The 56,504-nt window shown below is 63.3% G+C and carries 52 protein-coding genes and 2 tRNA genes (2 of these 54 running past the window's edge); 26 read left to right on the forward strand and 28 right to left on the reverse strand.

Features of this window, described 5'->3' with window-relative positions:
* Positions 1-141: the 5' end (the start) of a DUF547 domain-containing protein gene (locus J4D99_RS00660; protein ID WP_208129765.1), read on the reverse strand. It extends 660 nt beyond the left edge of the window; 141 of the gene's 801 nt are visible here — the first part of the coding sequence; its start codon is at positions 139-141; its stop codon lies off the left edge, out of view.
* A gap of 109 nt (positions 142-250) precedes the next feature.
* Between J4D99_RS00660 and J4D99_RS00665 the strand changes: the two genes are divergently transcribed.
* The 7 genes from J4D99_RS00665 (at position 251) to J4D99_RS00695 (ending at position 6,246) form a co-directional block, all read left to right on the forward strand.
* Complete coding sequence (locus J4D99_RS00665) at positions 251-1,345, forward strand: BamA/TamA family outer membrane protein (protein WP_208129766.1); 1,095 nt, start codon at positions 251-253, stop codon at positions 1,343-1,345.
* Between the two features lie 64 nt (positions 1,346-1,409).
* On the forward strand, positions 1,410-2,099 hold the full coding sequence (locus J4D99_RS00670) for a TIGR04283 family arsenosugar biosynthesis glycosyltransferase (protein WP_208129767.1): 690 nt from the start codon (positions 1,410-1,412) through the stop codon (positions 2,097-2,099).
* Between the two features lie 13 nt (positions 2,100-2,112).
* Positions 2,113-3,132, forward strand: a complete 1,020-nt coding sequence (locus tag J4D99_RS00675; RefSeq protein WP_208129768.1) for an NAD-dependent epimerase/dehydratase family protein — start codon at positions 2,113-2,115, stop codon at positions 3,130-3,132.
* Positions 3,125-3,952 carry an SDR family oxidoreductase gene (locus J4D99_RS00680; protein ID WP_236018445.1) on the forward strand — a complete coding sequence of 276 codons (828 nt, stop codon included), beginning with the start codon at positions 3,125-3,127 and terminating at the stop codon, positions 3,950-3,952. Before J4D99_RS00675 ends, J4D99_RS00680 begins: the two co-directional genes overlap by 8 nt.
* A gap of 53 nt (positions 3,953-4,005) precedes the next feature.
* Entirely contained in the window at positions 4,006-4,338 is a 333-nt protein-coding gene (locus J4D99_RS00685) for an arsenosugar biosynthesis-associated peroxidase-like protein (protein WP_068229436.1), read from the forward strand.
* A 76-nt stretch (positions 4,339-4,414) separates the two neighbouring features.
* Positions 4,415-5,461, forward strand: coding sequence for an arsenosugar biosynthesis radical SAM (seleno)protein ArsS (gene arsS, locus J4D99_RS00690; RefSeq protein ID WP_208130135.1), 1,047 nt, complete (start codon positions 4,415-4,417; stop codon positions 5,459-5,461).
* A gap of 104 nt (positions 5,462-5,565) precedes the next feature.
* Entirely contained in the window at positions 5,566-6,246 is a 681-nt protein-coding gene (locus tag J4D99_RS00695) for an MIP/aquaporin family protein (RefSeq protein ID WP_208129770.1), read from the forward strand.
* Positions 6,247-6,471: 225 nt separating this feature from the next.
* Here J4D99_RS00695 and J4D99_RS00700 read toward each other — a convergent pair whose 3' ends face one another.
* Positions 6,472-7,500 carry a YncE family protein gene (locus J4D99_RS00700; RefSeq protein ID WP_208129771.1) on the reverse strand — a complete coding sequence of 343 codons (1,029 nt, stop codon included), beginning with the start codon at positions 7,498-7,500 and terminating at the stop codon, positions 6,472-6,474.
* Positions 7,501-7,532: 32 nt separating this feature from the next.
* A complete protein-coding gene (locus tag J4D99_RS00705; protein WP_208129772.1) occupies positions 7,533-8,288 on the reverse strand; it encodes a COG4705 family protein in 756 nt (251 codons plus the stop codon).
* 185 nt (positions 8,289-8,473) lie between these two features.
* Between J4D99_RS00705 and J4D99_RS00710 the strand changes: the two genes are divergently transcribed.
* The 4 genes from J4D99_RS00710 (at position 8,474) to J4D99_RS00725 (ending at position 14,675) form a co-directional block, all read left to right on the forward strand.
* Positions 8,474-8,905: a hypothetical protein gene (locus tag J4D99_RS00710; RefSeq protein ID WP_208129773.1), complete on the forward strand. Its 432-nt coding sequence runs from the start codon at positions 8,474-8,476 to the stop codon at positions 8,903-8,905.
* A 107-nt stretch (positions 8,906-9,012) separates the two neighbouring features.
* Positions 9,013-10,347, forward strand: a complete 1,335-nt coding sequence (locus J4D99_RS00715) for a TolC family protein (protein ID WP_208129774.1) — start codon at positions 9,013-9,015, stop codon at positions 10,345-10,347.
* A 165-nt stretch (positions 10,348-10,512) separates the two neighbouring features.
* On the forward strand, positions 10,513-11,445 hold the full coding sequence (locus tag J4D99_RS00720) for an efflux RND transporter periplasmic adaptor subunit (RefSeq protein ID WP_208129775.1): 933 nt from the start codon (positions 10,513-10,515) through the stop codon (positions 11,443-11,445).
* On the forward strand, positions 11,442-14,675 hold the full coding sequence (locus J4D99_RS00725) for an efflux RND transporter permease subunit (protein ID WP_208129776.1): 3,234 nt from the start codon (positions 11,442-11,444) through the stop codon (positions 14,673-14,675). Before J4D99_RS00720 ends, J4D99_RS00725 begins: the two co-directional genes overlap by 4 nt.
* A gap of 187 nt (positions 14,676-14,862) precedes the next feature.
* On the opposite strand, the gene J4D99_RS00730 is transcribed toward J4D99_RS00725, so the two are convergent.
* The 3 genes from J4D99_RS00730 to J4D99_RS00740 are packed head-to-tail and all read right to left on the reverse strand — an operon-like array spanning position 14,863 to position 17,595.
* Positions 14,863-15,606 carry a phosphatase PAP2 family protein gene (locus J4D99_RS00730; protein ID WP_208129777.1) on the reverse strand — a complete coding sequence of 248 codons (744 nt, stop codon included), beginning with the start codon at positions 15,604-15,606 and terminating at the stop codon, positions 14,863-14,865.
* A gap of 36 nt (positions 15,607-15,642) precedes the next feature.
* Positions 15,643-16,911 (reverse strand): sensor histidine kinase, encoded by a 1,269-nt coding sequence (locus J4D99_RS00735; protein ID WP_208129778.1) that lies wholly within the window; start codon positions 16,909-16,911, stop codon positions 15,643-15,645.
* 6 nt (positions 16,912-16,917) lie between these two features.
* Entirely contained in the window at positions 16,918-17,595 is a 678-nt protein-coding gene (locus tag J4D99_RS00740; protein ID WP_208129779.1) for a response regulator transcription factor, read from the reverse strand.
* Positions 17,596-17,826: 231 nt separating this feature from the next.
* Here J4D99_RS00740 and J4D99_RS00745 point away from each other — a divergent pair, with 231 nt between their 5' ends.
* From J4D99_RS00745 to csgH, 10 genes are all read left to right on the forward strand, one after another.
* Complete coding sequence (locus J4D99_RS00745) at positions 17,827-18,501, forward strand: response regulator transcription factor (RefSeq protein ID WP_208129780.1); 675 nt, start codon at positions 17,827-17,829, stop codon at positions 18,499-18,501.
* Positions 18,502-18,513: 12 nt separating this feature from the next.
* Positions 18,514-19,896: a sensor histidine kinase gene (locus J4D99_RS00750; protein WP_208129781.1), complete on the forward strand. Its 1,383-nt coding sequence runs from the start codon at positions 18,514-18,516 to the stop codon at positions 19,894-19,896.
* Between the two features lie 65 nt (positions 19,897-19,961).
* A complete protein-coding gene (locus J4D99_RS00755; RefSeq protein ID WP_208129782.1) occupies positions 19,962-21,392 on the forward strand; it encodes a TolC family protein in 1,431 nt (476 codons plus the stop codon).
* A gap of 62 nt (positions 21,393-21,454) precedes the next feature.
* Complete coding sequence (locus J4D99_RS00760; protein ID WP_208129783.1) at positions 21,455-24,715, forward strand: efflux RND transporter permease subunit; 3,261 nt, start codon at positions 21,455-21,457, stop codon at positions 24,713-24,715.
* Positions 24,716-24,745: 30 nt separating this feature from the next.
* Entirely contained in the window at positions 24,746-25,891 is a 1,146-nt protein-coding gene (locus tag J4D99_RS00765; protein WP_208129784.1) for an efflux RND transporter periplasmic adaptor subunit, read from the forward strand.
* A 289-nt stretch (positions 25,892-26,180) separates the two neighbouring features.
* A complete protein-coding gene (locus J4D99_RS00770; protein ID WP_208129785.1) occupies positions 26,181-28,178 on the forward strand; it encodes a PAS domain-containing protein in 1,998 nt (665 codons plus the stop codon).
* A 26-nt stretch (positions 28,179-28,204) separates the two neighbouring features.
* The gene (locus J4D99_RS00775; RefSeq protein WP_208129786.1) at positions 28,205-28,642 is read left to right on the forward strand and encodes a response regulator; all 438 of its coding nucleotides are present in this window, start codon (positions 28,205-28,207) and stop codon (positions 28,640-28,642) included.
* 214 nt (positions 28,643-28,856) lie between these two features.
* On the forward strand, positions 28,857-30,698 hold the full coding sequence (locus J4D99_RS00780; protein WP_208129787.1) for a PAS domain-containing protein: 1,842 nt from the start codon (positions 28,857-28,859) through the stop codon (positions 30,696-30,698).
* Between the two features lie 160 nt (positions 30,699-30,858).
* Entirely contained in the window at positions 30,859-33,879 is a 3,021-nt protein-coding gene (locus J4D99_RS00785; protein ID WP_208129788.1) for a PAS domain-containing sensor histidine kinase, read from the forward strand.
* A 187-nt stretch (positions 33,880-34,066) separates the two neighbouring features.
* The gene (gene csgH, locus J4D99_RS00790; protein ID WP_208129789.1) at positions 34,067-34,432 is read left to right on the forward strand and encodes a curli-like amyloid fiber formation chaperone CsgH; all 366 of its coding nucleotides are present in this window, start codon (positions 34,067-34,069) and stop codon (positions 34,430-34,432) included.
* A 29-nt stretch (positions 34,433-34,461) separates the two neighbouring features.
* Here csgH and J4D99_RS00795 read toward each other — a convergent pair whose 3' ends face one another.
* The 5 genes from J4D99_RS00795 to J4D99_RS00815 form a co-directional block, all read right to left on the reverse strand.
* Positions 34,462-35,172, reverse strand: coding sequence for a Crp/Fnr family transcriptional regulator (locus tag J4D99_RS00795; RefSeq protein ID WP_208129790.1), 711 nt, complete (start codon positions 35,170-35,172; stop codon positions 34,462-34,464).
* 58 nt (positions 35,173-35,230) lie between these two features.
* Positions 35,231-35,482 carry a hypothetical protein gene (locus tag J4D99_RS00800; protein WP_208129791.1) on the reverse strand — a complete coding sequence of 84 codons (252 nt, stop codon included), beginning with the start codon at positions 35,480-35,482 and terminating at the stop codon, positions 35,231-35,233.
* Between the two features lie 255 nt (positions 35,483-35,737).
* Entirely contained in the window at positions 35,738-36,469 is a 732-nt protein-coding gene (locus J4D99_RS00805; RefSeq protein ID WP_208129792.1) for a LytR/AlgR family response regulator transcription factor, read from the reverse strand.
* A gap of 203 nt (positions 36,470-36,672) precedes the next feature.
* Positions 36,673-36,837 (reverse strand): hypothetical protein, encoded by a 165-nt coding sequence (locus J4D99_RS00810; RefSeq protein WP_208129793.1) that lies wholly within the window; start codon positions 36,835-36,837, stop codon positions 36,673-36,675.
* A 59-nt stretch (positions 36,838-36,896) separates the two neighbouring features.
* Entirely contained in the window at positions 36,897-37,256 is a 360-nt protein-coding gene (locus tag J4D99_RS00815; RefSeq protein WP_208129794.1) for a hypothetical protein, read from the reverse strand.
* Between the two features lie 592 nt (positions 37,257-37,848).
* Here J4D99_RS00815 and J4D99_RS00820 point away from each other — a divergent pair.
* Complete coding sequence (locus J4D99_RS00820) at positions 37,849-39,024, forward strand: hypothetical protein (protein ID WP_208129795.1); 1,176 nt, start codon at positions 37,849-37,851, stop codon at positions 39,022-39,024.
* A 60-nt stretch (positions 39,025-39,084) separates the two neighbouring features.
* Here J4D99_RS00820 and coaE read toward each other — a convergent pair whose 3' ends face one another.
* The 8 genes from coaE to J4D99_RS00860 all read right to left on the reverse strand — a co-directional run bounded on the left by coaE (position 39,085) and on the right by J4D99_RS00860 (position 45,169).
* Entirely contained in the window at positions 39,085-39,687 is a 603-nt protein-coding gene (coaE, locus tag J4D99_RS00825) for a dephospho-CoA kinase (protein ID WP_208129796.1), read from the reverse strand.
* A 136-nt stretch (positions 39,688-39,823) separates the two neighbouring features.
* Positions 39,824-40,303: a hypothetical protein gene (locus J4D99_RS00830; RefSeq protein ID WP_208129797.1), complete on the reverse strand. Its 480-nt coding sequence runs from the start codon at positions 40,301-40,303 to the stop codon at positions 39,824-39,826.
* A 1-nt stretch (position 40,304) separates the two neighbouring features.
* Positions 40,305-40,589, reverse strand: a complete 285-nt coding sequence (gene yajC, locus J4D99_RS00835; protein WP_236018446.1) for a preprotein translocase subunit YajC — start codon at positions 40,587-40,589, stop codon at positions 40,305-40,307.
* Between the two features lie 171 nt (positions 40,590-40,760).
* Positions 40,761-41,267, reverse strand: coding sequence for a DUF1573 domain-containing protein (locus tag J4D99_RS00840; protein WP_208129799.1), 507 nt, complete (start codon positions 41,265-41,267; stop codon positions 40,761-40,763).
* A gap of 59 nt (positions 41,268-41,326) precedes the next feature.
* Positions 41,327-42,331, reverse strand: coding sequence for an isocitrate/isopropylmalate dehydrogenase family protein (locus J4D99_RS00845; protein ID WP_208129800.1), 1,005 nt, complete (start codon positions 42,329-42,331; stop codon positions 41,327-41,329).
* Positions 42,332-42,414: 83 nt separating this feature from the next.
* Positions 42,415-42,726, reverse strand: coding sequence for a YtxH domain-containing protein (locus tag J4D99_RS00850; RefSeq protein ID WP_208129801.1), 312 nt, complete (start codon positions 42,724-42,726; stop codon positions 42,415-42,417).
* Between the two features lie 44 nt (positions 42,727-42,770).
* The gene (nusB, locus tag J4D99_RS00855) at positions 42,771-43,973 is read right to left on the reverse strand and encodes a transcription antitermination factor NusB (protein WP_208129802.1); all 1,203 of its coding nucleotides are present in this window, start codon (positions 43,971-43,973) and stop codon (positions 42,771-42,773) included.
* 101 nt (positions 43,974-44,074) lie between these two features.
* Positions 44,075-45,169 (reverse strand): Glu/Leu/Phe/Val family dehydrogenase, encoded by a 1,095-nt coding sequence (locus J4D99_RS00860; RefSeq protein WP_208129803.1) that lies wholly within the window; start codon positions 45,167-45,169, stop codon positions 44,075-44,077.
* A 223-nt stretch (positions 45,170-45,392) separates the two neighbouring features.
* On the opposite strand from J4D99_RS00860, the gene J4D99_RS00865 reads away from it, so the two are divergent.
* A complete protein-coding gene (locus tag J4D99_RS00865) occupies positions 45,393-47,189 on the forward strand; it encodes an ABC transporter ATP-binding protein (protein ID WP_208129804.1) in 1,797 nt (598 codons plus the stop codon).
* A 105-nt stretch (positions 47,190-47,294) separates the two neighbouring features.
* Here the strand turns inward: J4D99_RS00865 and J4D99_RS00870 are convergent, their stop codons facing one another.
* The gene (locus tag J4D99_RS00870) at positions 47,295-47,705 is read right to left on the reverse strand and encodes a T9SS type A sorting domain-containing protein (RefSeq protein ID WP_208129805.1); all 411 of its coding nucleotides are present in this window, start codon (positions 47,703-47,705) and stop codon (positions 47,295-47,297) included.
* Between the two features lie 215 nt (positions 47,706-47,920).
* Between J4D99_RS00870 and J4D99_RS00875 the strand changes: the two genes are divergently transcribed.
* The 3 genes from J4D99_RS00875 (at position 47,921) to J4D99_RS00885 (ending at position 49,737) form a co-directional block, all read left to right on the forward strand.
* Positions 47,921-47,994 (forward strand) — tRNA-Pro (locus J4D99_RS00875).
* A gap of 121 nt (positions 47,995-48,115) precedes the next feature.
* A tRNA-Pro gene (locus J4D99_RS00880) sits at positions 48,116-48,189 on the forward strand.
* 156 nt (positions 48,190-48,345) lie between these two features.
* Positions 48,346-49,737, forward strand: a complete 1,392-nt coding sequence (locus J4D99_RS00885) for a hypothetical protein (protein ID WP_208129806.1) — start codon at positions 48,346-48,348, stop codon at positions 49,735-49,737.
* 95 nt (positions 49,738-49,832) lie between these two features.
* On the opposite strand, the gene J4D99_RS00890 is transcribed toward J4D99_RS00885, so the two are convergent.
* The 8 genes from J4D99_RS00890 to J4D99_RS00925 form a co-directional block, all read right to left on the reverse strand.
* Positions 49,833-50,318: a hypothetical protein gene (locus J4D99_RS00890; protein WP_208129807.1), complete on the reverse strand. Its 486-nt coding sequence runs from the start codon at positions 50,316-50,318 to the stop codon at positions 49,833-49,835.
* Between the two features lie 12 nt (positions 50,319-50,330).
* Positions 50,331-51,485: a zinc-dependent alcohol dehydrogenase gene (locus J4D99_RS00895; protein WP_208129808.1), complete on the reverse strand. Its 1,155-nt coding sequence runs from the start codon at positions 51,483-51,485 to the stop codon at positions 50,331-50,333.
* A 217-nt stretch (positions 51,486-51,702) separates the two neighbouring features.
* The gene (locus J4D99_RS00900; RefSeq protein ID WP_208129809.1) at positions 51,703-52,221 is read right to left on the reverse strand and encodes a GyrI-like domain-containing protein; all 519 of its coding nucleotides are present in this window, start codon (positions 52,219-52,221) and stop codon (positions 51,703-51,705) included.
* A gap of 55 nt (positions 52,222-52,276) precedes the next feature.
* On the reverse strand, positions 52,277-54,103 hold the full coding sequence (locus tag J4D99_RS00905) for an ABC transporter ATP-binding protein (protein WP_208129810.1): 1,827 nt from the start codon (positions 54,101-54,103) through the stop codon (positions 52,277-52,279).
* A gap of 148 nt (positions 54,104-54,251) precedes the next feature.
* Entirely contained in the window at positions 54,252-55,007 is a 756-nt protein-coding gene (gene truA, locus J4D99_RS00910) for a tRNA pseudouridine(38-40) synthase TruA (RefSeq protein WP_208129811.1), read from the reverse strand.
* Positions 55,008-55,066: 59 nt separating this feature from the next.
* A complete protein-coding gene (locus tag J4D99_RS00915) occupies positions 55,067-55,276 on the reverse strand; it encodes an antitoxin VbhA family protein (protein WP_208129812.1) in 210 nt (69 codons plus the stop codon).
* A 48-nt stretch (positions 55,277-55,324) separates the two neighbouring features.
* Positions 55,325-55,984, reverse strand: a complete 660-nt coding sequence (locus J4D99_RS00920) for a LuxR C-terminal-related transcriptional regulator (protein ID WP_208129813.1) — start codon at positions 55,982-55,984, stop codon at positions 55,325-55,327.
* 63 nt (positions 55,985-56,047) lie between these two features.
* A protein-coding gene (locus tag J4D99_RS00925) for a tetratricopeptide repeat-containing sensor histidine kinase (RefSeq protein ID WP_208129814.1) crosses the window boundary here: on the reverse strand, positions 56,048-56,504 show its 3' end. Its footprint extends 1,364 nt past the window's final position; only the last 457 of its 1,821 coding nucleotides appear in the window; its start codon lies beyond the right edge, outside the window — the gene reads right to left on this strand; its stop codon occupies positions 56,048-56,050.

Here is a 56,504-nt window from a genome sequence, read left to right on the forward strand (position 1 = left end):
GGCGCTGTGGTCGACTAGGGCCCCGGTAGCCGCGATAGCAAGAGTAGGCGTCGGCACGGGGTTGAGGCCGGGCACCACCACGGCCACCGCCGTGAGCGTGCCGACGGCCAGCACCAGCGCAGCGAGGGTGGAGGTTTTCATGAGCTTGTTCATCAGGGGCTACATACGAGAAAGGTCGGCAGTAAAGATTGCCGGTCCGCAATCTCCTGGCTCCCAAAATTTCGTAGTCCTTAGAAATTCCCTTCCTGCCGTGCTCCTGACTACCGTACTGCTGGCCCTGGCCGGGCTGGCCCCCGCCGATACGGTGCACCCCAAGCGCCTGGCCCTGATTCCGGTGCCGCTGGTTTACTACACGCCCGAAACCCGGCTGGCGTACGGCGTGGCCGCCACGGCTACCGTGCATTTTCGGCGCGACGATGGCTTTGCCGCCGCCCGGCCTTCGCAGCTTACCCTAGCCCTGGCCTACACCCAAAACCACCAGCTGCTGCTGTACCTGCCCTTCCAGGTTTTTTACGACCACAATCGCTACTATGCCTATGGTGAGGCGGGCTACTACCGCTACAACTATTACTTCTACGGCGTGGGCCAGCACGAAGTGCCACGCGAGCTATACGGCGTCAATTTCCCCCGGGTGCGGGTGAATGTATTTAGGCGCATCGGGGCCGGCCTGGGCGCGGGCAAGCTCTACGCCGGCCTGCGCTACCAGTACGAAGACTACCGGGTGAGCAGCGTCGAAGCGGGTGGCTTGCTGGCCAGCGGCACCATACCCGGCGGGCTGGGCAGCCGCCTCACGGGCGGCGGGCTAGGCCTATTTTATGACTCGCGCGATAATGTATTCTTTCCTAAAAAGGGCCTGGTAGCCGACCTAAGTGCATTTGTGCGCAACCGGGCCGTCGGAGCGGGCATAGCGGGCGAAACGACACGTTTCGACCGCTACGTGGCCGACGTGTCGGAGTACCACGCGCTGGGCCAGCACGCGGTGCTGGCCGTCAATTACTTCGGCAGCTTTATTGTGGGTACCGCGCCGTTCAATGCCGTGTCGCTGCTAGGGGGCTCGCGGCGGCTGCGGGGCTACTACGAGGGCCGCTACCGCGACCAGAACGCCGCCCTGGTGCAGGCCGAGCTGCGCGTAGATGTGTACAAACGCCTGGGTGCGGTGGCCTTTGGCGGCGTGGGTGCCCTCGGCGATGAGCAGACGCTCCTGCGCCTGGGGCAGCCCAAAGGAGCTTACGGGGCGGGCCTGCGCTTCACGGCCAACCGCCGCGACCACCTCAACGTGCGGCTCGACTACGGCCTGGGCCAGCAGTCGAGTGGCTTTTATCTCACCGTGGGCGAAGCTTTTTAAGCTCGCTAAACCTCGTCTTCACCAATTCATGCGGAAGTTGCGGTTCCGTAGCCGTTTTGCCTCTATGCTCAGCGTTATTATTCCCACCTACAACGAAGCCGACAACATCGGCCGGCTGGTGGCCGACCTGCGCCGCTACGCCCCGCCGGGCTCCGTCGAAATCCTGGTGGTAGATGCCCACAGCCCCGATGGCACCGCTGCCGCCGCCCGCGCCGCCGGGGCCACGGTGCTCGACGCTCCCAAGCCCGGCCGCGCCGCCCAGCTCAACTACGGGGCTAGCCAGGCGCGCGGCGACATTTTCTATTTCGTGCACGCCGACGTCGGCATTCATCCCGGCTACGTGGCGACAATAGCGGCAGCCGTAGCCCAGGGCCACGCGGCGGGCTGCTACCGCTTTCGGTTCGACTCGCCGCATCCACTGCTGCGCATCAATAGCTACGGCACTCGCTTTAAAGGCATTATGAGCCGGGGTGGCGACCAGACGCTGTTTGTGACGCGGGCCCTGTTCGAGCAGCTAGGGGGCTTCAACGAGCAGTTTGTCATCATGGAGGACTTCGAGATTATCCAGCGCATTCGGCGGGTGGCCAGCTTCTACATCGTGCCGCTCGATGTAGTGGTGTCGGCTCGCAAGTATGAAACCAACAGCTGGCTGCGCGTGCAGCTCGCCAACCTGACGGCCTTCGCCATGTACTTTCTCAAGCTTCCGCCGCCCCGCATTGCCCGCACCTACAAGCTCCTGCTCAACTATCGCTAGCCCGCCCTCACCCATGCTTCCTCGCGTGCTCGTGACCGGTGCCAACGGCTTTTTGGGTCGCCACCTCGTAGCCGAACTGCTGCACCGGGGCTACCCCGTGCGGGCGTTGGTGCGGCCGGGACGGGGGCTAGCAGCGGGCGCTTCCCCCCTACCGCCCTTACAGACATTGCCCATTGAAGTGTGCGAGCTAGACCTATCCCAAGTGGTGCGCAAAGAGGCCCTAGCCGATACTATTAATGGCTGCGGGGCCATCATTCACGCCGCTGCAGTGGCTCAGGTTAATCCGGCCCGTAGCCGGGCGGTTCGCGATACCAATATTCATGGCACCGAACAAGCGTTGCGTCTGGCGCGCAAGGGGGGCGTTGAGCGCTTGGTGTACGTGGGTACAGCTAATGTCTTCGGCTTTGGCTCAAAAAAGCAGCCCGGCGACGAAACTCGGCCCTACACCGGCCGCCGCTACGGCCTCGACTATATGGACAGTAAGCGTGCTGCAACCGACCGCGTACTGGCCGCCGTGGCTCGCGAGCAGCTGCCTGCCGTGCTGGTCCACCCCACCTTTATGCTAGGCCCGGGCGATGCCAAGCCGACCTCAGGCGCCCTGCTGCTGGAGCTACACCGCGGCCGCCTACCCGGCTACCCGCTAGGGGGCAAAAACTACGTGCACGTGCACGATGTGGCCATGGCCACAGTAAACGCGCTTACGCAGGGCCGGGTGGGCGAATCGTACATCTTGGGTAATGAAAACCTGAGCTATAAAGAAGCATTCGCCCTCATGGCCGACGTAATGGAGGTAGCGCCGCCGCGCTGGCCGGTACTGCAGCCGCTGGCCAATTTTTACGGCGCGCTATGCGACCTCAAGACTCTCTTCACCGGCCGACCGGCCCAGGTAAATTCGGCGATGGTGGCTGTGGCCAATGATGGCCATTATTTCAGTCCGCAGAAAGCCCGCGCAGAGTTGTCACTCCCCCAAACCCCCATTATCCAAGCCGTGGCCGAAGCCTTCGCCTGGTTTAAAACCTACGGCTATGTTTAGTAACCCCTCCGGCTCGCTGGCGGGCAAGGTCGCGCTCATCACGGGGTCTGAGTCGGGCATTGGCCGCGAAACGGCCCGCGCCTTTTGCCAGCAGGGCGCCGCCGTGGTGCTCAACGGCCGTCAGGCCGGGCGCCTCGAAGCTACTCGCCAGGCCCTGGCCGCCGAAGGCTACCAGGTAGCGGCTTGCGTGGCCGACGTTACCGACTATGCCGCCTGCGAGCACCTCGTGGCCACGGCTATCGCGCACTTCGGCCGGCTCGATATTCTTATTACCAACGCCAGCATTTCGCAGCGGGCTTACTTTGCCGACATGCAGCCCGAAGTGTTCCGGCAAGTGCTTGACAGCAACGTGTATGGGTCGGTGCACCCGCTCAAGGCAGCATTACCTCACCTCATCGAGGCTAGGGGCAGTGTCACATTCATTTCTTCGATATCGGCCCTCAATGGCATGCCTAGCGGTTCGGCCTACTGCGCCGGCAAGGCGGCCCTGGCCAACCTGGCCCACACCCTGCGCCTTGAGCTGGCCGACACCGGCGTGCACTTTGGCGTGGTGCACATTGGCTTCACCCAAAACGACCCCGACAAGCGCGTGCTCGACGCCGGGGGCCAGCCCGTGCCCATTGCCCACCGCCCGCCGCGCTGGCAAAAGTCGCAGGCTCAGGTGGCGGCCATCATTCTGAGCCACGTGCGGCGGCGGCGGCGGCGCACCGTTATCTCGGCTTTGGGCCGCCTTATTCTGGTGGTGCACACGCTGCTCCCCCGGCTGGGCGACTGGGTAGTGCTAACTTCTCAGCGCCGAATGCGCAACTTCTACGAATAGCCCTTCGCAATCTGCCCACCCTCCTTTTTTCGTATTCTTTTAAAAGCCAGCACATGGAAACGTATTACAACCCCGCCGACCTCAAGAAATTCGGCAACATCGGCGAGTTTCAGAAAGAGTTTGCCGACAAGTTTTTTGCTTACTACGGCGCTGTGTTTGCCGAAGGCGCGCTTACGGCCCGCGAAAAATCGCTTATCGCCCTGGCCGTAGCCCACGCCGTGCAGTGCCCCTACTGCATCGACGCCTACTCGGCCGACACCCTCGAAAAAGGCTGCACCGAGCCCGAAATGATGGAGGCTGTGCACGTTGCCGCCGCTATCCGCGGTGGTGCCACCCTGGTGCACGGCGTGCAAATGATGAATAAAGTCAAAGAGTTATCGATGTAAAGTGTAGCGCGGACTTTGTAGTCCGCGTTTGCTGTTCTCCCACGCAGACCACAAAGTCCGCGCTACTTCTCTCATGATAAAATCCCTCAAAGCCACCGGCAACCAGCTCGCCGACTCGGCTTTTCAGCTTACCGTGCTGCGCCAGGAAGTAGTCGATGTGCTGCACCTGCCGCCCTTTCATGCCAAGATGAAGGAGGCGGGCTTGTTTCCGTTGCGGCCAGTGCTGCCGGCGGTGATGCAAATCAACGTGGGCAAGATGTGCAACCAAGTGTGCAAGCACTGCCACGTAGATGCCGGCCCCGACCGCAAGGAAATCATGACCCGCGAAACGATGCAGCTGTGCCTCGACGCGCTGGCCCAGACCGACATTCCGACGGTAGACCTCACCGGCGGGGCGCCCGAGATGAACCCCGATTTTCGGTGGTTTGTGGAGCAGATTTCGGCCTTGGGCCGCAAGGTGCTGGTGCGCTGCAACCTGACCATCATCGTGGCCAATAAGAAGTACCACGACCTGCCCGAGTTTTTCAAAAAGCACGGCGTAGAAGTGGTCAGCTCGCTGCCCTTTTACTCGGCCGACAAAACCGACCGCCAGCGCGGCGATGGCGTGTTCGACGACTCCATCAAGGCGCTTAAAATGCTGAATGCGGTGGGCTACGGCCAGCCCGACAGCGGCTTGGTACTGAACTTGGTGTATAACCCATCCGGCGCCTTCATGCCAGGTCCCCAGGCGGCGCTGGAGCGGCAGTTCAAGCAAGCGCTATTTAAAGACCACGGCATCGTATTTAATAGCCTGTTTGCCATCACCAACCTGCCGGTTAGCCGCTTTCTCGACTACCTCGTGGAGTCGGGCAATTACGCGGGCTACATGGAAAAGCTGGTTAATGCCTTCAACCCCACCGCCGCGGCCGGCGTGATGTGCCGCGATACCATTTCGGTAGGTTGGGATGGCGGCCTCTACGACTGCGACTTCAACCAGATGCTTGACCTGCATGTGGCCAGCACCAGCCAGCACATCCGCGACTTCGACGCGGTGGCTCTGGCCCAACGGCCCATTGTGGTGAATCAGCACTGCTACGGCTGCACGGCCGGCGCCGGCTCGAGCTGCGGCGGCACGGTGGCATGAGCGGCCCTAGCGGCCTGGGCTAGTCCTTGCCCCTCCCCTCTTCTAAACCAATTGCCTGCGCTGCGCGTGGGCGCCTATTTCTCGGGCCCGGCGCGGGCCACCGCATGACGCCTACCCTCCGACAATGCCTGCTGGCCGAACTGCTCGGCACGGCCTTTCTGCTAATTTTTGGCACTGGCGCCGTAGTAGTTGATGAGCAAACCCACGCCATCGGCCACGGGGGAGTAGCGGCGGCTTTCGGGCTCATTGTGCTGATTATTATTCAGAGCTTGGGCCACGTGAGCGGGGCGCACGTCAACCCGGCCGTCACGATTGGCTTCTGGGCCGCGGGGCGCTTTCCGGGCCGGCGGGTGCTGCCCTACGTATTGGCACAACTAGCCGGAGGCCTTTTGGGCAGCGGTACGGTGTGGCTGGTAGCTACGCCGGGCTCCTCACTAGGGGCCACGCTGCCGGCCCACAGTGTCGCCCAGGCATTTGGGGTGGAGCTAGGCCTCACTTTTTGGCTGATGCTCATCATCTTGCGGGTCACCTCGAGCTACTACGAACAGGGGCTGCTGGTGGGCCTTACTATCAGCGCTACGGTGGGGTTGGAGGCCCTAGTGGGCGGCCCGCTCAGCGGGGCATCCATGAACCCGGTTCGCTCGCTAGCCCCCGCATTGGTATGCGGCAACTTGACCGCCGCCTGGGTCTATGTGGCGGCCCCGGTGGCGGGCGCGCTACTGGGCGTGCTAGCCAACCGGCTGCTGGACCCTGCACCGAGTGCGGGTAGTGAACCTACTAGCTAAAAGACTATCCAATCGCTAACTTATACTGGTTTCAACTGGCTACTCAAGTGTATTTAATGAGTAGCTTCTCTTATTCAACCAGGTACAACTCCAAAGCGGGTGCAGCTTCTTCCTGAAGCGCGGCCGGCGTGAGTCTGCTAGCCCGTATTATGGCTCTGTAACTAAGAAGGGGCCTAGCGCTGTGCCAGGCTCCTTCGATACGTCGCTTACAGGACATCGGCGGAGTTAATGCCCAAACTCCAGCACCCGGAACGTGCCGGGCACGATGCTGGGCCGGGGGCGCGGAATGTCGGTAGTAGCGGGGGGCGCGGCGCCTAGGTCGGCGGTGCAGGTAAAGAGGTGGTGCGTCTGCGGGTCTTGGGCCAGGGTGCGGGCACCCCGGGCAGTGGGAATGGTGGCCACCACGGTGTATTTGGTGGGCGAATCCTGGTGGATGACGGTGAGCGTACCCTCGCCGTTGCTGGTCACGATATTGCCGGTGCTGGGGTCAAACGCCGCGCCGTCGGCACCCTTGCCGATGGGCAGCACGGCCACCTGCTTGCCGGTGCGGCTATCGGTCACGACGAGCTTCTGGTTGGCGCAGGCGCTGAAGAGGCGGTTGTTTTTGGCGTCGAAGGCCAGGCCGGTGGGCTCGGCGCCGGGGGCTAGCGGGTAGCGGTGGTACACGGCCAGCGTCTTGGCATCGAACTCGATGACTTCGCTTTTGTCCTCGATGTTCACAAAAATGTGGCCCTTGCCGTCGGTGGCGGGCTCTTCTACGTCGCCGCCCAGCTCGGCGGTGCCCAGCACCTTGCCGCTAGCCCCGTCGAGCACCGTGCTCTTGCCGCCATCATTGCTAAAGGCAAACACGCGCTGCGAATACTGGTCGTATAGTATCGCGTCGGGTTTGGGGCCGGTGGGAATAGTCGATAGGTTTTGCAGCGTTTTCACGTCGAACACCACGCAGGCATTGGCCCGGCCGCAGGTGATGTAGCCCCGGCCGGCACCGGGCACTACCGTGATGCCGTGCACGCCCGGCGTGTTGGGCACCGCGCCGAGGAGCTTGCGGGTTTTCAGGTCAATCACCTCGGTTTGAGTGCCATGCGATACGTAAAGGCGCTCGCCGGCCGGGTCGACGTAGAGGTAGTCCCAGCCGCCCTCGCCACCCACCGGAATGGTGTGCAGCAGGTGGTACGGGGCCGTTTGGGCGCGGGAGGGGCTAGCCAGCCCCAGCAGGGCCAGCGCGGCTAAGGCCGCAAAACGCAGGGTTTTCATAAGGCGCAAGCGATAAATAAGTAAACGGGCGACTAGCTGGGCTCCTTGGCGGCTACCGGCTCGGCGGGCTGCGGGCGCAGCGTGGTGTAGACCACCAAGGCTACCAGTACCCCTAGCAGAATAAATGATGAGCCCTTCGTGCCGAAACCCAGGCCGTGTTTTTCGGGCGACTTGGTAAGCAGGTCGCCAAACGTGGCGCCGAAGGGGCGCGTGAGCACGAAGGCAATCCAGAATAAGAGCACGCTCGAAATGCGGGTAAAAAAGTGCGCCAGCACTACCAGCGCCAGCAGCGAGCCGATGAGCAGCGCTCCTCCCCCAAAGCCCAGGCCCGAGTCGTCGGCCAGAAAGTCGCCCAGGGCCGTGCCCAGCGTATTAGAGAACAGGATGGCTGTCCAGTAGAATAGCTCGCCCCGGCGAGTTGTTATCTCGCTCACCGATAGCGACTTTTCGGTGAGGCGCCACAGGCCGAGCACCACTATGAGAATGGTAATGAGAATGGCAGTGCCCGTGGCGTAGCCCAGGCCCAGGGTGCGGTCCATGTAGTCGGACATGGTGGTGCCGGCCGTGCTGGTGGCCAGAATAACGGCCCAGTACAGCGCCGGGATGTAGCGCTTGGCCGCCAGCTGCCCGGCCAGAGTGACCAGAAAGAAGCCGATGAAAAGTAGCGAGCTGATGGCATAGCCCACGTTCAGGGTCTGGGCCAGCAGGTCGCCGCCGGTTTCGCCCAGCGTGGTGGCACAAATCTTCATTACCCAGAACAGCAGCGTAACTTCGGGTATCTTTTTCATAAACAAGGAGTAAACCGGCACCAATGCCAGCCGCAAAATAGCTTATCGGCAAACCTAGCGGCCGATTCTGGCGCAAACTTGGCGGCTGGCCAATCAGCTAGCCAGCCTAGCCGGGCCAGGCGCCGGCTTGTCAGATTAGCGCCAGATTCGGCCGCTAGGTTTGACTAAATATTTTCTTTTTCCCGATGAAAAGCCTGTTGTTACTGCTCGGCGGCGCCCTGCTGGCTAGCGCTGCCCAAGCTCAGGAAGTAGCTCCCGCCCAGGTGCCGGCCGCTGCTAAAGCCACGCTCTACGCCAAGTTTCCGGCCGTCAAAGCGGTGACGTGGGAAAAAGAGGGTCCTAATCTGGAAGCCGGCTTTAAGCTGAACGGCAAAACAATGTCGGTCGTTATTACGCCTGGCGGCGCGCTGCAGGAAACCGAAACCGACATGCCGCCCGCCCAGCTGCCCGCCGCCGTGCGCGCGACCCTGGCCCGCAACTACAAAGCCTACAAAGTAGCCGAAGCCTCTACCATCGTCAAAGCTGACGGCACCACCGTATACGAAGCCGAAGTGGCGAAAAGCGGCAAGAAGCAGGATGTGCTTTTTACCGCCGATGGCCGGGTAGTAACCCCCTAGCGCCGGTCGCGGCCGGCCAGTATAGAGCTGCTCTCCCTACCCGGTGCGGCACCACGCGTAATAGGGTTTGCTAGCGCCGGGCAGGCTGCACAAGCAAGGAAAAGCTTATGATAAAGAATATGTTATCGGCCAGGGCATGGCTACTGGTGAGCTGGGTAGGGCTAGGGCTATCGGCGCGGGCGCAGGCGCAGGCGGCCCCAGCCGCCCCCCGCGACCTGTCGTTTTACCTGACCCAGGCCCGGCAAAACAGCCCGCTGAGCGCCGACGTGCGCAACCAGGGCCGCGCCGTGCAGCTCGAAACCGAGCGCCTGCGCGCCTTCTACACCAAGGCCAACGGCACGCTGGTGGGCAACTACACCGCCGTGCCCGTGCTGACCCGCGACAACGGCCGCACCCGCCTCAGCTACGCGGCCGACGCCACTACCAATAGCTACGTGGGCTACGACGTGGCCCTGAGCAACGGCGCGCTTTACCAGGGCTACGCCCAACTCACGCAGCCACTCTTCAACCAAAAGCGCTTCGAGGCCTACGCCCAGCAGGCGCAGGGGCTGGCCCTGAGCCAGCAAAATCTGTCGCAGCTGTCGCTGCACGATTTGGAGAAGTTGGTGGGCGACCAGTACATTTTGTGCCGCCAGGATTTGGACCAGCTCAGCTACGTGCGCGAGCTGCTTGGCATCTTGGACAAGCAGCGGCTGCTGGTGCGCAAATTGGTGGAGGCTAGCCTGTTGAAGCAGTCAGACTACGCACTGCTCAGCATTGAGGTCGAAACCCAGCAGCTGTTTCTCAACACCTACCGCACGGCCTACCACCGCGATTTGCTAGATTTGAACGTGCTGTGCGGGCTGGGCGACACCACGGAGGTGCAGCTAGCCCCGCCCGATTTGCCGCTGCGCCGCACCGGCCCCACGCCGGGTTTGTCGGGCTTCACCACCCGCTACCGTCTCGACAGCCTGACGCTGGCCGCCAACCAGCGCGTGTTTGAGCTGCGCTACAAGCCGGTAGTCAACGCCTTTGCTAACGGCGGGCTGGAGGCCGTGACCCTGGCCGACATCCCGCAACGCTTCGGGGTGAGCGCCGGGCTGAGTTTCAGCCTGTATCTATTTGATGGGCACCAGCGCCAAACCAGCCGCGACCGCACCCAGGTGCTACTCGAAACTACCCGCGCCTACCAGCGCAACTTCGCCACTATCAACCCCGTGCGCCAGCAGCGACTACTCTATGAATTGCGCCAGCTCGACGAGCGCCAGCGCCTGGCCCGCGAGCAGATTGCCAGCTACCGCCAGGTGCTCGACTCGTACAAGCGCGAGGTGATTGCCGGGCAGCTCTCGGTAGTGAACTACGTGCAGGTGCTCAAGAACTACGCCCTGGCCGCCCGCGACTTGGTGCTGCTGGAGAATAACCGGCTGCTGCTGATTAACGCTTACAATTACTGGACGTGGTAGCCACACTATTCCTCCCAAATCGCTAAAAAGAACGTCCTGCTGAGCTTGTCGAAGCATCTCTACTGCGCCGCTAGGGTCACTAACCTACTGAAAGCGGTAGAGATGCTTCGACAAGCTCAGCAGGACAAACGGATTTTAAGGCCTCGTGCCGGTTTGCCCTTGCTTATGCGCGCTCGACTTTCAGTTTATCTACTCTGCTGCTTACCAGCCATTATCCTCGCCGCCTGCCACTCCGGCGCCCCGGCCGAGGAAGACGCCGCTGGCCCGCCGCCCCGCGCTCAGGTGCAGGCCGTCACGGTTTCAACCCAGAGCCTGACGCAGTACCGCACCTTTCCGGCCACCTCGACCTACCCGCGCAAAAGCACCGTGACGGCGCCAGTGGCGGCTTACGTCACGGCCGTGCGCGTGAAGCTCGGCGACCAGGTACGCGCCGGGCAGGTGCTGTTTTCGCTCGAAACCAAGGAGCGCCGCGCCCTCGGCAACGACGCCCAGCGCATCGACCCCAGCCTGAAAGGCTTCGGCCTGGTGCAGGTGACGGCGCCGGCCAGCGGCATTGTGAGCGTGCTCAACATTCAGCAATCGGGTGATTACCTGCTCGAAGGCTCGCCGCTGTGCACGGTGGCCGAGAGCAGCCAGCTCGTGTTTCAGCTGAATTTGCCCTACGAATACCACAACCTGGCGCAGGGCAACCCCACGTGCACCATTGTGCTGCCCGACAGCACCCGCCTCACGGGCACGGTGCAGGCGCCCCTAGCCAGCGTAAGCCCAGGCCAGTCGGAAGTGTACCTGGTGCGGCCTAACAACCCGCCGCGCGTGATTCCGGAAAACTTGATTGTGCAGGTGCGCCTCACCCAAACCAAGCAGCCCAATGCCCAGACACTGCCCGCCGGTTGCGTGCTGTCGGATGAAACGCTGCACCACTTTTGGGTGATGAAGCTGGTGAACGACTCGACGGCCATCAAGGTGCCAGTGACGCTGGGAGTGCAAAACCCGCAGGAAATCGAAATCAAAAGCCCGACGTTCGGCCCCGGCGACCGCATCCTGAGCACCGGTAACTACGGCCTGGCCGACACCGCCAAAGTGAAGCTGGTACGATGAGCGCGCCCCCGACCATCGAGCGGCCGGGCACGCCCGCGCCCCCTAGCCCGCCCCAGCCCGCTAGCCCCCCGGCCCCGGCCGAGCCGGCCGAAAGCTCCTACTTCCACACGCTGCGCAAGCCTATTGTGCTCATCGGCTTGCTGCTGCTGGCGGCTGGGCTGTTTGCGTATTCGCGGATGCAAACAGCTTTGTTTCCGGAAGTTACGTTCCCCAAAATCACGCTCATCGCCGACGCCGGGCAGCAGCCCATCGACCGGATGATGATAACCGTGACCAAGCCCCTGGAAGCCGCCGTGAAGCGGGTGAAGGGCGTCACCATCGTGAAGAGCAGCACCAGCCGCGGCTCGTGCGTGATTCAGGTATTCCTGACCTGGAACGTGGACGTGTACAGCACCAAGGCCCAGCTCGAAAGCCGCGTCAACGAGATAAAAGGGCTGCTGCCGGCCGGCACCACCATCGCCACCGAGGCCATGAACCAGTCGCTTTTCCCGGTGCTGGGCTACTCGCTCGAAAGCAATTCGCGCTCGCCCATCGCCCTGCGCGATGCGGCCAATTTGCTGGCCAGGCCCCTGTTTTCGCAGGTATCGGGCGCCTCCAACGTGGTAGTGCGCGGGGGCAAGTCGAAGGAGTTTGTGGTGATACCCGACCCAGCCAAGCTGGCGGGGCAGCGCCTCACCACGGCGCAACTGCAGGCGGCCTTTGCGAATACCAATTTCGTGCAGTCGGCCGGCAACCTGGCCAGCTTCCGGCGCCTCTACCTCACCCTCACCGACACCCGGCTAGGCACCCTCAACGACCTCAAGCAGGTGGTGGTGCGCGCCGATTCGGGCCGCGTGGTGCGGGTGCAGGACGTGGCCACCGTGGACATTCAGGAGCAGCAGGAATTCGTGCTCATCAATGCCAACGGCCACGACGCCGTGCTCATCGACCTGGTGAAGCAGCAGGGCGTGGACCTGGCCACCTTCTCGCGCGATGCCCACGCCAAGGCTGCCGAGCTGCGCCGCCTCCTGCCGCCCGGCATGACCCTGAAGCCCTACTACGACCAGTCGGTTTTCGTGACGGATAGTATTGACAGTGTGCTGCATAGCATCGTGGAGGGGCTGGCGCTGGCCATCCTGGTGATGATAGTGTTTCTGCGCTCGTGGCGGGCCAGCCTGGCGGTGCTGCTCACGATTCCGGTCACGGTCTGCTTCACGCTGCTGGTGCTGTACTTGTTTGGTATTACGCTGGATATCATGTCGCTAGGGGCCATCGCGGCCTCGGTGGGCCTGATAATCGACGACGCCATTGTCATTATCGAGCAGATTTACCGCACCCACGAAGAGCACCCCGACCGCAGCAATGTGCAGGTGGTGCGGGCGGCTATCGCGGGGCTGTTTCCGGCGATGGTGGCGTCGTCGCTGAGCACCATCGTTATCCACTTCCCCTTCCGGCTGATGAGTGGGCTAGCGGGTAGCTTCTTCAAGGAATTGTCTGATACGATGCAGATTACGATGGTCTGCTCGTTTCTGGTGACGTGGCTGCTGCTGCCGGTGCTGCACCTGTTTATCGGCTACCGGGCGGGCAAAAACGCGCACGCTCACAACGCCGCCCAGGAGCAGGCCGACAAGCTGGGCTGGCTCACGAATTTGTTTGCCAGGCCGCTGCTGGCCCTGGTGCTGGTGCTGGGGCTAGGGGTCGGCGCCTGGCTGGCCGCCGGCCGGCTCGAAACCGGCTTCTTGCCCGACCTCGATGAGGGCACCATCGTGCTCGATTACCACGCGCCGCCCGGCACCGCCCAGGCCGAAGTAGACCGGATGCTGCGCCAGATTGAGCGCGACATCATCACCAAAAACCCCGAGGTGCAGAGCTACTCGCGGCGCACCGGCATCGGCCTGGCCTTCGACACACGCCCGCCCGAGTACGGCGACTACCTCATCCAACTCAAGCGCGACCACAAGCTGAGTACGCCCGAGGTTATCAATCAGCTACGCCAGCGCATCGAGGCCACCCAGCCGGCGCTCACCGTGGACTTCGGCCAGCGCATTGCCGACCTGCTGGGCGACCTCATGAGCAGCGCCAAGCCCATCGAAATCAAGATTTTCGGCGACGACCAGGCTACCCTCGAAAAGCTCTCGGAGCAGACCGGCAAGGTGCTGGAGAAGGTGCCCGGCGTGGCCGACATCAACGACGGCCTGGTGCCCTCGGGCCCGAGCATCGTGTTTCGGCCCGACGTGGCCAAGCTGGCCCGCTACGGCCTCACGCCGCTCGATTTTCAGGCCCAGCTCAGCAACCTGGTGGGCGGCCAAATTCTGGGCAACGGCACGGCACAGGCCAGCATCTCGCCGGCGCAGGCGGGCTCGCTAGGGGGCATCCAGGTGGGGCAGGTGCAGGATGGCGAGCAGCTGCGCCAGGTGCTGCTGCGCAACGTGGACTTCAGCCGCAACTCGCTGGCGCAGTTGCAGAAGCAGGTTATTTCTCTGCCCAACGGCAGCCCTAGGCCTCTCACCTTCTTCGCCACCATCAGCGTGGAGCCCGGTAATGTGGAACTGCGCCGCGAGGACCTGAAATCGGTGGCCGTGCTCACGGCCCGCCTCGACGGGCGCGACCTGGGCTCGGCGGTGCAGGCCATTCGCCAGCAGGTGGGCCGGCAGGTGACGCTGCCGCCCGGCTACACCATCGTGTACGGCGGCGCCTACGCCGAGCAGCAGGCCTCGTTCCGCGAGCTGGAGCTGATATTGCTCACGGCCAGCCTCTTGGTATTCACAGTATTGCTGTTTCTGTTCCGTGAGTGGCTGATTTCGCTATTGGTGCTCTTCATTTCCGTGATGGGCATCACGGGCTGCCTGCTCGGGTTGTTTTTAGCCGGTATTCCGCTGAATGTGAGCTCCTACACGGGTATCATCATGATAGTGGGCATCATTGCGGAGAACGCCATTTTCACGGTGCACCAGTTTTATGAGTCGCTGCGCGAGACGGGCGACGTGGACACGGCCATTCGCTACGCCATAGCCCTGCGCATCCGGCCCAAGCTGATGACGGCCATCGGGGCCATCCTGGCACTTTCGCCGCTGGCCCTCGGCATTGGCCTGGGCGCCCAGATGCAGCAGCCGCTGGCCGTGGCCGTGATTGGCGGCTTCGTGGTGGCGCTGCCCATGCTGCTCTTCGTGTTGCCCACCGGTATGCGCCTGATTTACCACCACATCCGCCCGCCCGAGGCCGTGACGGAGCGCGAGCCAGCGGCGGCGTAGGGGGGGCTCTTTGGGGCTAGCCTCCGAAGAACGTGTGAGACCCACTATCCAAAAAACGTCTGTCATGCTGAGCTTGCGAAGCCTCTCTATCGAACAACACCCGAACAGCGCGATAGAGATGCTTCGACAAGCTCAGCATGACGTGCTGGTTGGGTTTTCATAATTCAGGAACAAGGCTGGGGACAGCTTATATGGCCTCTTCTACCTCCTCGCGCACCGTGTGCCCTAGCTGGCGCAGCTCGCCGAAGTAGCGCAACTGTACCAGATACAGCGTCCAAACCCAGGCAATGGTAGCCAGCCAGCCGGCCAGCACATCGGACGGGTAATGCGCCGCCAGGTAGAGGCGCGACCACGCCACGCCTAGTGCTAGCCCCAGCCCCAGCCCCCACACCAGCCAGCGCCAGCGCGTGGGCCAGCACAAGATGCCCAGCGCACACGCCATTGCCAGCGAGGCCATGGTGTGGCCGCTAGGGAAGCTAGGGTCGGTGAGCTGCGTGGGGGTTTCAAAGCATACCTGGTTATAAAAAGCGGGCCGCAGGCGCTCGAAGTGGTACTTGGCCAGCAGGTTGATGGCCATGGTGCCGCCCACGGCGCCCACCGCAAAAATGAGGGCCCGATAGCGCCGCCGGTAGGCCAGCCACCCTAGCACGAGGGCCACGAGTCCGTAGCCCGTCAGCCACACTGGGCCGCTTAGCGCGCTCAAGGTATTGGCTAGGGCACAGCGCCCGTGGCCCTCGTGGGCGTGTAAGTAGTTGAGGATGGGCCGGTCGAAAGGAAAACCCTGGTCGGGTTGCAGCCGGTCTTCGTGCAGCTCGTGCGCCACAAGGCCAAAAAGGCTCCACGCTCCCACAATTACGGCTAGCAGTAGGGCTAGCAGGCGGTGGCGGTGCACTTGCCGCAGGGCCTCGGCAGCTTGGGTAGCAATACGCATCAGAAAAAGACTTCAGTAGACAATGGGTGCGGCAATTCACGCAAACTCGACCCGCAGCGTGTGGCGCGCCGCAGCGGCCCCGTATAAGTACCGCACCCGAAAGCCGTAGTACGCGCAAATGTGCTGCACGATGCTCAGGCCCAGCCCCGGCGAGTCGGAGGCGGCGCTGTGCTTACGAAAACGCTCAAAAAACCGGCTAGGGTCGCCCTCAATGGCCGGGCCGGGATTACTGATTTCAAGGGCTGTGGGCGTGAGCGATACCACAATTTCACCACCCGGCTGATTGTGTTTGATGGCATTTTGCAGCAGGTTTTGCAGCAGCGAGTCGGCTAGGCCCAGGTGCAGGTGGCGGGGCGGCAGGCCAGGGGCCACGTGCAGGGTCAGGCGCAGGTCGCGGGCGTCGAGCAGCGGCTCCAGCATGGCCAGGCGGTCGTGTAGCACCTGGTCGAGGTGCACCAGAACGGCCTGGGTGGGCGCAAACTGCTGGTTTTCGAGCTTGCTGAGCAGCGTGAGGGCCTGGTGCAGGCGCGAGAGCCGCTGGGCCGCCCGGCGGGCATCGCTCAGCAGCCGCAGCGTGGCCTCATCTTCGAGCAGGGCCGGGGCTTGCAGGGCCTGCTCCAGCTTGGCCTGCATGATGGCCAGGGGAGTCTGGGTTTCGTGGGCGGCGTTTTCGGTGAACTGGCGCAGGCTTTCGTAGTCGGCCACCAGGCGCTCGCTCAGCTGGTTGAGGGCCTGATTGAGTTCGGCAAACTCGCTGATGGCGGGCGCGGGCAGCCCTAGCGGCTGGTGGCGGTGCAGGTCGTAGGCCCGCAGCCGGCGCAGCGTGTGCTGAAACGGCGCCCACAGCCGCCGGGCCAGCCAGCGGTTCAGGCCCACCACGCCCAATAGCAGCAGCGCCAGCGCACCCAGCATCACGCTCAGCACCACCCGTAATAAATCCTGGCTTTCTACCAATGACTTGCGCACCGTTATCCACTCGGCGCCCTGCCCGCTAGCCGGCACCCGAAACGTGAGCTGCCGAAACGGCACCAGCTCGCGCTCTACCGGGTCGAGCAGCAGCGTATCGCCGAAGCCCGTGGGCCGGGGCCGCGCGCTACGGTCGAGCTGGTAGACGAAGAGCCGCGCCGGCAGCGGCTGGCCCTGCGCCACCAGCTGCTGCACGTAGGTTTGCTCGCCGCGCAGCTGCTCCTCGGCCTCGTGGCGCAGCGCCCATTCCAGGCCCACGTACAGCAGGCCGCTGGCCAGGGCAAAGAGCCCGGCCGCGAGCAGCAGGTAGTAGCGGGTGGTGGCGGTGAGGAGCTTCATGGGCCGCTACTCCAGATTAAGCTTGTAGCCCACGCCGTAGAGCGTGCGGATGTAGTTGTCCACGCCGCGCTCCTGCAGCTTCTTGCGCAGGTTTTTGAGGTAGGTATAGATGAAGTCGAGTGAGTCGGCGGCATCCACCTGGTCGCCGCAGAGGTGCTCGGCAATGGCTTCCTTGGTGAGCACCCGGCCGGGGTTGGCCAGCAGGTAGAGCAGCAGGTCGTATTCTTTGCGGGTGAGAACGAGCGGCTCGCCGCGCACCAGCACCTCGTTGTGCTCCGGCCGCACCACGATGTCGCGAAACGTGATGGACGTGTGCCCCTGAAACTGCCGCCGGCGGATAATGGCCAGCACCCGCGCGTTCAGCTCGGAGAGGTGAAAGGGCTTTACCAAGTAGTCGTCGGCGCCGAGGTTAAGACCCTTCACGCGGTCCTCCACACCGTCGCGGGCCGTGAGGATGAGCACGCCGGCCGAGGAGTTTTCGGCCTTTAGCAGACGTATCAGATTCAGCCCATCGCCGTCGGGCAGGGTCAAGTCTACCAGCACGCAGTCGTAGCTGTAGAGGGTCAGCTTCTCGTGCGCCTGGGCAAAAGTGGCGGCCGTTTCGACCACGTAGCCGTGCTGGCGCAGGGTTTCCAGCACCGTTTGGCGCAGCTCGGCTTCGTCTTCCACTAAGAGCAGCTTCATACCTAGAAAAGTGGGTGCAGGCCCAAAGTAAGGCTGGAATCCTAGCAGAATTCTGGCAATGGCTCCCTGGCCCGGGATGTGCGCCAGCACTCAAGGACTATCACCCGGTGCCCATCAGCTTGGCAGCTGCCGTATCTGCTAGCCCCTCTGCCGGCCCCGCTTGTGATAAGCAAGGCTAAAGCGCAAAAATCACTTCATCGAGGCTTTGGCAAATTCGCCGACCTTCGCGCCATGAAACTGCTGCTGGTAGAAGACGAAGTGGTGGTTACGCACTTCATTCAAAAAGGCATTGAGGCCGAGGGCTACGACCTGCACGTGGCCTACGACGGGCGCATGGGCCAGGCGCTGTTCGACCAGCAGCCCTTCGACGTGGTGATTCTGGACGTGAACCTGCCTGGCCTCAACGGCTTTGAGCTGTGCCGCTACATCAAGCAGCACTCGCCGCGCCAGCCGGTGCTGCTGCTCACGGCCCTCGATGGCTTGCAGGATAAGGAAAATGGCTTCGGCGCCGGGGCCGACGACTACCTGGTGAAACCTTTCGCGTTTCGGGAGCTGCTGCTGCGCGTGCGGGCCCTGGCGCGCCGCGGCGAGGCCTACGCGGGCCTGCGCCACGTGCTGCGCGTGGCCGACCTGGAGCTGGACGTGAACGCCCGCACCGTGCGCCGCGCCGGCCAGCCCATCGAGCTCACCACGCGCGAGTACTCGCTGCTCGAATACCTGATGACCAACCAGAACCGCACCGTGAGCCGGGTCGATATTGCCGAGAAGGTCTGGAACCTGAACTTCGACACCAACACCAACATCATCGACGTGTACGTCAATTACCTGCGCAATAAGATTGACAAGCCCTTCGGCCAGAAGCTGCTGCACACTATCGTGGGCACCGGCTACATGATGCGCGGCTAGCCCGGTTCGGCCATGCAGATTAAACACAAGCTCCTGCTCTGGTTTGCGGCCCTGGTGATGGGGCTGCTGCTAGCCCTGGCCGGCTACGTGTACGTGAGCACAGCGCGCTTTCGGGCCCAGACATTTGCCGAGCGGCTGGCCCGCAAGGCGGCCCTCACGCAGCAGGTGCTGGCGCTGGGCGACTCGGCCGCCGGGGCCATGCTCGTTTCATTGCCCGAGCAGACGCAGTACGTGTATGACCCCGCCGGCCAGCCCGTGTACACGGCGGGCTTAACCCCTGACTTTCAGCCGTCGGCCGCGTGGCTGGGGCGGGCCCGGACCCAGGATTCGCTGGCGTTTACCTACCCTAGCCCCGGCCACGCCGAGCGCAAGGAGGGCATGGCCCTGAGCTACCGCCGGCCGGGCGCGCCCGGCCGCTACGTGACGGTGGTGACGGCCTACGACCAGGAAGGCCACGCCGAGCTGCACCGGCTGCGGCAGGTGCTGGGGCTGGGTATGCTGGGGGCGGTGGCCGTGGTGGGCGCGCTAGGGTGGCTGTTTGCGGTGCGGGCGCTGGCCCCGCTCACGCTGGTTATCGGGCAGCTGCGCACGCCGCGGGCGGGCACGGCGGGCTTTCGGCTGCGCCCGGCCAATGTGCGCGATGAAGTGGGGCAGCTAGCACTGGCTTTCAATGACTTGTTGGCCCGGCAAGAAACCCTGGCCGAGAGCCAGCGGGCCTTTATCTCGCACGCCTCGCACGAGCTGCGCACGCCTCTTACCACGCTCAAGGGCTGGCTCGAAACCTCGCTGGCCTACGACCAGGACGCCGCCAGCCTGCGCGTGGGCCTGGGCCGAGCCGTGCAGGAGCTCGACCGCCTCACGGCCCTCACCAACGGCCTGCTGTACCTGGCCTGGCTCGATGGCCCCGACCCGTCGCTGCCCACTAGCCCCCTCGACCTGGTCGATACGCTGCTGGAGGTGGTGAGCACGGCCCAGCGCCAGTATGCCGGCCAGCCCTTCAACCTCGACCTGAGCGAGGGCGTGCAGCAGCAAACCCAGGCCCCTACCCTGCTCGGCCACGCCTCGCTGCTGCGCACGGCCCTGGGCAACCTCGTCGACAACGCCGCCAAGTACTCGGCCGGCCAGCCCGTGGAGGTGTGCCTCGAAATGGATACCGAAGCCGCCGTGCGCGTGCGCATCGAAGACCGGGGCCCCGGCATTCGGCCCGACGAAGCCGAGCGCTTATTTGAGCCTCTGACGCGGGGCCGCGACGTGCCGGCCGACGTGCCCGGCTTTGGCATCGGCCTCACCCTGGCGCGCCGCATCATCGAGCGGCACGGCGGTACACTGCACCTGCGGCCCCGGCCGGGCGGCGGCACGGTGGCCGAGGTGCGGCTGCCGCTGGCCAGGGGGTAGCTCCCTCTAATAACTTCTAATTTGGTCTTAATACCAGTCTAATACCGCGCCCGGAGGTTTGCGGCATGACGCTGAGAATTCTCTTTTTCCTGGGCTGGCTAGGCCTGCTGCTGGGCCCCGGCGGCCGGCTGGCCCAGGCGCAGCAGCCCCGCGAGCTGGCCCAGCTGCCGCGGCCCCTCACGCTGCCCCAGGCTCTGCAAGTGGCCCAGGCCAACTACCCCGCCCTGCGCGCCCGGCAGCTGGCCGTGCGGGCCGCCGAGGCCGATGTGCGCACCAACCGCGCCACGTTTCTGCCCCAGCTTACGGCGCAGGCCCAGGCCCTCAATGCCACCGCCAACCAGGTGCGCGGGGCTTACCTGCCGGGCGTCGCCTTTTCCGAATCGGGGGCGGTGAAGGCGACGGGGCCCGACGGGCGCACGAACTTCTCCAGCCTCGGGGTGCTGGCTATTGAGTGGCCAGCCGTGACGTTTGGGCGCTACCGGGCCAGCGAAACCCGCTCGCAGGCGGCCGTGTCGGCCGCCCAGGCCGACTACGAGCAGGCCATTTTTGAGTACCAGGCGCAGGTGGCCGATGCCTACCTGCTGGCGCTAGGGTCCGAAAAAGCCGTGGCCTTGCAGCGAGCCAACCTGGCCCGGGCGCAACAGCTGGCGCTCGTTATCCGGGCGGGCACGCGCTCGGGCATCCGGGCGGGCATCGACTCTTCGACGGCCAATGCCGAGCTGGCCCGCGCCCGGCTGCAAGTGCTTGCCGCCGAGCAGCAGGCCCGCACGCAGCGCACCCGCCTGGCCGGCCTGCTGGGCCAGCCCACCCAGGCGGTGCAGCTCGATTCGATGCAGTTCTACTCGCGCCTGCCCCTAGCGGGCGGTCCCGCCGACACGGCCCGCGCCACCAACCCGCTGCTGCGCGCCTACCGCCAGCGCATCGTGGCCAGCCAGGCGCAGGCGTCGCTGCTCAGTACCAACAAGCGCCCCAGCCTCAACCTGCTCGCCTCGACCTGGGGCCGGGGCTCGGGCGTGCGCGATGCGGTGGATGATAAAGGGAATTTTGTGATTGACTCGTCGCCGGGCGCGGGGCTGCCCTTCAAGGCCTACAACTACATGCTGGGCGCCACGCTCACCTGGCGGGCCACCGAGCTTATTCACAGTGGCCGGGCCGTGCAGGCCCAGCGCCTGCGCACCGAGCAGGCCCGCGCCGACTACGACCAGCAAGCCCTCCAGCTCGACACCCAGCTCCAAAACGCCCGCCTGCAAGTAGAGCTGGCTCAGCAAACGGCCCTGGCGGCCCCGACCCAGCTGGCAGCCGCCCGCCAGGCCTACACCGCCGCCCGCGCCCGCTACGACGCCGGCCTCGACAACCTGCTCGTGCTCACCCAGGCCACCGAGGTGCTCAACCGCGCCGAAGCCGACCAGGCCCTGGCCACCAACAACCTCTGGCGCGCCGTGCTGCTGCAAGGCGCCGCCAGCGGCAACCTCGGCGGCCTGCTAGGGCAGCTGTAGAGAATCAACCTAAGAACGTCATGCTGACGGACGACTTTTAAAGAAGCTAACAGCTTAAACATATGCTCAAAGCTGCCCTTGCCAAACCCATTGCCGTTATCGTGGCCCTGCTCGGCGTTCTCGTGTTTGCGGGGCTGGCGCTAGGGCGCATCCCGGTCGATATTTTCCCCCGGCTCAACCTGCCCACCATCTACATCGCGCAGCCCTACGGCGGCATGACGCCGGGCCAGATGGAGGGCTTCATCGCCACGCGCTACCAAAACCAGATGCTCTACGTATCGGGCATTAAGGACGTGGAGGTGAAGAACATCCAGGGCCTGTGCCTGGTGAAGTGCACGTTTTACGAAGACGTGAACATGGCCCAGGCCGCCGGCGAGGTGGCTAGCCAGGTGAGCCGCGTGATGAGCTACCTGCCGCCCGGCTCGGTGCCGCCCACGGTGGTGCGCTTCGATGCCTCGTCGCTGCCGGTGGGCGAGCTGGTATTTAGCTCGGCCAGCGCCTCGCTGGGCCAGATGCAGGACCTGGCCTCAACCAAAATCCGGCCCTTGTTTTCGCAGATTCCGGGGGCGTCGGCGCCGCCGCCCTTTGGCGGCAACGAGCGCACGGTGGTGGTGCGCGTCGACCCTGACAAGATGAAGAGCTACGCCCTCACGCCCGATGAAATCGTGTCGGCCATTGTGAAAAACAACCAGGTATCGCCGGCAGGGGCCGTGGGCATGGGCGACTACATGGTGATGACCCCTAGCAACACGGTGCTCGACAAGGTGCCTGATTTTCTGAACATTCCGCTGCGGCAGGGCGTGGGCCCTACGGTGTTTATCCACGACATCGCCACGGTGGAGGACGGCACCGACATTCCGGTGGGCTACGCCCTCATCAACGGTAAGCGCTCGGTGTATATCCCCGTCACGAAGTCGGCCGATGCCTCCACCATGAGTGTGGTGAGCGCCCTCAAGGCCAAGCTGCCCGAGATGCGCGCCCTGCTGCCCGATAATATCCAGCTCAGCTACGAGTTCGACCAGTCGGTGTACGTGACCCAGGCCGTGCACAGCCTGGCCTTCGAGGGCGGGCTAGGGGCGCTGCTCACGGGCCTGGTGGTGTTGCTGTTTTTGGGCGATTTGCGCTCGTCGCTCATCGTAATTCTCACCATTCCGGCCTCGATTCTGTCGGCCATTCTGCTGCTTCAGCTCTTCGGCCAGACCATTAACCTGATGACGCTTTCGGGTCTGTCGCTGGCCATCGGCATTCTGGTCGACCAGGCCACGGTGGTGATTGAAAACATTCACCAGCACCTCGAAATGGGCAAGCCCAAGGCCCGCGCCATCCTCGATGCCAGCCAGGAAGTATCGTTTCCGCTGCTGCTCATCACGCTTAGCATCCTGGCCGTGTTTGCGCCGGCGTTTTTGATGAATGGCGTGCCGCGCGGCATGTTTATTCCGCTCTCGCTGTCGGTGGGCTTCTCGATTATCGTGTCGTACATCCTCTCGCAAAGCTTTGTGCCAGTGGTGGCCAACTGGTGGCTGAAGGGCCACGCCCACCCTAGCCCGCACGAGCTGAGCCTGCTGCCCGACCTGAGCGAGCCGCGCGACGCAGCCCAAGAAACCTACGAAGGGCACCACCCCGAAAAAGTGAGCGGCTTCGAGCGGGTGAAGCTGCGCTACCTGAGCCTGCTCGACCGGCTGCTGCGCCACCGGGCCCTGGTAGCTAGCGTGTATGGCGTGGTGTGCGCCACCATTATTGGGGTGTGCTTCTACTTTATCGGGCAGGATATGATGCCCAAAATCACCCACTCCAAGCAGTTCCAGGTGCGCATTGTGGCGCCCGAGGGCATGCGCATCGAGCGCACCGAAGACCGCACCAAGCAGATTATCAAGGCTATTCAGGACATCGTGGGGCCGCAAAACGTGGCTATCAGCTCGGCCTTCGTGGGCATGACGCCCAGCTCGTACGGCACGAGCGCGCTCTACGTCTTCAACGCCGGCCCCAACGAGGCCGACTTGCAGGTGAACCTGGCCGAGGACTACAAGGTGCAGAACCTCGACGCGCTAAAGGACAAGATAAGGCAGGCGGTGGCCCGGCAGGTGCCCGACGTACAGCTCAGCTTCGAGCCTATTGAACTGACCGACAAGATTATGAGCCAGGGCGCGCAAACGCCCATCGAGGTACTGGTGGCTGGCAAGAGCCTGGCCGATGGCAAAACCTACGCCGACAAGCTGGTGGCCAAGCTCCGGCAGATTGCCTACCTGCGCGACGTGCGCGTGAATCAGCCCCTGAGCTACCCCACGGTGCAGATTACCGTGGACCGGGGCCGGGCCGCCCAGTTTGGCCTCACACCCGACCAGATTGCCAAGTCGCTGGTGGCCGCCACATCGAGCAGCCGCTTCACGGCCAAGAACTTGTGGCTCGACCAAAGCAAAGGCTTTGCCTACCAGGTGCAGGTGCAGCTGGCTTCGCAGGATATGAAAACCGAGAACGACATGCGCGGCATTCCGCTGGTGCCGGGCCAGGCGCACCCCACGCTGGGCGACGTGGCCACGCTGCGCACGGCCACCGTGCCCGGCGAGTACGACCGCATTGGGCCGCGCCGCATCGTCACGGTGTCGGCCAATATCAACCGCCAGGACCTGGGCACCGCCACCCGTGCCGTGCAGCAGGCCATTAAGGAAGTAGGCGCGCCGCCCAAGGGCTCGGTGGTGCAGGTGCGGGGCCTAGCCAAGCTGCTCGAAGAAACCCTGAGCAGCCTGCAAACCGGCCTGGGGCTAGCCATTGTGGTGATTTTCCTGCTGCTGGCTGCCAATTATCAATCGCTGAAAGTGGCCGGCGTGGTGCTCGTGACGGTGCCGGCGGTGCTGGCCGGCTCGCTACTCTTGCTGCTCGCCACTGGCCAGACCCTGAACCTGCAATCGTACATGGGCATCATCATGTCGGTGGGCGTGTCGGTGGCCAATGCCGTGCTGGTCGTGACCAACGCCGAGAACCTGCGCCTGCGCTACCGCGACGCCACGGCCGCCGCCCGCCTGGCCGGCGCCGCCCGCCTGCGCCCCATCCTGATGACCTCGATTGCCATGATTGCCGGCATGCTACCCATGGCCTCCGGCCTGGGCGAAAGCGGCGAGCAAACTGCCCCGCTAGGCCGCGCCGTGATTGGCGGCCTGCTCGCCTCTACCCTGGCCGCGCTGCTGGTGCTGCCAGTGGTATTCGCGGCCGTGCAGCGCAACACCACCTTCACCTCCGTTTCGCTCGACCCCGACGACCCCGAAAGCGCCGACTACGACCGCGCCCCCACAGCCGAGCGCCCGCAGCCCGAGCCAGTACTTGCCTAACCTCTTCTCCTGCTGACTTTTCTAGTAGCCATGACTCGCCCTTTGCTTTCTTTCCGCCCGGCCCGTTTGCTGACCCTAGCGGCTTTGCTGGCTGCCCCCGCCCTGTTGCTGAGCGGCTGCGGCTCATCGTCGGGCGATGCGGCCGAGCAGGCCAGCGCCAAAGCGGCGGGCGCCGCTAGCCCCGCCGCGCCCGCCGCCTACCCCGCCGTGCAGGTCACGGCCGCGCCACCGGCCCAGGCCCTCACGCTGCCCGGCGAGCTGGAGAGCTTTTACCAAACCGATATTACACCCCGCGTGAGCGCCTACGTGCGCCGGGTGAACGTGGACATCGGCGACCACGTGCGGGCCGGCCAGGTGCTGGCCGAGCTCGACGCCCCCGAGCTCACCGCCGCCCTCAGCGAGGCCCTGAGCAAGCAAAAAGCCGCCGAAGCCACCGCCCAGGGCAGCCGGGGCAGCTACCGCCGCCTGCGCCAGACGTCCCACACCGCCGGCGCCGTGTCGCCGCTGGCCGTAGACCAGGCCCGCACCCTGGCCGCCAGCGACAGCCTGGCCGTGGTGGCCGCCCGCGCTCACTACCGCGCCGCCGCTCAGATGGCCGCCTACCTGCGCCTCACCGCGCCCTTTGCCGGCACCATCACCGAGCGCACGGCCGCGCCCGGCGCCCTGGTGAGCCAGGGCGGCGCGCCGCTGTTCAAGCTCAAGCAGCTGAACCCCTTGCGCTTGCGGGTGGCGGTGCCCGAGGCATACGTGGGCGAAATCCAGAATGGCAACCCGGTGCAGTTCACGGTGCGAGCCTTTCCGGGGCGCACGTTCACGGGCAAGCTCACGCGCACGGCGGGCAGCGTGCAGGCGGCCACCCGCTCCGAGCAGGTCGAGCTGGATATTCCTAATCCGAAAGAAGAGCTGAAGCCGGGCATGTTTGCCTCGGCCAGCCTGCCGGTGCAGGCCCGGGCCAATAGCCTGTTTGTGCCCAAGACAGCGGTGGTGAATACCGCCGAGCGCACCTACCTCATCCGGGTGGCCAATGGCCGCACCGAGCTGGTCGACGTGCAGCTCGGCGACGAAAACGCCGGCCAGGTGCAGGTATTTGGCAAGCTACGGGCCGGCGACGTGGTGCTGAAGTCGGGCAGTGAGGAGCTGGCTGCCGGCCAGCCCGTGCAGGTAGCCATGCGCTAGTCTGCCCTCAGTGCCCCGGTGGGGGCTAGCAAACAGTACCGCCCACGGGCAGGCTGCCAGGCCCCGAGGCCGGCACTATGCGGCCGTAAGTAGTAGAGCCGTAAGCAAGTTAAGGAAGATGCTAATCGCCTGCGTATTCGTACCCGGCGTCGGAAACTGGGCATCGCGCCGGCTAGTGGCCACGTGGGAGTCGGCCGAGCGCGAGCCGCCGGGTACCCGGGGGCTTACTTTTGATTGCCAGGCGCGGCCAACCCTGCGGGTGAGTTGGTGCGACAGCCTTTTTGCCCGAATGACTCCTGACTCCTCTAGTGGCCAGCCGGCCGGGCTGCTGCCCGAAGCCTTTGCCGTGCTGCCCGGTGCCCACCTGGTGCTCACGCCCGAACTGCGCATCGTGGCGGCCACCGATGCCTACCTGGCCAGCGTGCAGGCCACCCGCGCGCAGCTAGTGGGCCAGCCGCTGCCGGCGGTGTGGGGGGCCGAGCCGGGCACGCCCGCCGCCGAGGCCCTGGCTAGCCTGCGCGCCTCCTTACAGCAGGTGGCGGCCACGGGTCAGCCCCAGACCATCACAGTGCCGCAGTACCACCTGGGGGGCGCGCCAGCGGCTGGCGCCGCCCGCTATTGGGAAGCCCGCCACACGCCCATCAGCAATGCACAGGGCGAAACCACCGGCCTCATTCACAGCATACTAGACACTACCGAGCGCGAGCAGCTGCGCCAGCAGCAGCGCCTGCTGCGCCAGATACTGGGGCAGGTGCCGGCCTCGGTAGCTACCTTGAGCGGCCCCGAGCACCGGTTTTCGTTTTTCAATGAGCACTACCTGGCCCTCACCGAGGGTCGCGCCCAGCTAGGGGGTACCGTGGCCGAGCTGCTGCCCGAAGTAGTCGAGCAGGGCTTTATCGGCCTGCTCGACCGGGTGTACACCACCGGCGAACCCTTTTTGGGCAGTGAGCTCTCGATACTGCTGCACCCGGCGGCCAGCCAGCCAGCCCGTCAGCACTACCTCGACTTTGTGTATCAGCCCCTCGTCGATGAGCAAGGCCAGACGCAAGGCATTCTGGCCTTTATCGTGGACGTGACCGATAAGGTGCTGGCCCGCCGCCAGGCCGAAACCCTGCAGGCCGCCATGCTGGCCGCTACCCAACGCCAGAAAGAAGACCGCGAAAATGCGTTTCAGCTCTTCGAGCAGTCGCCGGCCGTCATTTGCCTGCTGCGCGAGCCTGAGCACCGCATCGACTACCTCAACCCGGCCTATCAGGCGCTTTTTCCGGGGCAGCGGCTGCGGGGGCAACGCCTGGCCGATGTGCAGCCCGAGGCCATGGCCTTGCTCACAATGCTCAATGGCATTTACCAGACCGGCACGGCCCGCTTTCAGGCCGAGGTGCCTATCACTATTACGCCGCTAGGGGCGCTGCCGCCCCGCACGCGCTACTTCGACTTTACCTACCAGGCCTACCGCGAGCAGGAGCGCATCGCGGGCATATCTATCTTCGGCCTCGACGTGACCGAGCAGGTGCTGGCCCGCCGCAAAGTGCTGGAGCTGAACCAGGAGCTGCAGGCCCGCAACCAGCAGCTCACGCGCACCAATGCCGACCTCGACACCTTTGTGTACACGGCCAGCCACGACCTGAAGGTGCCCATTGCCAACATCGAGGGCCTGCTCGACGCCCTGAGCCGCGCCCTGCGCAGCCAGCCGGCCCCGGCCCAGGTGCCGCACCTGCTGGGCCTCATGCAGCAGTCGGTGGCGCGCTTTCAGCAAACCATTGGCCACCTGGCCGATATCTCGCGCCTTCAGCAAGAGGGCAGCGTGCCCGGCGAGGCCAGCAGCCTGGCCGACACCCTAGCCAATGTGCAGCTCGACCTGGCCCCGCTGCTGGCCACCACGGGCGCGCAGCTCACCGCCGAGGTGGCCGCGGCCCCTACCCTGCCGCTCTCGCCCAAAAACCTGCGCTCGGTGGTGTACAACCTGCTCAGCAATGCCCTCAAGTACCGCGCCCCCGACCGTGTGCCCCTGGTGCATATTAAGAGCGAGCGCCAGGATAACGCCGTGGTGCTGCGCGTGCACGACAACGGGCTGGGCCTCGACGAGCGCCAGCAGCAGCGGCTGTTTGGGCTGTTTCAGCGCCTGCACACGCACGTCGAGGGCTCGGGCGTGGGCCTCTACATGGTGCGCAAAATCGTGGAGAACGCCGGCGGCACGGTGCAGGTGCAGAGCGAGCCGGCGGTGGGCTCTACCTTCACCGTAACGCTGCCCTGGCCCGGCGAACTTCCGGCCGCCGAACGGCTTTAAGCAGGTAGTATTTATTTCCGTATCCGTTGAAAAAGCTTTCCAGCGTACTGCTCGTCGATGACGACGCCACCACTAACTACCTCAACGAGTCGCTGCTGCGCTCGCTGCACGTCACCGACCAGCTCATTATTGCCCGCGATGGGCTGGAGGCGCTCGCCCTGCTCGAAAACGAGTGCGCGGCGCCCAGCACCTCGTGCCCGGCCCTGATTTTACTCGATGTAAACATGCCCGCCATGAACGGCATGGAGTTTTTGGAAGCCTACCAGCGCCTGCCGCGCCAGCACCAGGAAGGTATTATCATCGTGGTGCTGACGACCAGCATGAACTCGACCGACCTGGCGCGCCTCAATGAGCTGCCCATTGCGGGCATGGCCAGCAAGCCGCTGACCGAAGAAAAAATCAATACTATTCTGCAGCTGCACTTTCAGCGCCAGCTGCCCGCGGCCGATGAGCTACCCGACTAAGGGCGCCGCGGCAACTTCGTAGAAACGCCACTTTTGCCCGGCTCATCCGGCGTCCGCTCGCCGAAGCCCGACGGCTCGAAGCCATTTTTAGCAATTTCCAGATACGTGCCCGGCTGGCCGCGGCAGCCGGGCCATCGCTCGCAAGCTGTATTGCGTAAGAGGGGCTAGCCAGGGCAGTGTACATGCCCGTAGTCTGCCTCCCTGCCCTGTTCCCATGTCTGTTAGCTCTGCTTTATTATCTGTTTTTAATGCGCTGCCAGGGGCTTTTCTGCTGCTCTCGCCCGACCTCGTGGTAGAAGCCGCCAGCGACGCCTATGTGGCAGCCACGCTCACCCCGCGCGCGCAGCTGGTGGGCCGGCCGGTGTTCGAGGTTTTTGGTGATAACCCCGACACGCCCGAGGCCAACAGCGTGCGCAACCTGCAGGCCTCGTTTGCGCAGGTGCTGGCCACGGGCCAGCCGCACGAGCTGCCCCAGCAGCGCTACGACGTGCCCGACCCCGCCGCCCCCGGCCGGTTTGTGGAGCGCCACTGGCTGCCGCGCAACAGCGCGGTGCTAGGGCCCGACGGCCGCGTCGAGCACCTGCTGCACGCCGTCACCGACATTACCGACCAGGTGCGGACCCAGGCGGCGCTGCGCGAAAGCCAGACCCGCGAGCAGGTGGCCCTCAGCGACGTAGAGCGCCAGCGCGGCGAGCTGCAGCGTATTTTTGAGCAGGCACCGGTGGCTATTGCCGTGTACAGGGGGCCCGACAATATTATTGAGCTGGCCAACCCGCTGGTGTGCGAGCTGTGGGGGCGCCGGGCCGAAGACATTATCGGCAAGGGCTTGTTTGAGGCCTTGCCCGAGGTGGCCGGCATGGGCTACGAAGAGCTGCTGGCGGGGGTGCTTGCCACCGGCGTGCCTCACGTGGCCCGCGAAATGCCCGCGCAGCACGACCGCAACGGCCACCGCGAAACTGTGTACTGGAACTTTGTGTACCTGCCCGTGCGCGAGCAGGGCGACCAGATAGTGGGGGTGATGGTGGTGGCCACCGAAGTAACCGAGCAGGTAGTGGCCCGCCAACAGGTGCAAGACCTCAACCAGCAGCTAGCTACCCTCAACCAGGCCCTGCACCTGAGCAACCAGGAGCTACTCGAAAACCAGGAAGAAGTGCTGCTGGTGCAGCAAAAGCTTGAAAGCCACGTGCACGAGCGCACCCAGCAGCTGCAAGCCGCCCTGCAAGAAGCCGAGCAGCAGCGCACCCAGGTGGCGGCGCAGCGGCACCAACTGGGCCAGATACTGGGGCAGGTGCCGGCCGCCATTGCCACCCTCAGCGGGCCCGAGCACCGCTTCAGCTTTTTTAATGATACCTACCAGGCGCTGTCGGGCCACCGCACGCAGCTCGGCCAAACCGTGGCCGAGGTCTTTCCGGAGGTAATAGCGCAGGGATTCATAAGCCTGCTCGACCAGGTGTATACCACTGGCCAACCCTTCCGGGGCCAGGACACGCCGACCCAGCTGCACAACCGCACCACCGGCAAGACCGAGCAGCTGTACATAGACTTTAGCTACCAGCCCCTCGTCGACGAGCAAGGCCAGACGCAAGGCATTCTGGCTTTTATCGTGGATGTAACCGAAAAAGTGCTGGCCCGCCGCCAGGCCGAAACCCTGCAGGCCGCTATGCTGGCCGTGACCCAGCGCCAGGCCAAGGAGCGCGAAACGGTGTACCAGGTCTTTGCGCACACCCCGGCCGCCGTAGCCATTTTGCGCGGCCCCGAGCTCCGCTTCGAGTACGCCAATGCCTCTTACCAAGCCTTTTTTCCGGGCCGCCGCCTGCTAGGGCGCCCCCTACCCGAGGCGCTGCCCGAAGCACTGACCAGCGGCGAAGCCGACCGGCTGGCGCAGGTGTACCGCACGGGCAAAACCTACCTCGGCCAGGATGTAGCTGTGGAGCTCGCCCAGCCCACCGGGCCGCCCCAGGTGCATCGCTTTACCTTCACTTACCAGGCTTACTATGAAAATGGCGCTATAGTGGGCGTTTCCATCTTTGCCAATGAAGTGGCCGAGGCTGGCTAGAAAACATTCTGGGTAGCCCCTAGCCCTTTAGCTGATAGAGCCTTACTTGGCACTAGCGCTTTGTTTAGTTATCGGCTGGCAGGGGTACCTTCGCGTACGCCACGGCTGAGCTGGCAGTCGCATTGCGCGGGCCCACGATTTGGTGCTTTTGATTTTTACTATGCCTGCCTCGGCTCCGCTACCCGCTGATTTTTTTTCTGAGCATGACGTGCTGCCAGCCGTGCTGGACTTGTCGCTGGCGGGCCTAGTAGGCTACACTCCCGTTACCAATGCCGAGGGCATGGTCGTTGACCTGGCCTTTGCGTACCTCAACCCCGCTGCCCAGCGCTTGCTAGGGCTGCCAGCCCGGCCCGCCACCACCTTCGTCCAACACTTTCCGGCTAGCCTGACTAATGGCGACCTGGCCCGGCACCGTGATGCCCTGCTAGCCCCTGATGCGCAGCATTTTGAAGTAGCCTCCGGGGGGGCAGGCCCCCGCCTGCAGGCCGCCGCCCGGCGCACGGGCCAGGGCCTGCTCGTGAGCTATGCCCTGGCCGACACCCCGCCGCCCGCGCCAGCCCACGCCGAGGCCGAGCTGCAAGCGGCCGAGCTGCGCAACGTGCTGCTGCAAGCCCCCGCCATGATTTGCGTGCTTGAGGGCCCCGAGCACCGCTTTCAGTTAGTGAACCCGGCGTACCAGGCACTGGTGAGCAAGCGCCCCCTGCTAGGTCTGCCCATTGCCGAGGCCATGCCCGAGCTGGCCGGCCAGCCCATTTTTGAGCTCCTCGACGACGTCTATCGCACCGGCAACTCCTTTGTGGCCACCGAGATGCTAGTGCAGCTCGACCACCACAACACGCGCCCGGCCGAGCTGGAAAAGCGCTACTATAACTTCACTTACCAGGCCCGCCGCGACTTGCGCGGGCAGGTGGCTGGCATCTTGGTGTTTGCCTACGATGTGACGACGCAGGTGCAGGCCCGCCAGCAGGTAGAAGCCACGGCCCAGCAGCTGGCGCGCCTCAACCAGCAGCTCGATGTGTCGAACGAGGAGCTGGCTACGGCCAACGAAGAGCTACGGGCCGCCAACGAGGAGTTTTTGACCAACAACACCGAGCTGGCCCACGCGCAGCAGGCCCTGCGGGTGCTGAACGAGGAGCTCGAAGTGCGGCTGCGGGCCCGCAGCCACGATGTGCAGGCCGCCCTGCACGAAGCCGAGGAGCAGCGCGAGCAGCTGCGCCAGCAGCAGCGCCTGCTGCGCCAGATACTCGGCCAGGTGCCGGCCGCCATTGCCACCCTCGTGGGCCCCGACCACCGGTATTCATTTTTTAATGACAACTACCTGGCCCTGGCCGGAGGCCGGGCGCAGCTAGGGCAAAAAATAGCCGACCGCTTGCCCGAAATCGAGGCGCAGGGCTTTTTGGCGCTGCTCGACGAGGTGCAGGCCAGCGGGCAAGCCTACGTGGGCAACGAGGCGGCAGTGCAGCTGCGCGATGTGGCCACCGGCCAGCTGGTGCAGCGCTACCTCGACTTTGTGTATCAGCCCATTCTCGATGGCCAGGGCCAGGTGCAGGGCATCATCGCCTTTCTGATTGATGCGACCGAAAAGGTGCGGGCGCGCCAGCAGGCCACCGCGTGGCAGGCCGAGGCGCTGGCCGCCGCCCAGCGCCAGGCCCAGGCGCGCGAAGACCTGTACCAGATATTTGAACAAACGCCGGCCGCCGTGGGACTACTACGCGGGCCCGAGCACCGCATGGAGTACCTCAACCCTTCGTTTCAGGCGCTGTTTCCGGGCCGGGAGCTGCTGGGGCGCACCACTGCCGAGGCCCTGCCCGAGGCGGTGGCCCAGGGCTTTGTGGCCCTGCTCGACGGGGTGTACCAGACGGGGGAAACCTTCTTTGGCCGGGAGCTGCCACTGGCCATTACCCCGCCCGACGGCCAACCGGCCCAGACCACATATTTCAACTTTACCTACCAGCCCTACCGCGAAAACGGCGCTATCGTGGGCATCTCGGTCTTTACCTACGATGTGACGGCGCAGGTGCTGGCCCGCCGCGAGGCCGACCAGCAGCGCGGGCTGCTGCACACGCTCTTTATGGATGCGCCGGCGCCCATTGCCATTCTCGACGGGCCTAGCCATGTATACCAGCTCGTAAACCCGGCCTACCAGCAGATATTTCCGGGCCGGGCGCTGGCTGGGCGGGCCGTAGCGGAGGCCCTGCCCGAGCTGGCCGACACGGCCGTGCCCGGCCTGCTAGCCCGCGTGTATGGCACCGGCGAGCCCTTTGTGGCCCAGGAGCTGCCCTTGCAGCTGGCCCGCCATGAGGGCGCTGCGCTGCAGGAGCTGTTTTTTAATTTTACCTACCAGCCCCGCTACAACGCACTGGGCCAGATAGATGGCATCCTGGTGTTTGCCTACGAGGTAACCGACCAGGTGCGCGCCCGCCGGGTGGTAGAAGAAAACCGCCAGCAAGCCCAGGCCCTGGCCGATGAGCTGGCAGCTACCAACCTACGCCTGCGCCGCACCAATGCCGACCTCGACACCTTCGTGTACACGGCCTCGCACGACCTGAAATCGCCCATTACCAACCTCGAAGGGCTTTTTACGGCCCTGCGCCAGCAGCTGCCGCCCGAGGCGCTGCAGGCCCCGCTGGTGCCGCGCCTGCTCTCGATGATGGACGACGCGGTGGGGCGCTTTCGCGAAACGCTGGCCCACCTCACCGATGTGTCGAAGCTGCAGCAGGCCGACGGTACCCCCGCCGAGGCCGTAGACCTGGCCGCGCTGGTGCGCGCCGTGCGCCTCGACCTGGCCATTGACCTGGCCGCCGCCGGCGCTAGCCTCACCGTGGAGGTAACCAGCTGCCCCACGGTGCACTTCAGCGCCAAAAACCTGCGCTCGGTGGTGTACAACCTGCTCAGCAACGCCATCAAGTATCGTGCCCCCGACCGGCTGCCCCAGGTGGCGCTGCGCTGCCGCCGCGCCGAGGGCCAGGTGCTACTCGAAGTGCAAGACAATGGCCTGGGCCTCGATGCCACCCAGCAAAGCAAGCTCTTCGGCATGTTCCGGCGCCTGCACTCGCACGTCGAAGGCTCGGGCGTGGGCCTCTACATGGTGAAGCGCATGGTCGAAAATGCCGGGGGCACCATCACGGTGCAGAGCCAGCCCGGTGTGGGCTCGACGTTCACGGTAGCACTACCGGGCTAGCGGCCGGGGCCTCGCTAAAAATGATAAAGCTCATGTTGACGCATGACCGGGCGCATTTTATCGCCCTGGGGTACGTCCGAGCTTTCGGGCGTATTCTGGGGGCCTAGCCGAGCGGTGGCGCCGGCCCTTGGGGTACCAGGCGGGCTTTGCTGGCCCAGCTTGTCGCACGCTATCTGCCTTCTAAGCTATGAAATACCGTTTTTTAGCCGCGCTGGGGCTGTTGCCCCTACTAGCCCTGCACCCGGCCGGCACGCCCCCCTGCCGGGTGCAACTGTTGCTCAGCCAGCAGGGGCAGCTGCTGCGCGTCACGGGTACTTGCCGCAGCCAGCTCGACCAGGCCGCCCACTACCGCTACGAGCTGCGGGCCCTGCGCCAGGGGCCGGGCCGGCCCGCCCACACCTCGCAGCGCGGCAGCTTTGAGCTGCCCGCCCAGCAGCAGGTAGCGCTGGCCCAGCTAGGCCTGCACATAGGCACGCTACGCCACTACCGCCTACGGCTACTGGTATTCGACGCCACCGGCCGGGCCATTGCCCAGGACTCGGCCACGCACTAAGTGCCGGCCCGCCTCGCCGGGGCCGCCACTTAGTCAAACAGCGCAGCTATCTGGCCTAGCTGGCGGGGCGCCAGGATGGTAATGGCGCTGCCGCGGGTGGCCAGCAGGCCCTCGTGCCGGAACTCGGACAGCATGCGGGTAGTGGTTTCCTTGGTAGTGCCCATGAGGGCACCCAGGTCTTCACGGCTGATGGCGATGGTGAAGGGCTGGCCCGCCGCTTCGGCCGGGTGGTAGGTACGCAGCAGCAGGAGCAAGGCCTCGGCCAGGCGCTCGCGCACAGGCTTGTAGGCCAGGTGCAGCATGCGCTCGGCCACATCGCCCAGGTTGGCAGCCAGCAGCTGCAGCAGCGCGCCGCTAAAGTGCGCGTTGGCCTCAATTTGGTGGGCAATAACGGACTTACTAATCAGACATACAATGCAGTCGGTCAAGGCAATGGCCGAGGTGGCGTGCACGCTGCCGGCCACCAGGGCGCGGTAGCCCAGCACATCGCCGGGCCGCACCAGGCGAATAATCTGCTCCTTGCCGTCGCCCCCCGATTTGGTAATCTTCACCCGCCCCTCGTGCACGCAGTAGAGCCCCGCGGGCCGGGTGCCTTCACTAAAAATAGGTTGGCCGGCGCGGTAGTGTTGGCTGTATTTGTCTTGGGCAATGGCGTCAATATCGGCGGCGGGGCAGCAGCTTAGCAGGTTGTGCTGGCGGCTAGGGCAGTCGTGGCAGTCGGGGGTAGCTTGTCGGAGCATAGCAGGGTGGTGAAGATGAGCGGCGTAGGTAGAATGTGCAGGCCCGGAAACCAAGTGCCTAGTTGGCCCGGCGGCCCGGCGGGTGGTAAAGCGCCCGAAACGCTTCGGCGCGGCTGATTTTGCCATTGAGGTAGCGCTGCAGGCGCTTGCGGCTGCTAGCCGGCAGCGGCGACCCGCACACGGCCTGGCAAAGCAGGGCATTTTCAACCTCGCGCAAGCGCGCCGCATACGCGCGCTCTTCGGCCGCCGACTGAAAGGAGCGCGGGGCAAAATCAAACTGCAGCGCCGCGCTGAGATACGGTAAAGTCATGTTTTCAAGAAGCTGAAGAGCGAGTATCTGCAGCTGCCTGGCCCAGGCTGGTCCCTTCCCAGCGCCTGCCCCCAATAAGCCGGGCAAGCGCCTCACCGGCTGGCACTTTGATTGCCGGCCGGCTCAAAGCAGCTGCTTCTTAAAGGTAGCTTTACTACCCGACGGGGCCAGCCCCGATAAGCGAACGGGCTTCCTTGCTATCCAGAAGCTCGTGCATCTTGTGTTAAGCGCCTGGGTACTGCCGGGGCCGGGGGCCTACAGGCTGCGCAACGAGTGCAGCAGTTCGTCTTGGTAAGACTTGGCCAGGGGCACCTCATGGCCCGCCAGCGTGAGCACGTTGTCCTCGATGCAGTCGATGAGCCTGGTATTGACGATGTAAGAGCGGTGCACTCGCCGAAAGTAGGCGAAGGGCAGCCGCTCGGCGATGCGCTTGAGGGTATAGTGCACGATGAACTTTTGCCGAGCCGTCACCAGCACCGAGTAGGTCGACATGGCCTCGATATAAAGCACTTCCTTAAAATCGAGCCGCACCAACCGGTTGTTTACCTTCACAAACAAGTCGTGGCTACCAGGCTCGGCTTCGGCCTCGGGCAGCGTGTGGGGCACCAGCTCGGGGCTAGCCACCGGCCGCAGCTGCCGAATGGCCTCTTGCAAGCGCGGGTACTCAACGGGTTTGAGCAGGTAGTCGGCCACGTGCAGGTCAAACGCATCGAGGGCATAATCGCGGTGGCTGCTGACGATGATAACGGCCGGGTGCGGCTGGCCTAGCTGCCGCATGATGTCGAGCCCCGATAGCCCGGGCATTTCTACATCGAGCAGCAGCACGTCTATCCCGGTGTGGGTTTGTAAAAAGCGTAGCGCCTCGTGGGCATCGGTAAACGAGGACACCAGGCGCAACTCTTTGGTGAGCCTAACTAAATGCTCCAGAAGGTAGAGGTCTATCTCGTTATTATCGATAATGACGCAGGTAGCAGCGGCAGTAGACATAGGCCCAAACGCTTAGTTGCCCGTAAGATACCTACTTTCCAGTCATGAAAATCAAGTGAATGCCTCTCACCCCTGCCCACGAGCCACGCAGGCCCTAGCAGCAATCACTCTATCAAGCAAATTATTGCGAATCAGCAGCTTTCTATCAAGCTACCTAGAAGCAGGTATTTTTTGCTAACCCCGCCACCAGGCAGCCGGCAGGCTTAGCGTGGTGTAGTGGCAACCGGCGCCGCGGCCGTGCCCAAGTGGCTGCGGCTGAGCAGGTACTGATGCCGCCACAGCACCCAGGCCAGCCCAATGGCCGCGGTCACGATAAGCAGCGTGTACACAATACGGTCTTGGCGAATAAGGATTTCGGTGCGTTTCATGAGCGGGCGCGTAATCGAACCACACTCTTAACGCAAGGCCCGGCAGGCAGGTTGCCGGGCTAGCTCACCCCGAGGCTGTGCTGCAAGTTTAGCAGTACAGCCTCTATCTGGTCGGCCAGGGTATTGATGCGGTCGAGGCCGGCACGGGCCTCCTCAATCTGGCCGCGCTGGTAGCGGGCCACGAGTTCCTGGCCCGTGCGCAGCTGCTGCTGCAGCAGACGCTCGGCCTCGTGTACCTCGGGCCGGGTGCCATGGCTAGGCTTGAGCACCGTTTGCAGCCACTGGCCCAGCGGGCTTTCGGCGGGCGAAAACAGGCTGGGCTCGGCCTCGCGCACCCCGTAAAGCACCGAGCGCAGCCGCGACTTAAACAACACCTGCTTGACGCGGGCCTGCTGAAAGTCGAAGGAAGAAAGTGCCATAAGGGGAATAAAAGCGAGAAGTTGGGCAGTGAACACCGATTCGCCAGCCGATTGCTAGGGTATGCCCGGGCCGCCCAGGCACCGGGCACGCAGCTCAGTAAGCGCGCCACGGGCATGCAATGGGTCAGTCACTTCCGCCACCCAAACCACGATATATGCCGGTTGGTTCTGTTGCTGCCCCGGCAGCAGGGCGTAGTTTACGTAAACTGCGGGCAATTAGCTTCTACGCTCGCCGCCCAGACAGGCGCTAGTAACTTGCGCGCCTATGGCTGATTCTTTGGGGGGACCTTGCTAGCTGCCCCTGGCGTTGCGCGGGTGCCCCTGCCACCCGCAGCCAACAGCACTAGCTATAGTTAGAGTTTGAGAAGACTTTCACTGACCACTGTCTGGCTGGCAGGGTACCTAATCAGTTAATAAAGCGGCACCACTAGGCTTACAACGACCGCCCAAGGGGCGAGACAACTGCCTAGCGGCCGGGAAAGCCTCAACGCTCCGTTCATTTTCCGCTATGCCTTCCTGGCCATCCACGGTGCCCTGCTGCTATCGGCTACCCACCGTTTTACCCTAGCGTGCCGGGGCTACCTTTGCCGCTATGCCACTTCTCGAAGTTCTTTCCAAGGCCCAGCAGCGGCAGTTTTGCGCTCTACCTCACCGCTTGCATCGCCACGAGCCGGCCTACATCGGCCCGCTCGACAATGAGGTCGAGGCTGTGTTTGACCCGGCCAAAAACAAGCTCTTCGCCGCCGGCGGCCAGGCCCAGCGCTGGCTGCTCACCGATGCGCAGGGCGCGGTTATCGGGCGCATCGCGGCGTTTGTGAATGTGCTTACGGCTACTGTCGCCGATGCCACGCTGCCCACGGGCGGGCTAGGCTTCTTTGAGTGCATTAATGACCAGGCAGCCGCCAACCAGCTCTTTGACGTGGCCTGCGACTGGCTGCGGGAGCGCGGCATGCTGGCTGTGGATGGCCCCATCAACTTCGGCGACCGCGACCGGTTCTGGGGCGTGCTCATCGATGGCTTCGACCGCGAGCCCAACTACGGTATGTTCTGGCATCCAGCTTATTATCAGGGCTTGTTTGAGAATTACGGCTTTCAGCTCTACTTCAAGCAGTACACCTGCCACCGGCCAGTAGCGATGCCGCTGCACCCCAGCTTTCACCAAAAGCTGGCCACCTTCGAGGCCGACAGCCACTACCGCTTTGCCTACGCCCGCAAGGCCGAGCCGGGGAAGATGGCCCAGGATTTTCACCACGTGTATAACCTGGCCTGGGGCCGCCATGCAGGCGTAAAGCCCATGACCCTGGACCAGGCGCGCCACCTCGTGCGCGAGATGAAGCCCGTTATCGACGAGCGCTTGCTCGCCTTCGCCTACCACGACGACGAGCCGGTGGCTTTCTTCCTGAACCTGCCCGAGCTGAATCAGATTTTCAAGCACATCGGCCACCGCCTCGACCTGCTGGGCAAGCTGCGCTTTGTGTGGCAGCAGTGGCGCTATATGCGGCGCCCCGATAAGAAAGTGCTCGGCATCATCTACGGGGTGATTCCAGAGTTTCAGGGCAAGGGCGTAGACCTGGCGCTGATTACCTGGACGCAAGACCGCTTTTTAATGGCGGGCTACGAAAACATCGAGATGAACTGGATTGGCGACTTCAACCCCCGCATGCTCGTGACCACGCGCAGCATCGGCGCCAAAATCATCAAAACCCACGCCACCTACCGCAAGCTGTTCGTAGACCGGCCCTTCGAGCGCTATCCTATTATCCGCTGAGCAGCGTTAATAACTTGAAACAGAACGTCCTGCTAGGTGCACCTAGCAGGACGTTCTGTTTCAAGTGCTCCGTTTGCGAAACGTGGCATCCAGCGCCAGCACCTGGGGCAGCACCAGCTGCGAGTCGTCGTTATAGACTACGTAGTCGGCCCTAGCCAGCTTTTCGTCCTCGCTCAGCTGCTTGTCCATAATGGCTTGTACCTCGGCGGCCGAGCGGTGGCCGTCGCGCCGCAGCACGCGGGCAGCGCGCACCTCGGCCGGCGCAAATACCGTGATGATGCCATCGAGCCCACGATAAGAGCCTGATTCGTAGAGCAACGCAGCTTCCTTCAGTACATACGGCTGGCCAGCGGCCGCCAGCGCAGCTGCCCAGGTAGCAAAGTCCTCGCCCACGCGCGGGTGTACCAGCGCGTTGAGCCGGGCTAGCTGCGCGGCATCGTTAAAAGCGACCCTAGCCAGATAAGGCCGGTTGAGCTGGCCCGCCGCATCGTAGGCCTCAGTGCCAAAAGCCTCCTGCAGCTGCGCACGCAGCACCAGGTCGCTGGCCATCACGTATTTGGCCCGGCTGTCGGAATCATATACCGGCACCCCTAGCGCGGCAAAAACCCGCGCCACCACGCTCTTGCCTGAGCCAATACCACCGGTGATGCCAATGCGAAGCATAGCTTTTTACTTAAGTACTTAATCGGTTGTCCTTGCGCGCCTGCGAAGCAGTCTTTCCTAGATGTCTGGCTTCGTTGGATTTCTACCCAAGCTATTCGAAAAGATTGCTTCGCAAGCTCGCAAGGACGGCCGATTTTCAATCTAAATTTCTACTTGCCAGCGAGTCGCTGCCCGGCACCAGGTAGTACGTGGCCGAGTCGGCAGGCAGGCGCACCAGGCGCACAGTACCCAGGGCCCGGCGCAACGGGGGGCGCAGCGGCGAGCGCAGGGGCGGCGTGCCCGGCAGGCGCAGGCGCACCTCGGCGGGCTCGCGGTGCAGGCCCACGGCCCGGCTTAGCAGGCGCCAGCCATTGCCGCGCACCTCTACCGCCACGCTAGGAGGCAGCAGGCGCGCGGGGTGGTAGCGCTGGGCATTGTAGCGCCAGCGCACCGGATAATTGAGCGAGGCGGTGTAGCTATTGCTGAGCGAGCGCAGCATCCACAACGTGCTGGCAATCAAGAAGCAGGCTATCACGGCGCGGTAAAAGCTCGGCTCGCGGCCTACCAGCGGGCGCAGCAGGCGGCGCAGCACCTGGCTAGCCCGGCCGCTGGCAGCGGGGGGCGGCGCGGGCCTCATACTAGCTGGCAGCAGGCGCAGGGCTGTCGGGCGCGGCCGAGGTGCCGGCCACGCGGGCAATGGCCGTGCGGTCGAAGCGCAGGCGCTGGCCGCGCTCTACTTCGAGCAGCACCGTTTCGGGGCCTACCTCCACCAGCAGGCCGTGCAGGCCGCCGATGGTGACCACGCGCGTACCCTTCACCAGCGACTCGCGGAAGGCCTTGGCCTCGGTGGTTTTGCGCTGCTGGGGCCGAATCATGAAGAAGTACAGCACCAGGCCAATGGCCACCGGGAAGATTAGCTGCATGAGGCCACCGCCAGTTGCAGCAGCCTGAAGCAGAAGAGTAAGAAAAGTCATGAGATAAGTCTGGTAAAGCGTAGAAAACGCCGGGTTGGCAAAGGCCAAAAATAAGGGGCCGCAAGGTAGCCTGGCCAGCGCATTTTAGGCGGCGAGGGCCCTAGCGGGCGCCATAGCCGCTTACTGCGGCGTGAGCACGTTGCCTTTAATGTAGATGGTCGTAATGCTGGGCTGCGTATTGGCCCGCACGTTCACTTGCTTGCTGATGAGGCCCTGCTTGCCGTGGCTGTCGAACTGCACGAGCATTTCGCCGGTGGCGCCGGGCGCTACGGCTTCCTTGGTCCAGCTAGGGGTGGTGCAGCCGCAGCTGGCGGTGGCATCGGCAATGAGCAGCGGCGTTTTGCCGGTGTTCGTGAACTTGAAGGTGTGCTGCACCTTGCTATTGGGCTGAATATCACCGAAATCAAATTGCTTCTCGGCGAAAGTCAGCACGGGCGCGTTGGGGTTGGGCGCCTCGGTATCGCTGGCCACGTTGGGGTTGTCGATGGTGGGGTTGGCCTTGGCATCGGCGGCCGCCTCGTCGGCGGCGGCATTCATGCCCTGGGTGCCGGCTTCGGTTTTGTCGCGGTTGCAGCCGCCCAGCAGCAGGGCAGCCACGGCAAAGGAGTAGAGGGTAGAACGCAGCATATACAAAGCACCCGGCACCGCCGCTAGGGCCGCGCCGGGTGGTTTAAATTGAAAATCGGTTACTTCAGCTTGTCGATGATGTGCTGGGCAAACTCGGTGGTCGAGGCCCGGCCGCCCAGGTCGCCGGTGCACTGCTCTTTCACCAGCAGCGTCTCGTTCAATGCGTTTTCGATGCGCGTGGCGTACTCTTTTTCGCCGAGGTGCTCGAGCATCATCAGCGCCGAGCGCAGCAGGGCAGTGGGGTTGGCTTTGCCCTGGCCGGCAATGTCGGGGGCCGAGCCGTGCACGGCTTCGAAGATGGCCATGTCGTCGCCAATATTGGCGCCGCTTACCACCCCTAGCCCGCCCACGAGGCCGGCGCAGAGGTCGGAGAGGATGTCGCCAAACAGGTTGGTGGTCACAATCACGTCGAACTGCTGGGGCTTATTCACCAGCTGCATGCACATGTTGTCGATGATGCGGTCGTCGTAAAAGGTCACCTCCGGAAACTCGGCGGCGGCTTCGCGGGCGGCATCCAGCATGAGCTTGCCGGCATTCTTGAGGATATTGCCCTTGTGGGCCATCGTTACGTGCTTGCGGCCGTGCTTGGCGGCGTAGGCGAAGGCAGCACGGCAGATTTTGCGGCAGCCCTGCACCGTAACGCGGCTAATGGAATCGGCAATGCCCAGGCGGTCGTCATATACCTCCAGGCCGGCGTAGAGGCCCTCAGTATTCTCGCGAAACAGCACCAGGTCGATGCCCGTGAAGGGCGTATTGATGCCGGGCGTGGTCTTGGCCGGGCGCACGTTCTGGTACAGGTCGTACTTCTGGCGCAACGTAATGTTTACACTGCGAAACCCTTTTCCTACGGGCGTGGTCACGGGGCCTTTGAGGCCCACGCGGGTGCGTTCCAGCGAGTCGAACAGCGTTTGGGGCAGCAGGGAGCCGCTTTCGGCCAGGGCCGTTTCGCCGGCATTGTGGGTTTCCCACTGCACAGGCACCTGGGCAGCGGTAAAGATGTCGACAACGGCACGCGTAATTTCCGGACCGATACCATCGCCGGGAATAAGGGTTACGAGATGCATAAAAAAGGTGGTAACAGAAAAATAGGGAGTGGCGGAAAGCAGACGGGTGCGGTGGGGCTAGCCCCACCGCACCCGTCTGCTTTTTAGTTGATGGCGCGCCGCGAGTTGATTTGGCTGATGAGCTGGTCAACGTCGCCGAGCAGCTGCTCGGCCTTGCTTTTGGCGTCCTGAATTACGCGCTGGCCCTCGCTCTTGGCCGACGACGGGGTGTTGTCGCGGCTCGTGACGAGGCTCTCGGTGAGGTCGGCCAGCACCGAGCGGTACTTCTCGAGCTGGTAGCTGAGCCAGGAGCGGGTTTCGCGGCCGGTTTCGGGCGCGTAGAGCAGGCCGATAGCGGCCCCTACCAGGGCGCCGCCCGTGAAGCACAAGATACCGGTGGTGGTTTTGCTAGCCATTGGAGAGGAAGGGTAGTGAGAGAAAAAGAATTAGAAGAAAAAGGCTATTGGTTGTCGAGCAGGCCGCGGCCCGACTTGCGGATTTCGCCGCTTGCGGCCAGGTCCTGGGCCAGCTTATCCAAAATGCCGTTTACGAATTGTTTGCTCTTTGGGGTGCTGTATAATTTGCTGATTTCGATGTACTCGTTGATGGTCACCTTCACGGGGATGCCGCGGAAGAGCTGCATCTCGCACAGCGCCATCTTCAGAATGATTTTATCCAGCAAAGCTACCCGCTCCACGTCCCAGTTCTGGGTCGATTCGGCGATGAGCTTTTCCGACTTGGCATCATCGGCTAGGGTCTGCTTGTAGAGCGTTTCGGCGAAGTCGCGGTCGTCCTGCCAGTTGGCGCTCAGGTTCATGAGCTCCTGTTTTTCGTCAGCCGCGTAGGGCAGCATTTTCAGGGTTTTGAGCACCAGGTTGCGCACGATGGGCCGGTTCTCTTCCCAGTTCAGGTCGTTGCTTTCGAGCCAGCGCGGCAGCGCTTCACCCTTGAATACGAAGTCTTTGTAGAGGTGGCGCACCAGCTCCATATCGGTTTCGTAGTCGGTTTCGGCTAGGCCCGTATTTTTGCCTGCTAGGTAGGCCTGCACGGCTTCGTCGGGCTTCATTTCCTTTTGCCAGGCGTCGCGCAGGGCTTCTAGCTCCTCGCTATCCGTCCATTGCAGCTTGCGCTTGATGGTGGTTTGCAGCAGCTGCTCGTTTTCCTTGAGCTTGGCAAAAGCGGCGTTTTCAAACAGCCTAGCGGTGCCTTGCGGGTCGAAGCGGGGGCCAGTGAAGCGGCGGGCTTCGCGCTCGTTATCCTCCGTAATAATCTGGAGCAGCGCCTGCGGCATATTGAGCAGGTGCAGGTACTGGTCGTGAATGCTCTCGGCGCCGTGCAGCAATTGCCCGCCGTAAAAAGCGCCTTCCTTGTTCACCAGGCGCTCGTAATACTCGATGGCACCCTTCACGGCGGCGGCCACTTCCTTGTCGTCGGAGCCCGACTCGGGCAGCTCGCCGGTGCGGTGCCAGTCGCGCAGCTGCGCTTCGCCCAGCTTGCGCTGGCCTTCGAGCAGGCGGCGGTCGGGGGCCACATCGGCGGTAAGGTCGGGCTCAAAAGCCGCCGCAATGCGGTCCTGGGCCAGCAGCAAGTCGGCGGCTACCGCTTGCTGATAGGCGTAGAGGGCCTGCATGACTTTGATGCGGAGAAGACGGCGGTTTAGCATGTTTTTGGGCTGTTAGCTTTTAGCTGTTGGCTATTAGCTTTTTCCGTTGGGTTGCTTTCGTTAAAAAACTAACAGCCAACAGCTAAAAGCTAACAGCTGTATTAATACGTTGATTTAACCCGGCCCACGCTTTCGATGCGCTCCTGGGCCTGGCGGATGGCAGCCGCCTGGGGGTGGCTGTGGTCCTGCTCGGCGCGGTCGAGCACCTGCAGGGTGTAGTCGTAGATTTTTTCGGTTTGGGCGAGGGCGCCCTCGCGGGTGCTGCCCGTTATTTCGGAATACACGTTGATGAGGCCGCCGGCATTAATGAGGAAGTCGGGCGCATACACGATGTTGCGGCGCACCAGCTCAGGGCCGTGCTCGTCTTCGCGAGCCAGCTGGTTGTTGGCCGAGCCAGCGATGACGCGGCACTTGAGGCGGCCGATGGTGTCATCGTTGATAGTAGCCCCTAGCGCGCAGGGCGAGTAGATGTCTACGTCCTGGTCGTAAATCTCTTCCAGGCCCACTACTCGGGCGCCGAAGCGGCTGGCCGCTTCGTAGGCGCGCTCCTCGTAGTAGTCGGTCAGCACGAGGCTAGCCCCTTCTTTTTGCAGATACTCAAGCAGGTAGGTACCCACGTGGCCCACGCCCTGCACCGCGATGCGCTTGCCAGCCAGGCTATCCGAGCCGAAGGCTTTTTTGGCGGCGGCCTTCATGCCCATGTAAGTACCGTAGGCCGTCACCGGCGAGGGGTCACCCGAGCCGCCCATGCTCTCGGGCAGGCCAGCTACGTGCTTGGTTTCCATCCGGATGTACTCCATGTCCTTGGTGGTCATGTTCACATCCTCAGCCGTGATATACTTGCCGTTCAGGTTGTTGACGAAGCGGCCAAACTTGCGCAGTAGCGCCTCATTCTTCAGTTTTTTGGCATCGCCGATGATGACAGCCTTGCCGCCGCCCAGGTTCAGGCCCGAAATGGCGGCCTTGTAGGTCATGCCGCGGCTCAGGCGCAGTACGTCGCGCAGGGCCTCGGCTTCGGTGGCGTAGTGCCACATGCGGGTGCCGCCCAACGCGGGGCCTAGCACCGTGTTGTGGATACCGATAATGGCCTTGAGGCCAGTTTCGTGGTCGTAGCAGTACACCACTTGCTCGTGCTGAAATTCGGCCACCTGCTCAAAAATGGAGCTGGTGGCCTGGGTTGGCGCGTCGAGTACCATAGGGTTAAAAAGGAAAAATGGGTGGGAATGGGAGGGAAGAGTGGGGTGTAACTTTGTTTACGTGCTATCCTGGCTTTGAAGCCGTTTGTCAGGCGCAGCGGGCATTCGCCCGCGAAGCCTAACAAACGGAAACAAGGACGGCCGCGACGCCGTTGCGGCCACAAAAGTACCCGTTTTTTTTCGGTTGAGGCCCGGTTTTCCGGTCCTAGCCCCTCCCCTGCCTATGCCCACCCGCGCCCTGGTTGCCGTCAATCCGCATATTTTTCACTACAAATGGCATTTTCTCGGCGGAGTGCTATTCGTGATTTTGAGCACACTACTGACCATTTTTCCGGCTCAGCTCGTGCGCTACTCCTTCGATTTGGTCAATGAGGGCATCGACCTCTACCACCTCTACGCCGGCACGCAGGCGCAGGCGGGTGTGTACCAGGCATTTGGGCGCAACGTGCTGTTCTACGGCATGCTCATCATCCTGCTAGCCCTGCTGCGGGGCATCTTTTTGTTCTTCATGCGCCAAACGCTCATTGTGATGTCGCGGCGCATCGAAAACGACCAGAAAAACCAGATTTACCAGCACTACCAGTCGCTGCCGCTGGCCTTCTACCGCCGCCACAGCACCGGCGACCTCATGTCGCGCATTTCCGAAGACGTGGGCCGCGTGCGCATGTACCTAGGGCCGGGCATCATGTATTTCCTGCAGCTCGTGCTGCTATTCGTGCTGGTAGTGCCGCTCATGCTCCTGGTGAATGTGAAGCTGACGGTGCTCACGCTGTTGCCACTGCCCATCTTGTCGGTGAGCATCTTCTACGTCAACAACCTGATTGAGAAGAAGTCAGATGACATCCAGAAGGCTCTGGCGGCCATGACGACCTTCACCCAGGAAGCGTTTTCGGGCATTCGGGTGCTTAAGTCGTTCGTGCGCCAGCAGGATTCCTACGAGCAGTTCCAGGTTTCGACCAATGAGTACAAGGACAAGTCGTTGAGCCTCAATTTTGTCAACTCGCTGTTCTTTCCGCTTATCCTGTTTCTGGTAGGCATCAGCACCATCGTCACGGTCTGGATAGGCGGGCAGGAGGTTATCCGCGGCACCATCACCACGGGCAGCATCGCCGAGTTTATTATCTACGTCAACCTGCTGACCTGGCCCGTGACGGCGCTCGGCTGGACGTCGTCGCTGGTGCAGCGCGCCGAGGCCTCGCAGGCCCGCATCAACGAGTTTCTGGATGAGAAAACCGACATTATTTCGCGCCAGAATATCAAGCAGGAAATCACTGGCGACATTGTGTTCGACCACGTTACGTTCACTTACCCCGACACCGGCATCAAGGCCCTGCGCGACGTCAGCTTCCGCGTGCGGCCGGGCCAGACCCTAGCGGTGATTGGCAACACCGGCTCGGGCAAAAGCACGATTGCGGCGCTGCTCTGCCGCCTCTACGACGTGACGAGCGGCGACATCCGGATAGATGGCACCGACGTGCGCGACTACGCGCTCACTAGCCTGCGCGAGCAAATCGGCTACGTGCCGCAGGACGTGTTTCTGTTTTCGGACAGTATTCGCAACAACATCAACTTCGGCCTCGACCAACCCGACGAGGCGCGCATGGAGCAGGCCGCCCGCGATGCCGATGTTTACGACAATATTATTCGCTTTCCCGAAGGCTTTGATACCAAGGTGGGCGAGCGCGGCATCACGCTCTCTGGCGGCCAGAAGCAACGTGTGAGCATGGCCCGCGCCCTCGTGAAGGAGCCCAAAATCCTCATTCTCGACGACTCGCTCTCGGCCGTCGATACGAAGACCGAAAACGCTATTCTCGACAGCTTGCAGCGCGTGATGAAAAACCGCACCAGCCTCATCATTTCGCACCGCGTGAGCTCAGTAAAGCTGGCCGACGAAATACTCGTACTCGACGATGGCCAGATAGTGCAGCACGGCACCCACGCCGCCCTCATGGCCCAGCCCGAGGGCCTTTACCGCGCCCTCTACGAGCGCCAGCTCCAAGCCGAGGCGACGGCCTCCTGAACAGCCTTAACGGCAATTATTAGCCTAGCCAACCATGGAAAAGCCCCGCAACAAGCTATTGCGGGGCTTTTACTTATGCGTAATGCCGTTGCCAGCGGAAGCCAGCTATTGCAGCTGTATCAGCTTGGTGCCTTTTTTCTCGCCGGCGGTGCAGCGCACCACGTAGGGGCCAGCGGGCAGGGCGCCCACGCGCATCACGGTAGGCGTGGTACCTACCATTACCGTTTTGGTGAGGACCGGATGGCCCTCCTTGTCGTTGATTTCGAAGCGCGTAGGGCCAGGCGCATCGCAGCGCACGGTAAGCGTATGCGCGATGGGGTTCTGGTCAGCCTTGATTTTCAGCGCATTTGGGTCGGGTGCTGGTGTTACGGGGGCTAGCGCGATAGGCGCGGCCGTGCCCGGTGCTGCTGCGGGCGCAGCAGTGGCAGCCGCCGGGCTAGCCGGAGGCGTAGTTTGGGCTAGAAGCCCGAGCGGAGCCAATACCATGCCCGCGACTAGTGTAAGTACTGATTTCATAAGGCAACGTAGAATAGCCGGATTTCTGGGTTAGATGATTTAGCCGGGTAAAGATACAGTAGCACGAAGTATGCCACTTCATCGGCTCTACAGTAGTTTTTTAGTGGCTGCTAGCTACGCTCTTAGCATTATTTTTGGCTCCTGATGCACAAAAACCTTGCGACATCTTGCGAAAATGTGATGCAATTCCCTACCTTTGCAACTCCAAATGCCCTCGGGGTGTAGCGTAGCCTGGTATCGCGCCAGCATGGGGTGCTGGAGGTCGTAGGTTCGAATCCTGCCACTCCGACCGAGGAGCAAGTTTGCCCCACGAAAAAGCCTCTGACCTCCGGGTCGGAGGCTTTTTTAGGCCAACTTTCCCCATTTGGATTTCCCGACGCGGAGCCGCCCCATCGGCACCGCATCATTTTCGGGGTGTAGCGCAGCCCGGTAGCGCGCGTCGTTCGGGACGACGAGGCCGTAGGTTCGAATCCTGCCACCCCGACTTCTGAAAAGCCTGACTCTGACCGAGTCGGGCTTTTTTATGTACTGCGGGCAGCGCGTCCGGAGCCCGCGCCGAAAAGCCAGGGTAGTTTTGCAGCCGCCCGAGCGTAAAGCCACGCCCCCACACCCTCCGTTCCTACCTGATAACAAACATCTTATGCGTAACCCTACTTTCTGGACGCGAGCGATGTGGCCCCTGCTGGCTGGGCTGGTGCTGCTGCACGCGGCGCTCTACAACGGGTTTCCGCTGGTAACATCCGACACGGGTACTTACCTGGTGAGCGCCCTAGAGCTGAAGGTGCCTATTGACCGGCCCGTAACCTATGGGCTGTTTGTACGGTTCACCAGCCTGTGGGGCTGGTCGGTATGGGGAGCGGTATTTGGGCAGTGTCTACTGCTGGGAGTGCTACTGCTGCGTTACATCCGCGAGTTTGCGCCACGGCTGACGCACCCAGCGGGCCGCCTTGCCCTGCTGGTGCTGGCCATGTGGGCCACGGGGGTGTCGTGGTTCAGCTCGCAGCTGATGCCTGATATTTTTACGGCCATCGGCATGCTGGCGCTGGGGCTGGTACTGCTGGGCCGCTGCCGCAGCGGCTGGGAAGTGGGCGGCTGGCTAGGGGTGGCCTTTGGGGCCGAGCTCTGCCACTCCTCCAACCTAGTTTCGTTCAACCTGCTGGTACTGGTGATGGGCCTGGTCGCTTGGCTAACCTCAGCTACCGGGCCGACGTGGCTGCCGCGGCGGCGCTGGGCCCTGACCCTAGCCGTGACGCTGGCTGGCTGGCTGGCCCTGCCCACGCTGCACGCCGCGCTGGGCGGGGGCTTCACTATCGTGCGGGCCTCGCCTGCCTTCCTGATAGCCCGACTTAGCGAGTCAGGGGTGCTGGAGCGGTTTCTTGACCACGAGTGCCAGGGCCCAGCCACCTACAGCCTGTGCAAATACCGCGACAAATTGCCCGAGGACGCTATGGGCTTTATGTGGGGTACTAACACGCCCATGCAGCTGGCGGGCGGTATGGAGGCCACCCGCGACGAGTACCGCACTATTATTAGTCGGATATTGTGCTCGCCGCGCTACTACCCTGCCCTGGCTTGGACGGCCACGCAGGCCACGCTGCGCCAGCTTACGCACGTGGGCCTGGGCGACGGCCTGGGACAGTACCGCGAAAATACCGCTCCCTTTTGGCCCATGCGCGCCTTTCCCTACGAACTGAAGACCTACTTGTCATCGATGCAAAACCACGGGCAGCTTGAGTTTGGGCAGCTTAGCGAGCGGGTCGGGCTTGCCTACCTGCTGGCGGTGGTAGCGGGCCTGGGCGGCCTGGCCAGCCGCGCCGCGCGGCAACGGCTAGGGCCGGGCGCGGTCACCTGGCTTGTTCTGGTAGGCACGGCGCTGGTGGTCAATGCTTTTGCTACCGGAGCCGTGGCCAATGTGTATGACCGCCTGCAAGCTCGTATGGCATGGTTGCTGCCGTTTACGGTGCTAGTGTTAGCTACCGAACTGCTACTAGGCTACTGGGCTACCTGGCGCCAGCTACCGGCCACAAAATAGGTGGGTTGGCTATGGGTTATTAACGAATTAACGTTCTGAACAAGCGCCCATGTAGGGCGCCTGCTCAGAACGTTAAGTTATTTAAGACAAGTACTTTATCGCTTCTTGCGGGTGAGCAACACCGTAGCACCAGCCACCACGGCCGTAAACGCGGCCAGCTTCAAAATCAACCCTTTTTTATCATATTTCCATTCGATAGGGTAACCCTTTTCGGCGAAGATATTGGGCACATGGCCGTGCGCCAGGTCGCTGAGCACCCCTTCTACTACGTTCACGCGGTCGGCGAAAAGCAGCGGCAGCCAGTGGAGATAACTGTTTTCGCTGTACTTGAAAGCAAAGCGCCGGATGACGCCGCTGAGGCCGCTAGGGGGTACTGAAGTACCGAAGACGGCCGTCACATTGGGCCGCTCGTTGGAGTGCAGCACCTCGATGTTGATGGGCTGCTGGGTGGGGCGCTCCCAGGAGTATCCCTTGTGGTCGTCCGGGGTGCGCGTGCGCATCGGGTACGTGGGGTCGTTGTCGGGGTCGTTGTCGATGTTCCAGCCCGGGAGCTGCGACGGGTTGTGGGTGATAGGTTCCATGATAGCAGCGCGTTACATGCCGGCGGTAGACGGGATAAGGACAGTTTTGATGCAGTTGTCGAGCTTAGCCGAGAACATGCGGTAGCCGTCGGCCACGTCTTCCAGTGCCAGGCGGTGGGTAATAAGGCCTTTGGGGTTGAGCACGCCGTTTTGCACGTGCTTGATGAGGCGCGGCAGGTGGCGTTTCACAGCCGTTTGATTGGCCCGAATGGTGATGCCCTTGTTCAGCACATTGCCGATGGGCACGAGGTTGTCGGTAGGGCCGTACACGCCCACGATGGATACCACACCGCCCTTGCGCACCGCGTTGATGGCCCAGTGCACAGCCGTGGCCGAACCGGCTTGCAGCAGCATTTTGCGGCCCGTGATGGTTTGCAGCGCGTTGCCGGCGGCCTCGGCCCCCACGGCATCGATGCAGACGTCGGCGCCTATCCAGTCGGTTTGCTTTTTGATGAACAGCACCGGGTCGCCGATTTCCTGGAAATTGTAAGCCTCGCACTTCGAGTAGTTGCGGGCAAACTCCAGGCGGTAATCTTCCTTGTCGATGATGATGACGCGGCCGGCACCAAAAAGCCAGGCGCAGCGCGCGGCCATGATGCCCACAGGGCCTGCCCCGAATACCACCACCGTGTCGCCGGTCTGGATGCCGCCCATTTCGGCGGCCTGGTAGCCGGTGGGCACCACGTCGGTAAGCAGCACGGCATCCTCAATGTCCATACCGGGTGGAATGACGGTGGGGCTCACGTTGGCGTAGGGCACGCGTACGTACTCAGCCTGGCCCCCATCGTAGCCCCCCGTGATGTGCGAATAGCCAAAGAAGCCGCCGGCCGCCGTGGCCTGCGGGCTGCCCTCGTGGCAGTTGCCAAACAGGCCCTGCTTACAAAAAATGCACTTGCCGCAGGCAATATTGAAGGGCACCAGCACATTATCGCCCACCTTGAGCTTGGTTACTTCCGAGCCAATTTCCTCGACGACGCCCGTAAACTCGTGGCCGAAGGTTTGGCCCACGCGCGTGTCGGGCACGTTGCCGTTGTAGAGGTGCAGGTCGGAGCCGCAGATGCAGGACCGCGTGACCCGCACAATCGCATCCTCGGGATGCAGAATTTCGGGCATCGGCTTTTGGGTGACCCGAATGCGTTTCGGGCCGCGATATTCCATAGCTAGCATATGTTTTCTCCTTTAGTAGCAGGGTGAAGTGTCCCCGGCAAACAGTACTCGCTACTGCCTGCCGGCCTGCTAAGGGTACTCGCTTAGGCTAGCCAGGGTTAAGCTATCCGCCTGTAATGCTGAAAATTACGTAGTAATCGCGAAGGCGCCCGCCCGCCTGCGTATAAACCGCCAGGCGGGCGGGCGCCCTCCGTATTTCTTACTAGCCGGGCTAGCCCTACTGCACGCCTACCCGCAGTTCGTCAGCCTCATTGGGCCCGAATTGCTCGAGGTAAAATGGCTGCTTGGTCAGCTTCTGGTCTTTGATATGCTGCTGGGCAGTGGTGTAGAGCTTGCCCGGGGCGAGCAAAAAGCTAACACCCTGCACGCGGGCCGTCACCACCCGCCGGCCGGCGGGCACCACGCGGTAGCGCCAGCCCGTGGGCAGCACGGCGGCTGTGTCGGGCACCAGCACCCCCACGAAAGCGCGAATAGAATCGTGCGCCGACTCGGGGTCGTTGTAGTAAAGGTTAGCCAACGGCTGGCTAGGGTGCGCGTCCTGCCAGTTTTTGGCGGTGCGGAACAGCTCGCCAAAGCGACTGTCATCGACCTTGCCGCGAAAGGGCTGGCCGGCCAGCAGCACGGGCGCGGCCGTGGTTTCGAGGGCCACGCTAGGGGTGCGCAGGCCGCCAAGGTAGGCGTAGATGCCGAGGCCGATGGCCGTGAAGATGAGGACTAGGGGAAAGAAGAATCGCACGTTTGTTTATTGATTTTTAGTACCAAGCTTGATACTACGGCCCTAGCGGGGCGCCTCACTTACCCGTCGCCAGCTGCTCACTGCTAGCGTACTGCATGCGGTAGAGCTGGGCGTAATAGCCGCCGAGGCGCAGGAGTTCGTCGTGGGTGCCGGTTTCCTTAATTTCGCCGCGGTCGAGGACGATGATTTTATCGGCCTTTTGGATGGTGCTGAGGCGGTGAGCGATGACGAGCGAGGTGCGGCCTTCCATGAGCTTATCGATGGCGTGCTGAATCATCTCCTCGGTTTCGGAATCGACCGACGAGGTAGCCTCGTCGAGCACGATGACGCGAGGCTCGTAGACCAGCGCCCGCACGAAGCTGATGAGCTGGCGCTGGCCCACCGAGAGTGTGGCACCGCGCTCCATCACGGGGTAGTCAAGGCCACCGGGCAGGCGGCCAATGAAGCGCTCGGCGCCTACCAGCGCGGCCGCTTCCCAGATTTTAGCGTCCTTTATCTCCTTGTTGCCCAGCGTAATATTATCGCGAATGGAGCCCGCGAAGAGAAACACGTCTTGCAGTACCACGCCAATCTGGCGGCGCAGCTGGCTGAGGTCGTACTCGCGCAGGTCTTCGCCATCGACGCGGATATGGCCCTGCTGAATGTCGTAGAAGCGCGAAAGCAGGTTGATAATGCTCGTTTTGCCGGCGCCGGTGGCCCCCACAAAGGCGACGGTCTGGCCCGGCTTCACGTGGAAGCTGATGTCTTTCAGCACCCACTCGGGCTCGTTGGCTTCGCTGTCCTGGCGGTTGGCTTCAGCTTCCTGCCGGTTGTAGGCAAACCAGACGTGGTCGAACTCGACCTCGCCGCGCAGCTGGGGCACCGGCCGGGTGCCGGAAGTAGCCACTAGCTCCTCATTATCGAGCAGCTTGAGTAGGCGCTCAGTGCTCACGAGGCCTAGCTGCAAGGTATTGAAGCGGTCGGCAATCTGCCGGATAGGCCGGAAAAACAGCGCATTATACATGATAAAGGCAATCAGCTCGCCCTTCGAGATAACGCCCGCTACCTGGCCCTGGGCCGCATACCACACGAGCAAGCCTACGCCGATGGCCCCCAGCACCTCGGCCACCGGGAAGTAGATGCTGTAGTAGAGTACCGATTTGATGTTAGCCCGCGTGTGCTCCTGATTTATTGCCTCAAACTTGCGGTATTCGCGCTCCTCGTTGTTGAAAATCTGCACCACGTTCATACCCGTGAGGTGCTCTTGCACGAAACTGTTGAGCTTGGCCACCGCGTTGCGCACCTCCTGGAAGCTGCCCTTGACTTTCTCCTTGAAAACGTAGGTGCTGAAGAGCAGCGGTGGAATAACCGAGAGGCTGATGAGCGCCAGCTGCCAGTTGGTCCAGAACATGAAAATCATGAGGAACACAATCTGCAGCAAGTCGCCGACCATCGCGGCTAGCCCCTCGCTGAAGACGTCGGACAAGGTTTCGACGTCCGAGATGTTGCGCGTCACGAGCACGCCAATAGGCGTGCGGTCGAAGAAGCTGAGCTTGAGGCTGAGCAGGTGCCGGTAGAGGTCGCTGCGAATGTCGCGCACGATGTATTGGCCTAGCCAGCCGCCATAGTAGGTCTGGAGGTAGCTTACCAGCGTGTGCACCAGCAGCAGGCCCAGCAGCCACAGCGTCGAGCGGTTGAGGCCGGCCCAGTCGTTGTTGGTGATGTCGACATCGACCATGCGCTGGATAAGCGCGGGGCGCACCGTGCCGAGCACCGCCGTGGCCACCGTGAGCACGATGAGCGCGATAAACGTGCCCCGGTAGGGCTGCACATAGGCCAGCAGGCGGCGCAGCACCTGCCAGTCGAACACCTGGCCGGTTTTGGTAGCAGTAGTTGAGTCCATAAGCGTAACTGGCTAACAAAGGTCGGCACGTTTCGTTGCCATTGCGGCGCGCAAAAGCCGCCTGGCGTTGGACTGTTTTGTACTAGCCAACCAGGGCACTTGAAACCAAACAGGCCTTTTTGTGCTCAAATCCAGGTTTGCGCGGATACTATTCAGCCGGCACTATTCCCAGACCATACTCTACCTTACTCAAATACAACCCTTTAGCTGGTGCAGCGCCACTAGCCGCCACGCGCTGCTGCCGGTGCAGTATTTGCTGAAATCCCAGCGGGTTGAGTTTGCCCCGGCCCACGTCGAGCAAGGTGCCCACCACCAGCCGCACCATACCGCGCACAAACCGGTTGGCCCGAATGCGGAAGACGAGGCCGCCCGGCGCTGCGTGCCAGCCCGCCTCGTAGAGGTAGCACACGTAATGCGTTTCGGCCCCCTTGACCTTAGAGAAGGCTGTGAAGTCGAACTGCCCCACCAAGTAAGCGGCAGCCTCGTTCATGGCCGCTACATCGGGTGCCCGGTCTAGGTACAGCGCCTGGTCCCGCCGAAATGGGTCGGGCTGTAGACTCACGAAGTACTCGTAGGTGCGCGCCTCGGCCGAAAAGCGGGCGTGGTCCTTGGGCCCGACTTCGTGCATACGAAAGACCTGCACATCGGGCGGCAGGGCCCGGTTGACGCGGTAGCGCAGCAAGTCGAAGGTCATGTCTTCGGGCAGGTCGGCCTCGAAGTGAGCTACCTGGTGGCTGGCGTGTACACCGGCATCGGTGCGCCCGCTGCCCAGCGTATGAATAGGCTGGCGCAACACCTGGCTCAGCGCCTTGTCGAGAGTAGCCTGCACGGTGGGCACGCCGGGCTGCACCTGCCAGCCGCAGTAAGCCGTGCCGTCGTAGGCAAAATGAATGAAGTAGCGCATGGGGCCGCAAAAGTACCGCCTGCGCCCGGCCCTCACGCCCGTGGCCCAACGGCCGTAGGCTAGAGCAAGCCCTCGTATAAGGCCATAAAAGCTTGCTCGCGGGGCAGTTCGCCCGCTTCATAGCGGCGCAGGCGCGCCAGGGCATCGGGGCTGGGCGGCTGGCCGCACAGCGCTTGCACGAGCAGAGCGGTTTCGACCTCGCGCTGCCGGGCTGCCCGAGCGGCAGCCTGGCAGGCAGATGGGTCTAGCGCGGGTGGTTGGAAGTTCATAGCTCAGAAAGGAGCAGCAGGGTAGTACAGAGCAACAGGCAGGAGCACCTACCAGGGCAGCAAGGGCCGGGGCCGGGCCTTTGCCATTATTTCGGCTTTCGAATTGACTTGCAGCTTGCGGTAAACCTGCCGGATGTGCGAGCGCACGGTGTCGAGGCTGAGGCCCAGCCGGTCGGCAATGAGCTTGTAGCTCAAGCCATCTTCAATGCCCCGCACGATGTCGTGCTCGCGCGGGGTGAGGCTAGCCAGCGGGTTGGCCGGCCGGGGCGCGAAGTAGCGCGTGACGTGCCGGGCCACGCTCGGGCTCATGGGCGAGCCTCCTGCCGCTACTTGCAGCAAGTGTTCTTTGAGCAAGGGCAGCGGCGTCGTTTTTTCGAGGTAGCCGATGGCACCCTGGCGCAACGCTTCAAATACGCGCTCGGCATCAGTATACACGCTGAGCATAAGCACTTCGGCCGCTGGCAGGGCCTGCCGCAGCAGGGCCAGGCCCTCAATGCCCGAGCGCCCGGGCAGGCCAATATCAGAAAGCACCAGCGTAGGCGGCACCTCCAGCGCGGCTAGCCCCGCCATAAACTCCTCGTGCGAGCCAGCGCATAGCACACAGCTAAAATCTGGCTGGGCATCCAGGTACGCGCAAAGTGCGTCGCGGATAGCCGCCTGGTCTTCGATGATGCCGAGGATAATCACGCGGGCAAAGGTCGGCCCCACCACCATACGGCGCTATCGCATAAAGATGTTAGGCTTATCCACCCGCCAGGCCACCCGCGGGGCCTAGCGCAGCGGCAGGCGCACCACCAGGCGCGTGCCAGGTTCCGCAGCTTCCAGCCTGATGGTGCCGCCCACGGCCTGCGCGCGCATGCGCATATTGGGCAGGCCCTGGCCACTGGAGCGGCTGGGGCTGACCAAACCATCGCCGTCGTCGCGTACTTCCAGCTCCAGTTGCTGGCGCAGCCGTAGGCGCACGTGCACCTGCCGGGCATGCGCGTGCTTCACCACATTGTGCAGCGCTTCTTTATAAATATAGTAAAGAGCCTGACGCGTAGCCAGCGGCACGGTAGCATTGGCGATGGTAGTCTCCACGCCAAAGTCGAGCTCGAGGCCAGCCGGTGGCAGCACTTCGTGGGCGTGGTCGCGCAGGCGGTCGAGCAGGCTGGCGGCCGAGTCGTAGCGCGCATCAATGCTCCACACGGCATCGCGCATCTGGCGGGCGGCGCGGCGGCTAGCTTCC

This window comes from Hymenobacter sp. BT559 (assembly GCF_017571525.1).
GTDB lineage: Bacteria > Bacteroidota > Bacteroidia > Cytophagales > Hymenobacteraceae > Hymenobacter > Hymenobacter ginsengisoli.

Bases quoted from the DNA above. Each gene is read 5' to 3' on its own strand.
- J4D99_RS00760 (WP_208129783.1), top strand. From the start codon at position 21,455: ATGCTCAAAGCTGCCCTTGCCAAACCCATTGCCGTTATCGTGGCCCTG.
- J4D99_RS00670 (WP_208129767.1), top strand. From the start codon at position 1,410: ATGCTCAGCGTTATTATTCCCACCTACAACGAAGCCGACAACATCGGC.
- yajC (WP_236018446.1), bottom strand. From the start codon at position 40,589: ATGCAGCTAATCTTCCCGGTGGCCATTGGCCTGGTGCTGTACTTCTTC.
- J4D99_RS00770 (WP_208129785.1), top strand. From the start codon at position 26,181: ATGACTCCTGACTCCTCTAGTGGCCAGCCGGCCGGGCTGCTGCCCGAA.
- J4D99_RS00705 (WP_208129772.1), bottom strand. From the start codon at position 8,288: ATGAAAAAGATACCCGAAGTTACGCTGCTGTTCTGGGTAATGAAGATT.
- J4D99_RS00820 (WP_208129795.1), top strand. From the start codon at position 37,849: ATGCCACTTCTCGAAGTTCTTTCCAAGGCCCAGCAGCGGCAGTTTTGC.
- J4D99_RS00765 (WP_208129784.1), top strand. From the start codon at position 24,746: ATGACTCGCCCTTTGCTTTCTTTCCGCCCGGCCCGTTTGCTGACCCTA.
- J4D99_RS00700 (WP_208129771.1), bottom strand. From the start codon at position 7,500: ATGAAAACCCTGCGTTTTGCGGCCTTAGCCGCGCTGGCCCTGCTGGGG.
- J4D99_RS00885 (WP_208129806.1), top strand. From the start codon at position 48,346: ATGCGTAACCCTACTTTCTGGACGCGAGCGATGTGGCCCCTGCTGGCT.
- J4D99_RS00915 (WP_208129812.1), bottom strand. From the start codon at position 55,276: ATGAACTTCCAACCACCCGCGCTAGACCCATCTGCCTGCCAGGCTGCC.
- J4D99_RS00795 (WP_208129790.1), bottom strand. From the start codon at position 35,172: ATGCTCCGACAAGCTACCCCCGACTGCCACGACTGCCCTAGCCGCCAG.
- J4D99_RS00755 (WP_208129782.1), top strand. From the start codon at position 19,962: ATGACGCTGAGAATTCTCTTTTTCCTGGGCTGGCTAGGCCTGCTGCTG.
- J4D99_RS00850 (WP_208129801.1), bottom strand. From the start codon at position 42,726: ATGGCTAGCAAAACCACCACCGGTATCTTGTGCTTCACGGGCGGCGCC.
- J4D99_RS00750 (WP_208129781.1), top strand. From the start codon at position 18,514: ATGCAGATTAAACACAAGCTCCTGCTCTGGTTTGCGGCCCTGGTGATG.
- J4D99_RS00780 (WP_208129787.1), top strand. From the start codon at position 28,857: ATGTCTGTTAGCTCTGCTTTATTATCTGTTTTTAATGCGCTGCCAGGG.
- J4D99_RS00865 (WP_208129804.1), top strand. From the start codon at position 45,393: ATGCCCACCCGCGCCCTGGTTGCCGTCAATCCGCATATTTTTCACTAC.
- J4D99_RS00870 (WP_208129805.1), bottom strand. From the start codon at position 47,705: ATGAAATCAGTACTTACACTAGTCGCGGGCATGGTATTGGCTCCGCTC.
- J4D99_RS00805 (WP_208129792.1), bottom strand. From the start codon at position 36,469: ATGTCTACTGCCGCTGCTACCTGCGTCATTATCGATAATAACGAGATA.
- J4D99_RS00815 (WP_208129794.1), bottom strand. From the start codon at position 37,256: ATGGCACTTTCTTCCTTCGACTTTCAGCAGGCCCGCGTCAAGCAGGTG.
- J4D99_RS00800 (WP_208129791.1), bottom strand. From the start codon at position 35,482: ATGACTTTACCGTATCTCAGCGCGGCGCTGCAGTTTGATTTTGCCCCG.
- J4D99_RS00890 (WP_208129807.1), bottom strand. From the start codon at position 50,318: ATGGAACCTATCACCCACAACCCGTCGCAGCTCCCGGGCTGGAACATC.
- truA (WP_208129811.1), bottom strand. From the start codon at position 55,007: ATGCGCTACTTCATTCATTTTGCCTACGACGGCACGGCTTACTGCGGC.
- nusB (WP_208129802.1), bottom strand. From the start codon at position 43,973: ATGCTAAACCGCCGTCTTCTCCGCATCAAAGTCATGCAGGCCCTCTAC.
- J4D99_RS00860 (WP_208129803.1), bottom strand. From the start codon at position 45,169: ATGGTACTCGACGCGCCAACCCAGGCCACCAGCTCCATTTTTGAGCAG.
- J4D99_RS00685 (WP_068229436.1), top strand. From the start codon at position 4,006: ATGGAAACGTATTACAACCCCGCCGACCTCAAGAAATTCGGCAACATC.
- J4D99_RS00785 (WP_208129788.1), top strand. From the start codon at position 30,859: ATGCCTGCCTCGGCTCCGCTACCCGCTGATTTTTTTTCTGAGCATGAC.
- csgH (WP_208129789.1), top strand. From the start codon at position 34,067: ATGAAATACCGTTTTTTAGCCGCGCTGGGGCTGTTGCCCCTACTAGCC.
- J4D99_RS00735 (WP_208129778.1), bottom strand. From the start codon at position 16,911: ATGAAGCTCCTCACCGCCACCACCCGCTACTACCTGCTGCTCGCGGCC.
- J4D99_RS00895 (WP_208129808.1), bottom strand. From the start codon at position 51,485: ATGCTAGCTATGGAATATCGCGGCCCGAAACGCATTCGGGTCACCCAA.
- J4D99_RS00675 (WP_208129768.1), top strand. From the start codon at position 2,113: ATGCTTCCTCGCGTGCTCGTGACCGGTGCCAACGGCTTTTTGGGTCGC.
- J4D99_RS00715 (WP_208129774.1), top strand. From the start codon at position 9,013: ATGATAAAGAATATGTTATCGGCCAGGGCATGGCTACTGGTGAGCTGG.
- J4D99_RS00680 (WP_236018445.1), top strand. From the start codon at position 3,125: ATGTTTAGTAACCCCTCCGGCTCGCTGGCGGGCAAGGTCGCGCTCATC.
- J4D99_RS00725 (WP_208129776.1), top strand. From the start codon at position 11,442: ATGAGCGCGCCCCCGACCATCGAGCGGCCGGGCACGCCCGCGCCCCCT.
- J4D99_RS00845 (WP_208129800.1), bottom strand. From the start codon at position 42,331: ATGCATCTCGTAACCCTTATTCCCGGCGATGGTATCGGTCCGGAAATT.
- J4D99_RS00840 (WP_208129799.1), bottom strand. From the start codon at position 41,267: ATGCTGCGTTCTACCCTCTACTCCTTTGCCGTGGCTGCCCTGCTGCTG.
- J4D99_RS00720 (WP_208129775.1), top strand. From the start codon at position 10,513: ATGCGCGCTCGACTTTCAGTTTATCTACTCTGCTGCTTACCAGCCATT.
- J4D99_RS00710 (WP_208129773.1), top strand. From the start codon at position 8,474: ATGAAAAGCCTGTTGTTACTGCTCGGCGGCGCCCTGCTGGCTAGCGCT.
- J4D99_RS00745 (WP_208129780.1), top strand. From the start codon at position 17,827: ATGAAACTGCTGCTGGTAGAAGACGAAGTGGTGGTTACGCACTTCATT.
- J4D99_RS00830 (WP_208129797.1), bottom strand. From the start codon at position 40,303: ATGAGGCCCGCGCCGCCCCCCGCTGCCAGCGGCCGGGCTAGCCAGGTG.
- coaE (WP_208129796.1), bottom strand. From the start codon at position 39,687: ATGCTTCGCATTGGCATCACCGGTGGTATTGGCTCAGGCAAGAGCGTG.
- J4D99_RS00810 (WP_208129793.1), bottom strand. From the start codon at position 36,837: ATGAAACGCACCGAAATCCTTATTCGCCAAGACCGTATTGTGTACACG.
- J4D99_RS00905 (WP_208129810.1), bottom strand. From the start codon at position 54,103: ATGGACTCAACTACTGCTACCAAAACCGGCCAGGTGTTCGACTGGCAG.
- J4D99_RS00740 (WP_208129779.1), bottom strand. From the start codon at position 17,595: ATGAAGCTGCTCTTAGTGGAAGACGAAGCCGAGCTGCGCCAAACGGTG.
- J4D99_RS00730 (WP_208129777.1), bottom strand. From the start codon at position 15,606: ATGCGTATTGCTACCCAAGCTGCCGAGGCCCTGCGGCAAGTGCACCGC.
- J4D99_RS00695 (WP_208129770.1), top strand. From the start codon at position 5,566: ATGACGCCTACCCTCCGACAATGCCTGCTGGCCGAACTGCTCGGCACG.